Source organism: Streptomyces sp. AK08-02 (genome assembly GCF_033795085.1).
GTDB lineage: Bacteria > Actinomycetota > Actinomycetes > Streptomycetales > Streptomycetaceae > Streptomyces > Streptomyces echiniscabiei.
In genome coordinates, this window is the sequence record NZ_JARAZV010000022.1 from 115,344 (window position 1) to 168,430 (window position 53,087).

Sequence of the window (53,087 nt, forward strand, 5' to 3'; positions counted from 1 at the left end):
GGGACCGGGTACGCAGCCGCTTGAGCATCAACTTCCAGGCGGGGTCGCCGAGATGGGCGGCCTGCTGGACCCGGAGTTTGGCCGCCATCACCCGCATCGTCTCTTCGAGCAGGACGACCGACGAGCGCCACTCCTCGTTCGTGTAGACGAGGAGCATGAGGTTGCGGTCCTCGGGCGGTACGGCGTCCAGGTCTCCCATGAGACGGCTGTACGTGCGGTTGTACGCCTGGATGTCGTACCGGCTGTTCTGGATGCAGGCCGGGATCGGGTCGAGGGCGCGCAGCAGTTCGCGGATGGCGGGGGTGATCGTCGGGCAGCTCGCGGCGGGGGTGGGGTCGACGGCTCCGGCCAGCTGGAAGAGGTGGGCGCGTTCGCTCGGGTCGAGCAGGAGGGTGCGGGCGAGGGCGTCAAGCACCTGTTCGGACACCTGGATTGCGCGGGCCTGTTCGAGCCAGGTGTACCAGGTGACGCCCACGGCGGAGAGCTGGGCGACCTCCTCCCGGCGCAGACCCGGCGTACGGCGGCGTCGGCCGCGCGGCAGCCCGACCTGTTCGGGGGTGATGCGCTCGCGGCGGCTGCGCAGGAAGACGGCCAGCTCGTGGCGCCGGATTTCCGAGCCGCGCCCACCGGGCCGCTGCGGTTCCCGCTGCTGCGGGCCCGGCTGGTCCTGGCGGGCCCGCTGGTCCTGGCGGTCCGGCCGGCCCTGCGGCTGCCGTTGCTGAGCGGTGGTTTCCTGGGCGATGGTGGTCACAGTGCCACTCTCCCTCCACTCCTCGTCCGTTCCGACCCTGTTTCCAGGTACTCCTACTACCAGGATAAAGACACTCTGGTACCCCCCTCAGAGACGGCGCAGGCTGGTCGACGTGACCAACACAAGCACCCCACCCACCGCCACCGTCCGCTCCCCCGCCGACCCACCCGTACTCGGCGGGCTCGGCCTGTTCACCGTGCTCCTCGGGGCGGCGCTCCCGCTCATCGACTTCTTCATCGTCAACGTCGCCCTGCCCACCATCGGCCGGGATCTCTCGGCGAGCGAGGCCGTCCTCGAACTGGTGGTCGCCGGGTACGGGGTCTCGTACGCCGTCCTCCTCGTCCTCGGCGGGCGGCTCGGCGACCTCTTCGGCAGGCGCCGGCTCTTCCTGGGCGGCATGGCGGCCTTCGCCGTCACCTCCCTGGCCTGCGGTCTGGCACCGACGGCGTGGACCCTGGTGGTGGCCCGTATCGCGCAGGGCGCGGCGTCCGCGGCGATGCTGCCGCAGGTGCTCGCGACGATCCAGTCGGCGACGGCGGGCCCGCGCCGCGCGAGGGCGATGGGCCTGTACGGCGCGACAGCGGGCCTGTCGATGGTCGCGGGCCAGATCCTCGGCGGCGTACTGGTGGCCGCCGACATCGCGGGCACGGGCTGGCGCTCGGTGTTCCTGGTGAACGTGCCGGTGGTGCTGCTCGGTCTGGTCCTGGCCGCCCGGACGGTCCCGGAGACCCGCTCGCAGCACCCGGAGCCGGTGGACGTCCCCGGGACGGTCCTCCTGGGGGTCTCCCTGATCACTCTGCTGGCCCCGCTCACGGAGGGCCGGGCGGCGGGCTGGCCGCTGTGGACGTGGCTGTCGCTGGCCGCGTTCCCCTTCGCGGCGGCGGCGTTCTGGGCGACCGAGCGCGGCGCGGACCGCAAGGGCCGCACTCCGCTCGTGCCGCCGACCCTTTTCGCGCTGAAGTCTCTGCGACGCGGTCTGGTGATGATCGTGCCGTTCTCCATCGGCTTCAGCGGGTTCATGTTCGTGATCGCGGTGGCCCTGCAGCGAGGGGCGGGCCTGGGGCCCGTGCAGGCGGGGATGGCGTTGGCCCCGATGGCCGTGACGTTCTTCGCCGTCTCTCTCGCCGGGCCGCGCCTGGTCGCCCGGTACGGCACCCGGATCGTGACCGTCGGGGGCCTGATCCAGGGGGTGGGCGTGGCGCTCATCGCCGTCGCGGTGTGGCGGTCCTGGCCGGACCTGGGTCTGGTGCAGTTGCTGCCGGGGGCGGCGGTCGCGGGTGCGGGGCAGGCGCTTCAGCTTCCCGTTCTCTTCCGGATCATCCTCTCGGAGGTCGAGCCGGCGCGGGCGGGGGTCGGTGGCGGGGTCATGGTCACCACGCAGCAGTCCGCGTTGGCGCTGGGGGTGGCGACGTTGGGCACGCTGTTCCTTTCGCTGACGCCGGGGATGGGGATGCGGGATGCGTTGGTGACGACGTTGGTGGTGCAGGTGGGGGGTATCGCGCTGACGACTCTGCTCAGTTTGCGGTTGCCGCGGAGGGTTGGTTGAGGGTGCGGGTGCGCTGTGGCTTTTCGCGCAGTTCCCCGCGCCCCTGAAAGAGCGCTTGCGGGTGCCGGGCCGTCGTGGCTTTTCGCGCAGTTCCCCGCGCCCCTGAAAGAGCGCTTGCGGGTGCCGGGCCGTCGTGGCTTTTCGCGCAGTTCCCCGCGCCCCTGGGCGGGAGCGCCCCTTCGGGGCTGCTCCCTGCCCAGGTCGGAGAGGCCGCCCTGGGACTCACTCCGTTCGTAGGGCCGTTGCCGTTTGGGTTTTTGCTGTCCAGGTTGCTGGGGGGAGGGCGCCCAGGAGGGCGATGGTGGTGCCGGAGAGGGTCAGGAGGGTCAGTTGCCAGGGGGTGTAGACGTGCAGGACGGACGGTGGGAGTTCGGTGCCTGCGGCGTGGCCCATCACCGGGAGGACGACGCCGTGCAGGGCGAAGCCGGCCGGTACGCCGAGCAGGCCGCCCAGTACGCCGATGCCGGCCACCGAGGCGAGGACGAGGCTCACCGTCTGGCGTGGTGACATGCCGAGCGCCTTGCAGACGCCGAGGTCATGGACTCGTTCCCGGGTGTCGAGGACCACGGAGTTGAGGACGCCGAGGCCGGCCACGGAGACCAGCATGAGGGTGAGGAGAGCTGCCATCGACTGCAGGATGACGACGAAGTCGTCCTGTCCCGAGGCGGCGTTCGCCATCGCGTCGCCGCCGAGCGGCTGAACCACGGCCGCGAGTTTCGTGGCGTACTCGGCGGGAGAGACGCCCGGCTTCACCTCGACGAGGAACATCCGGGGCTGGGCCGCCGGGAAGTCGGCGAGGTTGCCGTGGATCCCCGTGCCACCGTTCGACGTGTCGAAGGCCTCGCCGACGATCCGCAGGGTCCGGGTGTCCCCCTCGTAGGTCACCCGCACCGTGTCACCGATCTCGGTGCCGGTCCGTTCCAGGTAGCCCGAGCCGACCACGACCTGCCCCGCGCCGTCGAGCCAGTGCCCGGAGATCATCTCGTAGCTGCCGGGACGGGAGTCACCCTGGTACTGGTAGAGGGCGATGCGTACCGAGCCGGCGACACCGGCCACGGAGGCCTCGTCCCGGGTCATGGCGTAGTACGAGGCGGTGCCTTCCTGCGCCTCGACGGCGGCTCGTATGCGTGCCGGATCGGCCGTAGAGGACTCGGGGCGGCCCGGTCCGCTCCCCGGTCCGCCGCCACCACCGAACACCGTGACCGCCGCCCGCTCCTCCGGGTCGGCCGCCGCGCTGACGGCGGTCAGGGACGCGGTCAGCCCCACCGCGAAGGTCGCCGCGATGGTGCCGAAGGCCACCGCGAGCAGCATCGCGGCCGTCCGGACCGGATGCGCGAAGGGGCTCGCGAGACCGTACGTCACCGCCCTGGGCAGCGGCAGCCGTCCCGCCGCCCGGTGCGCCCACTGGCCGCGTCCCGGACGCGGGGCCCGGCCCACCGCGATGGCCTCGACCGTACTGAGCCGCCCGGCGCGCAGCGCGGGCACCAGCGCGGCGGTCCCGACGACCAGCAGCGCGCCGGCCGGCACCACGACGTCCACCCACCACGTAACGCCCAGCGTGGCGGTGCCGTACGCCTGCTCGGTGTCGTCGAGGAGGGGTACGGCGAGCAGGTTGCCGAGGGCGACCCCCAGCCCGATGCCGACGGCGGCCGGGATCAACGCCTGGGCCACATAGGCGCGTACGACCTCACGCGGGGTGAAGCCGATGGCCTTGAGGATGCCGATCCTGCGCAGACTCGATCCGACGGCGCCGCTGGTCACACTGCCGACGATGATCACCGACATCACGATGCCGAGGACGCCGAAGGCGATGAGGAAGGGGATGGTCGGCGCCGCGCCCTGGTCCGCGTCGCGCTTGGTCTCCAGACAGGACAGGCTGCCCAGCAGCGCGCCGGACGGCACGGCCGCGGCGAGCAGTTTCCGGTCGGCGGTGAGCTGTCGCTCCGTCCCGGCGGAGTCGAAGCGGTACAGCATCTGGCTGGTGAGGGGCGCCTCGGCCGACGCCAGCGCCCTGGCCTGGGCGGGGGTCGCCCACGCGTCGGCGGTTCTGCTGACCGACAGGGCGAAGCCGACGATCGTCAGGGACGGGCTGTCCGCGGCGTCCGAGGTGTGGAGGGTGGAGCCGAGCTCCAGGTCGGGGCCGACGAGCGACGAGTCCAGCACGATCTCGCCCGGTTTCGCCGCCCAGCGGCCGGACTTGAGGTCCAGATCGTCGACGTCGGCCCGGGGACCGGACCGTCCGACGAGCGTGAGCGTCGGCAGGTGGCCGCCGGACGAGTCCACCGGCCGGATCGACGTCGCCGGGTACGGTCCCGCGCTCGCGGTGACGCCGGGCTGCTTCCCGGTGGCCGCCAGCCGCGCCGTACTCGCCCTGGCCGGATCGAACTGGACGGTCAGATGCGCGCCACGCTGCTGCGCGAACGCGTGGTCGAAGGGCGCGTTCGCGGCGACGATCAGTGACCCGGCGACCACCGACGAGGCGACGGCCATCATCGTGGCCACGGCGATCACCACCGTCTGTACCCGCCGCCGTCCCACACCGGATCGCACGACCCGGCCGAGCGCACCGCCCCTTCCCGCTCTTCCGAAGACGTTCAACGGGACGCCCCCGCCCGGGTGTCGAGGGCCAGGTGACCGTCGACCAGATGGATCGTCCGGCTCGCACACGCCTCGGCGAGCGCCAGGTCGTGCGTCACCAGCACGATGGTCTGCCCACCCCGGTGCAGCTCCACCAGCAGCTCCCGTACGTCCTCGCCCGAGGCGGTGTCGAGGGCGCCGGTCGGCTCGTCGGCGAGCAGCAGGGCGGGGCGGTTGACCAGGGCCCTGGCCACCGCGACGCGCTGGCGTTCACCGCCGGAGAGGCGGCCCGGATAGGCGCGGGCGTGCTTCTGGATGCCGAGCACCTCCATGAGCTCCCCGGCGCGGGCGGCCGTCTCGCGCCGTGCGGTTCCGGTCAGTTGGGCGGGGAGCTGGATGTTGTCGGTGACGGTGAGGTCGTCCAGCAGGTTGAAGAACTGGAAGACCATGCCGATCTGTTCGCGGCGGAACCGGGCCAGCGCGTGTTCGTTCAGGTCGCCGAGCCGCCGGCCGGCCACGGACACGGTGCCCTCGGTGGCCCGGTCCAGCCCCGCGACGAGGTTCAGCAGGGTGGACTTCCCGCTGCCGGAAGGGCCGGTCACGGCGAGGGCCTCGCCCTGTTCGACCGAGAGGGTGAGCGGCCCGAGCGCGGGCCGGCCGGCCCTGTCATAGCGCTTGGCCACGTCCTCCAGTTGGATCACCTGAGTCATGAACTCGCCTGTCTCTACGGTCGGTTCGAGCGGGAAGTTGTCGGACCCGGCGAACGTAGGGCCGGGCGCGGGTGCGGCGCGTCGGCCGCGACACCGACGTCCGGCCCTCCCGGCGGAGGACCCGGCGATGGGGTCATCCCTGCGAAGTACGCCTGAGGAACGGCTTGTTGGGCCGTTCGGTGCGCGGGGACGCGCGTCGGGCCCCCCACCCCCACAATGAGCCGATGGAGACGGGGTATCGGGCGACCGGGCATCGGACGACGGGGTATCGGGGACCGCGTCATGGGCACGGGGTTACGGGGACGCGCTGATGGAGACCGAGTACCGGCGCACGCGTCACTGGCGTCGGCAACTGTGGGACGCGCTGCGGCCGGAGCCGAAAGCCGCTCCGCTGTCGCGACGGGCCGTGTACGCCGATCTGGCACTGGCGGTCGTACTGACCGTCGTCGCGCTGATCGTCGCGGCGAGCTATCCCGGCGACGGGCCGGTGCGCTTCTTCCCGTCGACCCAGTACGGGAGCGGCAGCGTGAGCACGCGCGTGCCGGGGACCGAGGTCGTGCCCCCCGGCCCACCCCTCCCGCCTGTCCCGCCCATACCCCGCTCGCCGTCCCCGGAGGACGAGGGGTCCGTCGCTCCCTGGCCGCTGGTCGTCCTGTCGGCGCTGCCTCTGCTGGCCAGGCGCCGGTATCCGCTGGCGGTGTTCGGAGTGGTGCTGGCCGCCGCCGTGACAATCGGCGACGAGGCCTCCTGGATCACCGTGCTGACCTGCGTCATGGGCGCCTACAGCGCCGTCACGCACAGCCGTTTCCGGGTGGGGGCCATAGCGGCGATGGTCGTCGGCGCGGTCCTGGCCGGACTCGCGTTCCAGCAGGCGGAGCCCCTGCTTCCCGGCTGGTCGAGCCCCGGGGTCGTACTGCTGGTCGCCGGGGTGCTGGCCGGTCTGGTCCGTTTCTGGCGGCGACGCCTGGCGGCCGACCGGGACCGGTTCGCGCGGTTGCAGCGGACGCAGGAGGAGGCCATGCGGCGGGCGGTCGTGGAGGAGCGGGCCCGGATCGCCGCCGAGCTGCACGACGTGGTGACCCACAATGTCAGCGTGATGGTGATCCAGGCCGGGGCGGCACGCAAGGTGATGGACGCGGCGCCCGAGCGGTCCAAGGAGGCGTTGCTCGCGGTGGAGGCCGGGGGCCGGGCGGCGATGGCCGAACTCCGGCATGTGATGGGCCTGTTGGCGGCCCCGGACACCGGCACAGGCCCCCAGGAGACCCCCGCCGACGGCCTGGAGCCGCAGCCCGGCCTGGACCGGCTCGACGCCCTGACGGAGCGGGTGCGCGGCGCCGGGACACCGGTGGTCGTCGCGGTGTCGCTGCCGCCCGACCCGTTGCCGCCCGGGGTGGACCTGACGGCGTACCGCGTGGTGCAGGAGGCGCTGACCAACACGATCAGGCACGCACCCGGCGCCGAGGCCTCCGTCCTGATCGGCTGGACGGACGACCGCCTCCAGATCGAGGTCGGCAACACCCGCGCCACCACCATCGACTCCCCTTCCCCGCAAGGCGGCAGCGGAGGAGACGGTAGAGGCGAGAGCGGAGGTCGCAGCGACGTGACCGGCAACGGCCGGGGGCTGATCGGGCTGCGTGAACGGCTCGCGGTGTACGGCGGAACGCTCACCGCCGGCCCGACCCTCGCCGGCGGCTACCGCGTCAAGGCCGACGTCCCGTGGCGGACCCCGTGAACGGGAACCGGCCGCCCCGGCCGGCGCACCCACCGCTGCGTGCCGTCATCGCCGACGACCAGGCGCTGGTCCGTACGGGCTTCGGGATGATCCTGGCCGCCGACGGCATCGAGGTGACGGCCGAGGCGGCGGACGGCGCCGAAGCGGTGGCCGCCGTACGACGCACCCGGCCCGACGTCGTCCTCATGGACATCCGGATGCCGGGCATGGACGGTATCGAGGCCACCCGGCGGATCCTCGCCGACGACGCACCGGAGGCCGGGGGCACCCGAGTCGTCATCCTGACCACCTACGACCTCGACCACTATGTGTACGCCGCCCTCACCGCCGGCGCCTGTGGCTTCCTCCTCAAGGACGTCACCCCGGAGCATCTGGTGGCCTCCGTACGCCTGGTGCAGGCAGGCGACGCCCTGCTCGCCCCCGCGATCACCCGCCGACTGATCGAACGCTTCGCCCAGCGCCAGGAGCCCGCACGGACCCCGGCCCGGCACGCCGACCTGTCGGGCCTGACACCCCGTGAGCTGGAGGTGCTGCGGCTGCTGGCCACCGGCCTGAGCAACGCCGAGCTGGCGGAACGGCTGTTCCTGAGCCCGACCACGGTCAAGACGCACGTCGGCCGCATCCTGTCGAAACTGGAACTGCGCGACCGGGTCCAGGCGGTCGTACTGGCCTACGAGACGGGCCTGATCGCCCCCGGGACGGAACCCTGACGCCCGAGGACCGCCGACTGTCTCAACTCTTCACACAGCCGCCCCCTGTTGATGTTGCTCTTGCTGCAAACTCCTTGCTGCACGCATCCCCTGGACGGCGGAGAGGTCATGTTGCAGACCAACACGAGCAAGGTGAGCCGCTGGGACCAGCACGGACGGGAGCACATCGTCCACGTCACGCGCACCGGGGCACAGCGCCTGATGAGCTGCGACACCTGCGGCTGGCGAAAGAAGGTCCAGTTCCTGCCCTGGCTGAAGGCGGAGGAGCATCTCGCCGAGGAACACCAGGCAACGGTGGACCCGACGGCGGGGTAATTTTTTAGCCCGTCCGGCGATTGAGGACGAGGCCGTTCAGGCCGAAACGGGGGCCTGGGGGCAGCGCCCCCAGACCCCCGCCCGGTCAGCCGGACCTAGCAACCAACGAGACGCTGAGCCAGGTACCCCTCGATCTGGTCCAGCGACACACGCTCCTGCTTCATCGTGTCCCGCTCGCGAACCGTGACCGCGTTGTCGTCCAGCGTGTCGAAGTCGACCGTCACGCAGAACGGCGTACCGATCTCGTCCTGGCGGCGGTAACGGCGGCCGATGGCGCCCGCGTCGTCGAACTCGATGTTCCAGTTCTGGCGCAGGGCGGTCGCCAACCCCTTTGCCTTCGGGGACAGTTCGGGGTTGCGGGACAGCGGCAGGACCGCGACCTTGACCGGCGCGAGGCGCGGGTCGAGGCGCAGCACGGTGCGCTTCTCCATCTTGCCCTTGGCGTTGGGCGCCTCGTCCTCGAAGTACGCGTCGAGGAGGAACGCCAGCAAGGAGCGGCCCACACCGGCCGCGGGCTCGATGACGTACGGCGTGTAGCGCTCGCCGGCCTCCTGGTCGAAGAAGGAGAGGTCCTGGCCGGAGGCCTTGGAGTGGGCCGTGAGGTCGTAGTCGGTGCGGTTGGCGACGCCCTCCAGCTCACCCCACTCGTTGCCGCCGAACTGGAAGCGGTACTCGATGTCGGCGGTGCGCTTGGAGTAGTGCGAGAGCTTCTCGGCCGGGTGGTCGTACCAGCGCATGTTCTCCTCGCGGAGACCGAGGCCGGTGTACCAGTTCCAGCGCTCCTGCATCCAGTACTCCTGCCACTTCTCGTCCTCGCCCGGCTTGACGAAGAACTCCATCTCCATCTGCTCGAACTCGCGGGTGCGGAAGATGAAGTTGCCGGGCGTGATCTCGTTGCGGAACGACTTGCCCATCTGGGCGATGCCGAACGGCGGCTTGCGGCGCGAAGTGGTCTGCACCTGGGCGAAGTTGGTGAAGATGCCCTGGGCGGTCTCGGGGCGCAGGTAGGCGACCGAACCGGAGTCCTGGGTCGGGCCGAGGTGCGTCGACAGCAGACCGGAGAACTGCTTGGGCTCGGTGAACTGGCCCTTGTTGCCGCAGTTGGGGCAGTTGATGTCGGCCAGGCCGTTGGCGGGCGTACGGCCGTGCTTGGCCTCGTACGCCTCCTCCAGGTGGTCGGCGCGGTAGCGCTTGTGACAGGAGGTGCACTCGGTGAGCGGGTCGGAGAAGGTCGCGACATGGCCGGAGGCCACCCAGACCTCGGGCGCGAGGATCACGGACGAGTCGAGACCGACGACGTCCTCGCGCGACGTCACCATGTAGCGCCACCACTGGCGCTTGAGGTTCTCCTTGAGCTCGACACCCAGCGGCCCGTAGTCCCAGGCGGCGCGCTGGCCGCCGTAGATCTCACTGCACGGGAATACGAAGCCACGGCGCTTGCTCAGGCTGACGATGGTGTCGATCTTGTCGGCGGCCACGGTGCTCTCTTCATTACGACGATTTACGACGACAGGCGATGAAGCGGACGCGTCCGGACGAGCGGAAGCGGATGCGCTTCAGAGCGAATGACTCAGGTTACCGGCGGGGCCCGCCCCCCAATCAAATCGGTTCCGGTAGCGGGCCGCGCCCATACCCCAAAAGCCCGCTTGTTGACAATCGTTTCCAGAATCATTGAAAATGACTGTCATGAACGTACGACGACTCATATCGGGCACCGCGATCGCGGCGGCCACCGCGCTCGGCCTCGGTGCCCTGTCCGCCTGTTCCTCGGATTCGAGCGCCTCCGACCGGAACGTCACCGGGCAGCTCGACGTCGTGGCGTCGTTCTATCCGATGCAGTACCTGGCCGAGCAGATAGGCGGCAGGCATGTCTCCATCAGCACCCTGACCGAGCCCGGCCAGGAGCCGCACGACCTGGAGATCAGCGCCAAGCAGACCGTGGACCTGCAGAAGGCCGACGCGGTCCTGTACCTCAAGGGCCTTCAGCCCGCCGTCGACGAGGCGGTGGCACAGTCCGAGGCGAAGACGAAGATCGACGCGGCGGCCCTCACCACCCTTGAGAAGCACGACGGCACCGGGCACAGCCACGAAGGTGAGGAAGCGCACTCCGACGAGGACTCCTCCGGCCTCGACCCGCACGTCTGGCTCGATCCGATGAAGTACGCCGAGATCGCCGACGGGGTGAGCGCCGCCTTCCAGAAGGCCGATCCGGCCAACGCGGCGGAATACAGGAAGAACACCGGGGCGTTGACCGCGAAGCTGACCTCGCTCAACACCTCGTTCGAGGCCGGCCTGAAGAACACGGCGACCAAGGTGTTCTTCACCAACCACGCGGCCTTCGGCTACCTCGCCGAGCGCTACGGCCTGACCCAGGAGGCCATCACCGGTGTGGACCCGGACAGCGAGCCGAGTGCCGCGCGGATGAAGGAACTTCAGCAGGAGGCGAAGGCGGACGGAGTGACCACCGTCTTCTACGAGACACTCGTCTCCGACAAGACCGCGAAGACCCTCGCCGAGGACGCGAACCTCACGACGGACGTCCTCGATCCGCTGGAGGGCATCACCGAGAAGTCCCGGGGCACCGACTACATCGCGGTCATGGAGTCCAACCTCAAGGCACTGCGGACGGCTCTGGGCGCCAAGTGAGCGGTACAGGTGAGCGGTAACCGATGATCGTCACGGAGGATGCAGGCATGGGCGAGCCCGTCATTTCGCTGCGCGGTGTGCGCGCCGAGCTGGGCTCACGCCCGGTCCTGCGCGGCATCGACCTCACCGTGGGCCGCGGTGAGGTCGTCGCGCTGCTCGGCGCCAACGGCTCGGGCAAGTCGACCGCGATCCGTACGGTCATCGGCCAGGTCCCGGTCAGCGCGGGCGAGATCGAGCTCTTCGGCATCCCGCGCCGCCGCTTCACGGACTGGCGGCGCGTGGGCTACGTACCGCAGCGGACGACCGCGGCCGGCGGTGTGCCGGCGACGGTCACGGAGATCGTCGCGTCGGGCCGGCTCTCCCGCGCCCGTTTCGGCGTGCTGCGCAGGGCCGACCACGAGGCCGTACGGCGGGCCATCGGCCTCGTCGGTCTCGCGGACCGGGCCAAGGACTCGGTGAACGCGCTGTCGGGCGGCCAGCACCAGCGCGTACTGATCGCCCGTGCCCTCGCCTCCGAACCCGAGCTGCTGATCATGGACGAGCCGATGGCCGGCGTCGACCTGGCGAGCCAGGAAGTGCTGGCGCGGACACTGCGGGAGCAGGTCGCGGCCGGTACGACGGTGCTGCTCGTGCTGCATGAACTCGGGCCGCTGGAACCGCTGATCGACCGGGCCGTGGTCCTGCGTGACGGGTGCGTGACGCACGACGGGCCGCCCCCGCAGGCGGTCGGACAGCACGCCCTGCCCGGCCACGACCACGTACACCCACACGCGGCTCACGACGCCGAACCGATCAGGACGGGACTGCTGAGCTGATGGACTTCCTCGACTACGCCTTCATGCAGCGGGCCCTGCTGGCCGCGGTGCTCGTCGGCATCACGGCCCCCGCGATCGGCATCTACCTGGTCCAGCGGCGCCAGGCGCTGATGGGCGACGGAATCGGCCATGTCGCCATGACCGGCGTAGGCCTCGGTTTCCTGCTGAACACCTCACCGGTGTGGATGGCGACGGGTGTCTCCGTCGTCGGCGCGGTGATGATGGAACTCATCCGCTGGTACGGGAAGACGCGCGGCGACATCGCCCTCGCGATGCTGTTCTACGGCGGTATGGCCGGCGGCGTGATGTTCATCAACCTCGCGCCGACCGGCTCGAACGCCAACCTGACCTCGTATCTGTTCGGCTCGCTCTCGACGGTCAGCGAGTCCGACGTGACAGCGATCTGTGTGCTCGCGGCGCTCGTGGTGCTGGTCACCATCGGTCTGCGCCGGCAGCTCTTCGCGGTCAGCCAGGACGAGGAGTTCGCCCGGGTGACGGGGCTGCCGGTCCGGGCCCTCAACCTCCTCACGGCGATCACGGCCGCCGTGACGGTGACGGTCGCCATGCGGGTGGTCGGGTTGCTGCTGGTCAGCGCCCTGATGGTGGTGCCGGTGGCGGCGGCCCAGCAGCTCAGCCGGAGCTTCGCGGCGACGTTCGCCATCGCCGTCGCCATCGGGGTGTCCGTGACGATCGGCGGGACGGTGACCTCGTACTACCAGGATGTCCCGCCCGGTGCGACGATCGTCCTGCTGACCATCGGTGCGTTCATCGCGCTGACCGCTCTGGCGACCCCGCTGGCCCGTCGCCGAGCCCGTGCCGCGACCGCCGCGCAGGCGGTCGGGGACCCGGCGGAGTGTGTGATTCCGGCCAGCAGGGAAGCCGCCGACAGAGCGGGCGTCTGACCGCGCACAGTCCGGGCTGGCACAATGGCCCGGCAAGCGCAGACGTGAGGAGACAACGGTGACGACGGCCGGTCCGCCCGTTAAGGGACGATCCACCCGCCAGCGTGCCGCTGTGGCGGCGGCGCTGGACGAGGTCGACGAGTTCCGCAGTGCCCAGGAACTCCACGACATGCTCAAGCACAAGGGCGACTCGGTGGGGCTGACGACCGTCTACCGCACGTTGCAGTCCCTGGCGGACGCGGGTGAGGTGGATGTCCTGCGGACGTCGGACGGCGAGTCGGTGTACCGGCGCTGCTCGACCGGCGACCATCACCATCACCTGGTGTGCCGTGTGTGCGGCAAGGCGGTGGAGGTGGAGGGGCCCGCGGTGGAGAAGTGGGCTGAGGCGATCGCCTCCGAGCACGGGTTTGTGAACGTGGCTCACACGGTGGAGATCTTCGGGACCTGTGCGGAGTGCTCTGCGGTTGGGCGGTAGGTAGGTTCGGTTCGTTGTCGGGTGCGGGTGCGTTGTGGCTGGTCGCGCAGTTCCCCGCGCCCCTATAACGGGCGTCGGCCCGTCGTGGCTGGTCGCGCCGTTCCCCGCGCCCCTGTGGGGGCGCTCCAGCCCGCGTCCGATACGTTCTCGCGGTGAGTCATGTCGGGGAAACAGACCAGCAGCTGAGCCGTACCTCCCTGGGGGCTCCCTTTCGGTGGCTCTGGGCCGCCTACGCCACCAGCGTCTTCGGGACCTGGCTGGCCTTTGACGCGTTTCCTCTGATCGCCGTCCTCGTGCTGCACGCCGGGCCCGCCCAGGTGTCCTTGCTGGCCGCCGCCGGAGTGGCCGTCGGGGCCGTGGTGGCTCTGCCGCTCGGGCCCTGGATGGAGTTTCGGCGGAAGCGGCCGGTGATGGTCGCGATGGATCTCGTGCGGTGCGGGGCGCTGCTCAGCGTTCCCGCCGCCTACGCGCTCGGGATGCTCTCGTTCGGGCAGCTCGTGGTCGTCGCCGTCATCGTCGCCGCCGCCGACATCACCTTCACCGCCGCCGGCGGGGCCTGCCTCAAGGGGCTCCTGCCGCCGTCCCAACTCCTCGTCGCCAACGGGCGGTTCGAGTCGACGATGTGGACGGCGAGTGTGCTCGGGCCACCGCTGGGCGGGGTCGCCATCGGGCTGCTCGGGCCGGTGGCCACGGTGGTCGCGAACGCGGTGAGTTTTCTGCTGTCGGCGGTCGGTATCCGGGCGATGGGCGGGGACGAGCCCCGTCCGGAGGGGAGGCCGCAGGCGCGGGTGCGTACCCGTGATCTGCTCGACGGCTGGCGGTTCGTTCTGGGCGATCCGGTGCTGCGGCCCCTGTTCCTGAACACCGTGCTGGTCAGCGGGCTGATCATGGCGACGGCGCCACTGGTCGCCGTCCTCATGCTCGGGCGGTTCGGGTTCGCGCCCTGGCAGTACGCCCTCGCCTTCGCCGTGCCCTGCACCGGCGGGCTCATCGGTTCGCGTCTGTCCCGGCCGCTGGTGGCGCGGTACGGGCAGCGCGGGATCATGCTCGCCTTCGGGACGCTGCGGGTGTGCTGGCCGGTGGGGATGGTGTTCCTGCACGGCGGCACGTCGGGGCTGGTCCTCGTGATGGTCGTGCAGTTCGGGCTGATCCTGAGCATGGGGGTGTTCAACCCGGTGTACGCCACCTACCGGCTCCAGCACACTCCGGCGGACCGGGTGGCCCGCACCCTCTCGGCCTGGTCGGTGTCCAGCAAGCTGACCGTCGCCGCGCTGACCGCGCTGTGGGGACTGCTGGCCGCGCTCACCACGCCCCTGACCGCCGTCGGGGCCGCGGGTGTCCTGATCCTCGCGACTCCGCTGCTGCTGCCCCGTATCGAGGACTGAGGGCCGCCGAGGGGTACCGCCGGGTAGCGGGGCCCCGTCGTCCGCACAGGGATAACCCTCGACCTCTTATTTTTTGCTGACATGCACTCCTCAAAGCTGCCACTCTTCCGGCAGTCACCCCCCACGTCTCATGCACATCAGGCACTGCTCAGCTCATCCCGGGCCGCACACCCCCGTTCGCCCGGTTCTGTTTCCGGCCGCAGAAGGCGCGGCCGTCGCAGGAGGAGTCTCGAGTGAGACGAAAGTCCAGCACCACCCCCCACAGATCCGGCCGCACCAACAAGGCCACCGCGGCAGGCGCCCTGCTCGCCACCGCCACTCTGCTGGCCGTCGGCGTACAGACGGTCCCCGCCGCCGCCAAGCCCGCGGCGCCGGCCCCCAGTCCGCTGCGCGCGGGCGCCGTCCCGGCGAAGCTCACCCCCGCCCAGCGCACGGCGCTGATCAGGACCGCGGCGCAGCACACGACGCAGACCGCCGGCACCCTGGGCCTCGGCGCCAAGGAGAAGCTGGTCGTCAAGGACGTCACCAAGGACGCCGACGGTACCGTCCACACCCGCTACGAGCGCACCTACGCCGGACTGCCGGTCCTCGGCGGCGACCTCGTCGTGCACACCCCGCCCGCCGCCAAGGCCACGGGCACGGTGAGCAGCACGTTCAACACGCGGCGGGCCATCTCGGTCGCGTCCACGACCCCCACGTTCGCCAAGTCGGCAGCCGAGACGAAGGCGCTGGGCGCGGCCAAGGCGCTGGACGCGGAGAAGGCCACCACCGACAGCGCCCGCAAGGTGATCTGGGCGGGCAACGGTACGCCGAAGCTGGCCTGGGAGACGGTGATCGGCGGCCTCCAGGACGACGGCACCCCGAGCCAGCTGCACGTCATCACGGACGCTCAGACCGGCGCGAAGCTGTACCAGTTCCAGGCCATCAAGACCGGCACCGGCAACAGCCAGTACAGCGGCACTGTCACCATCGGGACGACGCTGTCCGGTTCGACGTACCAGCTGAACGACACGACGCGCGGCACCCACAAGACGTACAGCCTCAGCAACGGCACCTCGGGCACCGGCACCCTGATGACGGACGCCGACGACACCTGGGGCACCGGGTCCGGGTCCAACACGCAGACCGCCGGTGTCGACGCGCACTACGGCGCCCAGGTGACGTGGGACTTCTACAAGAACACGTTCGGGCGCAGCGGCATCAAGAACGACGGTGTGGCCGCCTACTCGCGCGTGCACTACAGCACGGCGTACGTGAACGCGTTCTGGGACGACGACTGCTTCTGCATGACGTACGGCGACGGCACGAGCAGCACCCACGCGCTCACCTCGCTGGACGTGGCCGGGCACGAGATGACGCACGGCGTCACCTCCAACACGGCGGGCCTCGACTACTCCGGTGAGTCGGGCGGGTTGAACGAGGCGACCTCCGACATCTTCGGCACCGGCGTCGAGTTCTACGCGAACAACTCCTCCGACGTCGGTGACTACCTCATCGGCGAGAAGATCGACATCAACGGCGACGGTACGCCGCTGCGTTACATGGACAAGCCGAGCAAGGACGGTGGCTCGGCGGACAGTTGGTACTCGGGCGTCGGCAACCTCGACGTGCACTACTCCTCGGGTCCGGCGAACCACATGTTCTACCTGCTGTCGGAAGGCAGCGGCTCCAAGACCATCAACGGCGTCACGTACAACAGCTCGACCTCCGACGGTGTCGCCGTCGCGGGCATCGGCCGGGCCGCCGCGCTGCAGATCTGGTACAAGGCGCTGACGACGTACATGACGTCCAGCACCACGTACGCCCAGGCGCGCACCGCCGCGCTGAACGCCGCCGCGTCGCTCTACGGCTCCAGCTCCACCCAGTACGCGGGTGTGGGCAACGCCTTCGCGGGCATCAACGTCGGCAGCCACATCACCGTGCCGACCACCGGTGTCTCGGTCACCAACCCGGGCAGCCAGTCGTCGACGGTCGGTACGGCGGTGAGCCTGGCGATCACGGCCAGCAGCACCAACAGCGGCTCGCTGACCTACTCGGCGACCGGTCTGCCGACCGGCCTGTCGATCAGCAGCTCGACGGGCACCATCTCCGGGACCCCGACGACAGCGGGCACCTACAGCAGCGTGGTCACAGTGACCGACAGCACGGGCGCCACCGGTACGGCGTCCTTCACCTGGACGGTCAGCGCGACCGGCGGCGGCTCCTGCACCTCGGCGCAACTGCTGGGCAACGCGGGCTTCGAGTCCGGCAACACCACCTGGACCGCCTCCAGCGGCGTCATCACCACCTCCAGCAGCCAGGCGGCCCGCACCGGCTCCTACAAGGCCTGGCTCGACGGCTACGGCGCCACCCACACCGACACCCTGTCCCAGTCGGTGACGATCCCGAGCGCCTGCACGGGCACCAAGCTCACCTTCTACGTCCACATCGACACGGCTGAGACCACCACCAGCTCGCAGTACGACAAGCTGACGGTCACCGCCGGTTCGACGACCCTGGCGACCTACTCCAACCTGAACGCGGCCAGCGGTTACGTCCTGAAGACGATCAGCCTGTCGGCCTACGCCGGCACGACGGTCGCGCTGAAGTTCACGGGCGTGGAGGACTCGTCCCTCCAGACGAGCTTCGTGATCGACGACACGGCGGTCACGACCAGCTGACCACCGCGCACCGACCACCCCCCACGGGTACGACAGCGGCACCCGGCGCCTTCTTCTCGGCGCCGGGTGCCGCTGGGTTTCGTCGGGCGTCGTCGGACGTTGCCGAGAGGGCTCGAATCCGCCCTGTGGAAGGTGACGGCCGTTGCCACAATGAGTGGCCCGTCAACCTGCCCGTCAACCTGCCCATGGAGCTGACCATGCGTAGATCCGCCGCCCTGCTGGCCGTTGCCGCCGCCCTCGGCATCCCGTTGACGATGCCGGCCCCAGCCGCCTCGGCCAGCGTTCCGAGAACCGAGGTCATCTGCCAGGACTGGTCCATTTTCCCGCAGTACATCCGGCACATCTTCCTCAGTGCCGACAACCCCACGGGCACCAGGGACTTCAACGAGTTCCCGGACATCCTCACCTGCTACGAGTGGTCCGGTTCGACACCGGCCACGGTCTCGTACACCATCAGCTATGTCGCGAACGGGGTGGACCATCCCGACGGGTACACGGGCATCCTCACCATGGGGCACGGCTTCTCATGGGGCACCCCCTCGCCGGACTACGTCTACCGGGCGAGTTTCACGCTCATCCCCTGAAACCCTTCATGTCCCGCTGCATTTCCAGCAGTTGCTCATTCGGGACCGCGCCGCCGAACCGCCGGTCGCGGGAGGCGAATTCGACGCAGGCACGCCACAGGTCTCGGCGGTCGAAGTCGGGCCAGAGCACGTCCTGGAAAACCATCTCGGCGTAACTCGACTGCCAGATCAGGTAGTTGGAGGTGCGCTGTTCACCACTGGGGCGAAGGAAAAGGTCGACGTCCGGCATGTCCGGGTAGTAGAGGTACTTCTGGATGGTCTTCTCGTTGACCTTCTCGGGGTCGAGCCTGCCGAGAGCCACATCCCGGGCCATCGCCTTCGCGGCGTCGGCGAGTTCGGCCCGACCGCCGTAATTGACGCAGAAGTAGAGCGTCATGGCGTCGTTGTTCTTGGTCTGCTCCTGGGCGACCTGGAGTTCCTGTACGACGGACTTCCACATCTTGGGCATACGCCCGACCCACCGGATCCGGATACCGAGTTCGTCCATCTCGTCGCGCCTGCGCCGGATGACGTCACGGTTGAAGTTCATGAGGAAGCGGACCTCTTCCGGTGACCGCTTCCAGTTCTCGGTGGAGAAGGCGTAGAGGGAGAGATTCCTGACGCCGAGTTCCAGGCATCCCTTGAGGACGTCGAGGACGGTGCCTTCGCCGACCTTGTGACCTTCGGTACGCGGCAGCCCTCGCTCCTTGGCCCACCGTCCGTTGCCGTCCATGACGATCGCCACATGGTTGGGTACGAGTTCGCCGGGTAGCTTCGGCGCGGTGGCGCCGGAGGGGTGCGGTTCCGGCGTCTTGTACTCGCGGCGCTGGCGCCCCAGGATTCCGCGTACGGCCATGAGTCTCTCGTCTCTTTCCTACGATTCTTACTACTTACTGCTTGTCTACTTCTCTACATAGCGCAGGGAGCGCAGCCCTCGCTCCAGGTGCCAGTGCAGGTAGGCGGACACCAGTCCGCTCCCCTCCCTGACATGGCGCGGCTCACACGCGTCCGCGGTCGCCCAGTCGCCCGTCAGCAGCGCGCCGAGCAGTTCGAGGGCCTGGGGAGAGGGTACGACGCTCCCGGCCACCCGGCAGTCGCCGCAGACGGAGCCGCCGGCGGCCACCGAGAAGAAGCGGTTCGGTCCGGCCATCCCACACCGCGCGCAGTCGCTGAAGGTCGGCGCGTAGCCGTTGACAGCGAGGGAGCGCAGGAGGAACGCGTCGAGGATGAGGTGGGGCTCGTGCTCGGCGCGGGCGAGGGTGCGCAGGCCGCCGACGAGCAGCAGGTACTGCTGCACAGCGGGCTCGCCCTCGTGGTCGGTGAACCGTTCCGCCGTCTCCAGCATGGCCGTCCCGGCGGTGTACCGGGCGTAGTCGGTGACGATCCCGCCACCGTACGGAGCGATGGTCTCGCTCTGCGTGCAGAGGGGCAGCCCGCGCCCGACCAGGTCACTCCCCCGTGAGAAGAACTGCACGTCGACGTGGGAGAACGGTTCGAGCCGGGCCCCGAACTTGGACTTGGTCCGCCGCACCCCCCGGGCCACGGCCCGTACCCGCCCGTGACCGCGCGTGAGCAGCGTGATGATCCGGTCGGCCTCACCCAGCTTCTGGGTACGCAGCACGACACCGTCGTCACGGAACAGGCTCATGGGGTCATTGTCGCGTACGGAACGGGAGCCAGGGACCCTCAGGGCACCTCACCGCGGCTGCGGGCGTTCGCGTACGCCGTGGCCGCGCTGAGGCGTTCCGCCGGGGTGGCGGGGCGGAGAGCGTCCGGGGCCGCGTCCCACTCCCGGCCGCCACCGTACGATCTGAGCTGGACGTAGGGCCCCTCGTGCCCCATGACGACGCCGACCTTTCCGGTGCGGCCGTCCATGACGTACGCACCGATCTCCGGCCGCCCGGGCTTCCCCGACCGTGCCGCGGGCTTCATGTCGTTCATCGCAGCGCCGCCGCGATCCGGGCCGCCGTCTCCACGTTGCAGCGCCCCAATTCGATGAGCGGACAGGGCGCTTCCCGGGCCACACTCGCCGCGTCCAATCGGAGCGACGGCAAGGTAATCCCGGCGTTTTTCAACGCCTTCCGCAATTCCTTCACAATTTCCTCCGCTTCTTCGACGCAGCCCGCCGAGTGTGCCGTCTGTCGTGCCGTCACCGTGCTCCCCTGACTTATCGAGTTTCACTCTTCGCACTTCTACGATGACGTGCTGTGCCTACACTCGGAAGGCTCTGGGCGCAGCAACGGCGGTGCAGTCGAAGGGGGTTCGGTTCGGTTATGGCCAATGGTTCGCAACGGCAGGCGGCCTGGGAGTTCTTCGGAACGGAGTTGAAGCGGCGGAGGGAGGAGGCGGGATTGACCCAGGTGGAGTTGGGGGCGATGGTCTTCGTCTCCGGGGGCTACATCGGGCAGTTCGAGCAGGCCATTCGGAAGCCGCAGTTGGATGTGGCGATGCGGATTGACGACATCCTACAAACCGCCGGTTTTTTCGAACGAACCTGGCGCAAGCTCATCGACGACAAGCGGTACGCGGATTACTTCGCGGCGGTTGTGGAGCTTGAGCGGACGGCGACGAAGATCTGCCAGTTCGCGCCGACCGTGATCCCGGGCCTGCTCCAGACGGCCGCCTACGCTCGGGCGGTCACACTCGCGGCCAACCCGTTCGTCACGGACGACTACGTGGACGAAAAGGTAGGCGCCCGACTGGAACGGTCGCGCATCCTCAAGGACGCTACAAGGCCCGAGTATTGGGCGATCCTGCACGAGAACACCCTGCGCACACCGGTCGGCGGGCCGGCGGCCATGGCCGAGCAGCTGGAGCACATCGTGGCGCTCGCCCGGGAGCGGAAAGCCTGGGTGACCGTGGTCCCTTACTCGGCGGGAGCCTTCGCCTCCATGGGCGGGATGGTGCAGCTCATGGAGTTCGAGGACGCGCCACCAACCCTCTATACAGAGACCTCGTTTTCGGGTCATCTGCTTGACGATCCGGCAGTGGTGAAGCGGGCGCAGCGCGCATACGATCTGCTAAGGGGCGCCGCACTCTCGCCCGAGGCGTCCCTCGCCCTGATCGAATCGGCCGCTGAGGACTACAGACGATGCGCGAGTACGACCTGACCAACGCCATCTGGAGCAAGAGCAGTTACAGCAACGGCGAGGGCGGCGAATGCGTAGAGGTCGCGCACGACTTCGTGGGCGCCGCCCGCTGGCGCAAAAGCACCTACAGCAACGGCGAAGGCGGGAGCTGCGTCGAAGTAGCCGACGGAGTCCCCGGAGTGGTGCCCGTCCGAGACAGCAAGGTCTCGGACGGGCCCGTACTGCTTATTGGCGCGCTCGCCTGGGCCGAGTTCATCGGCGCAGGCGTCTGACCCCTGGGGTCAGGGAGTGAGCTGCCACCGCTGGATGTAGCCGACGTCGATCGACGCCCGGTCCTGCACGCGCAGCTTCCACGTGCCGTTGACGGGCTGGGCCGAGGCGTTGATCGTGAAGGTCTGGTCGACGTTGTCGGCCGAGCCCCCGCTCCGGTTGAGGAGCGAGTAGACGGTGCCGTTGGGGCCGACCAGGTCGACGGTCAGGTCACCGCGGTAGGTGTGGACGATGTTGACGTACACCGAGGTGGTGGCCGACGCGTTGCCGTCACGGCCCCCGATGGTGATCGGGGACTCCACGGCGGCACCGTTGTCGGGGATGTCGACGCGGGTGCTGCTGGCGTAGATGTTCGCAATCCGCCAGGTGAACGTGTCCGTGACCGACGCGCCCGTGCCGTCCGTGACGGTGAGGGCGACGTCACTGGAGCCGACGGTGGTCGGTGTCCCGGAGATCAGACCGCTCGGGCTGAGGGTCAGGCCGTCGGGCAGGCCGGTGGCCTCGTAGGTCAGCGCCGAACCGGAGTTGGTGGTGTAAGCGTCCACCTGGAGGCTGACCGCCTGGCCGACGCCGCTGGTCTGGTCGGCGATCGGGGCGACGTTGACGCCGAGGGCTATCCGGCTGCCCACGTTGATGGCGGCCCACGCGTCGGCGACGGCGAGGTAGGTGGGGCTGTAGGCGCCGAACAGGTCGGCCGCGGCCGACAAGGTGGCGGTGCGGGCGCCCGCGTAGTTGGTCGACGAGGTCATGTACGTCGTCAGCGCGCGATACCAGACGGCGGCGGCGTTGTCTATGCCGATGCCGGTGACGGCCTGGCCGTCGAAGGTCGGGCTGTCGTACGCGACGCCGTTGACGGTCTTGGCGCCACTGCCCTCGGAGAGCAGGTAGAAGAAGTGGTTCGCCGGGCCCGAGGAGTAGTGGACGTCGACACTGCCCAGGGACGAGTCCCAACTGTCGCGGGAGGAACCGTCCTTGGAGGGCTTGTCCATGTAACGCAGCGGCGTGCCGTTGCCGTTGATGTCGATCTTCTCGCCGACGAGGTAGTCACCGGGGTCGGCGGCGAGGTTCGAGTGGAACTCGACGGCAGCGGCGAAGATGTCGGAGGTCGCCTCGTTGAGACCGCCGGACTCGCCCGAGTAGGTCAGGTTGGCGGTGGCGGCGGTGACACCGTGGCTCATCTCGTGGGCGGCCACGTCGAGCGAGGTCAGCGGGTGCGTGTTGCCCGAGCCGTCGCCGTAGGTCATGCAGAAGCAGCTGTCCTGCCAGAAGGCGTTGACGTAGCTGCTGCCGTAGTGGGCCCGGCTGTAGGCGGCGACACCGTCGTTGCGGATGCCGTTGCGGCCGAAAACGTCCTTGTAGTAGTCCCAGGTCGCTGCGGCACCGAAGGCCACGTCGACACCGGCGGTCTGGCGGTTGGACGGCAGACCGTTGCCCCAGACATCGTTGTCGTCCGTGAAGAGGGTGCCGGTGCCGGAGGTGCCCTGGTTCAGGTCGTACGTCTTGTGCCCGGCGCGGGCGCCGTCGGTGAGCTGGTACGTCGTCCCCGAGAGGGTGCTGCCGAGGGGGACCGTGCCGACGTACTGGCCGGTGCCTTCGCCGGTGTGCACCTTCTCGGCAGCGAGGATCTGCTTGCCGGTGCTCGCGTCGGTGACGACCTGGAGTTCGCTGGGCGTACCGTCCGGCTGAGTGCCCTCGACCACCGTCTCCCAGGCCAGAACGGGCTTGGTCGCGCCGGCCCAGACGACGAGGCGGGGCGCGCGCTCGGTCGCGGTGTCGGTGACGTCGGCGCCCTTCGCCGCCACGAGCGCCTTGCCGTTGGCGCTGGTCGCGGAGAGCTTCGGGGTGAGGGTCGGCAGCGTGAGGGTCGCCCCGCTCGCCTTGGAAACGGTGGTCCGGTTGCTCTTGAGGTGGACGACCAGGTCACCACCGAGGACGGGCAGTCCGGCGTAGGTACGCTCGTAGCGGGTGTGGGTGGTGCCGTCGGCGTCCTGGACGACGTCCTTGACGACGAGCTTCTCCTGGGCGCCGAGGGCGAGTTGACGGGCCGTGGCGCCGGACGCGGTCTGCGCGGTCTTGATCAGTGAGGCGCGGCGGGCGGCCGAGAGGGGCGTGGCGGCGGCTCCTGCGCGAGGCACGGCGGTGATCTTGGCCGGGCCCTTGCCGACCGGGGCCGGGGCCGCGGTCGCGATGCCGCTGGGAACTCCCAGGGCCAGCAGGGTGCCGATGGTCGTCAGCGTGAGGGCGGTGGCACGTCTGCGCCGGAGGGTGGGGCGGTGTCGCCGGGGCAACGGGTTCTCCTTCTGTGCGACGGTCGGCCCGTGATGGGGACCGACGTGTGGGGGCGGACCGACGGGATGCGGCCGGTCCGGAGCGCTGCACGGCATGCGGGTGAAAGGAGGTGGGGGTGGGTGGGGTGAGTGGGGATGCCCCGCGTGATGCGGGTGTGAAGGAATGGTGAACTTCCGCAGCAGCGTGGCACTGCGTGCCTTCGATTGTCATGAGAATGCCAAAACAACGGCTTGAAATGACCATGTCCAGCCGGGATCCATCCGGTCGAGCGCACGTTTTCAGCCGCTGGAGCGCTTCCGGCGCTTCCAAAACCGGAGATCTCATGGTTAGGCTCCCCCGGCGCGCGCCGCATCGGGCGCGATCGCGTGTGTGGAGGACCTTCGGGGTGGGGGACATGACCAACGACATCGACGAACCCAGATCCGCCGAATCGGCCGGCTCGGGCGAGTCGGCTGAAGCGGCTGAAGCGGCGGCCGGACCGACGGCTGGGCCGGTCACAGCCGAGAAGGGCATGCGCGAGGGTGCGCAGGTCGTGTCCGCGCTGCTGGTGGTCGCCTGCATCGCGGTGGGCTTCTGGGTGATGGCGAAGTACCAGCCCGATTCCGAGACCGGCGGCGCGCCCGCCTCGTGCTCCCGCTCGGACGAAGACAAGCCGCTGTCGAAGCCCGTCTCCGGTGTGCAACTGTGCGAGGCGCTCAACCGCCCGGACCTGCCGCAGCTTCTCGGCACGCCCAACGACCGTGCGCTGAGCGCCTACAGCAACGAACGCCAGGTCAGCAACAAGTCCGACGTCATCACCACCGACCCCGAGGCCACCGTCCAACTGGACGGCTATTCGGTGAAGCTCACGGAGTCCGAGGACATCTCGGTCTCCGACATCGTCGACTCCGAGTCCCTGTCCATAACGGGAGAGCCGAAAACGGTCCTGGGCCACAGGGCGTTCCTCTACTCGGGCCGGACCCTCGGCATCGTCTTCAAGGACGGAAAGGGCTCCACCGGCCCCGGGGGCGTCTCACGCAACCTCATGGTCGCCAAGGACCCCAAGGACGGCGGCGGTACGTACGAGATCTCCATCTGGCGCCAGGACGACCTGCCCCCCGACGGCCGCACACTGGTCTGGCTCGCCTCGCAGGTGCTGCCGACGGTACCGGGGTGGCCCGCGGGCTGAGTCCTGATGCTCAACTGCCGCCTGTCAGCAGGGCCCGCGCCACCTTCCGGAACTCGGCGAGCAGGCGGCTGCGGTCGTCCGCCCGGGTCGCGAGGACGACATGGCTCGGGTCGATGCCGTGCACCGGGATCGTGGTGAGGTCGGGGCGGAGCCGTTCCATGCCCAGACCCCCCGGAACTATGGCCACCGCCTGTCCGGCGGCGATGAGTTCGAACTTGTCCTCCATCGCCCTGACAAGCGGACCCTCCGGTGCACGGCTGCCGTCCGGACGCGGATCGATACGCCAGAAGGCGTTCCAGGCCGCGTCCTCCCGCACCCGGGGCAACGGCTCGTCGGCGATGTCGTCGAGGGTGACCGACTCCTTGCCGACGAGACGGTGATCGAGCGGAACGACCAGGACCCGGGCTTCCTCGTAGAGGACGGTCACCTCCAACTCCTGGGTGGCGAGCGGGAGTCGGGCGAACACGACATCGACCCGGTGGTCGAGCAGCGCGGTGCGGGGTTCGTCCCAGTTCAGGTGCAGGGCTCGTACGTCGGCGTCCGGGTGCCGGCGCCGCAGCTCCCGTACGGCCGGAGTCACGATGAGGTTCGAGGTATAGCCGACGACCAGACGGCTGGGCTCGGCGGCGGCGCGGGTCTGGGAAGCGGCCCGGGTGGCCGTACGGAGCAGCGCCCTGGCATGCGGCAGGAACACCTCACCGGCCTCGGTGAGTCGGCTGCCCTGCGGGGTGCGGTCCAGGAGTCGGGCGCCCAACTCCTTCTCCAGCCTCCTGATTTGGCGACTCAAGGACGGTTGGGCGATGCGCAGGGCCTCGGCGGCGCGTCCGAAGTGCAGGTGCTCGGCGACCACGGTGAAGTAGCGCACCAGGCGCAGATCGAGATCGGGGCCTTGCCCTCCGGGCGGCGAGGCGGGTGGTGGGGCGGGCTGCGAGTCGGTCATGTGGCAAGCGTAACCAGGTAGTTGGGCACCGTAGCCCCGTACAAACACTCTGAACTGCTGTGATGCTTGAAACGTATTGCGCGTTCCGGAACAGGTCTTGGACGCCGAACGAACCCCGCGCGCACGCTGAAAGCACACCGGCCGACATCAACAGGTCGGCACTCAAGGGGAGTTCATCATGCGTGTGTTCGTCACCGGCGCGGGCGGGTTCGTCGGGTCCGCCGTCGTACGGGAGTTGCTCGGCGCGGGTCACGAGGTGGTCGGGATGGTCCGCTCGGACAAGTCCGCCGCCCTGCTGAAGGAGACCGGGGCCGAGGTCTACCGGGGTGACCTGGAGGACCTCGACAGTCTGCGCGCGGGGGCGGCGGCCTCGGAGGGCGTGATCCACACCGCGTACGTCCATGACTTCAAGGACATGGCGGACGCCGCCCGGACCGACCTGCGGGCCGTGGAGACGCTGGGCGAGGCGCTGGCGGAGTCCGGCCGGCCCCTTCTCATCTGTTCCGGAACCGCCTTCTCGCCGGGTGTCGTGGCGACGGAGGACAATCCGGGTGACCCCACCAAGTCCCACATGTACCGGCTCGCCTCCGAGACGGCGATGATGGCGCTCGCGGAGCGCGGGGTGCGGACGTCGGTCGTACGGCTGCCGCCGTCCGTGCACGGCGAGGGGGACCACGGTTTCGTACCGCGTCTCGTCGACATCGCCCGCGACAAGGGCGTCTCCGGCTACCCGGGCGACGGCGCCAACCGTTGGGCCGCCGCCCACCGCTTCGACGTCGCCCGCCTGTTCCGGCTGGCGCTGGAGTCGGCACCCGCGGGTACCCGGCTGCACGCGGTCGCCGAGGAGGGCGTCCCGGTGCGCGAGATCGCCGAGGCGATCGGGCGGGGGCTGGGGGTGCCGGTGAGGTCGGTGCCGGGCGAGGAGGTCCAGGACCACTTCGGCTGGCTGGGCAACTTCTTCGCCCTGGACCTTCCGGCGTCGAGCGCGGTGACCCGCGAAGGTCTGGGGTGGCGGCCGGAAGGTGTCGGGCTGTCGGCGGACCTGGGAGCGGGGCATTACTTCGGCCCCGCCGGGGGAGATACCGGGCGTTCCTGAACGGCTACCGACCCCGTTTCTTGCCCCCGTCCTCGTCCAACCGCCTCCCGAGCACCGGCGCGATGCTCTCGGCGTACGCCTCGGCGAGGTGGCTGGTGTCGCGGTAGACCATGGTGTCCGCCACGAGGACGGGGCAGTCGCCGGCGCCGGTGCACAGCCAGGGGGTGGGGTCGATCACCGAGACGGAGGGGCCGGAGGCCCTTGCCGCCGCCTCGGTCGCCTGTCGCCTGGACGGGTCCCGGATCGCGTCGGGAAGGTGGTTCGCGCACCGGTCCAGGCGTAGGGAGTAGAGCGCGGCGCAGTCCACGGCGTCCGTCTTGGGCCAGGGGGTGTCGAGCAGTGCGGTCACCCGGGCGCCGGATCGTGTGAGGGCGCCGAAGGTCCTGCGGAATCCGTCGGTCCACTGCTGGACGAGGTCGGACTCCGGATACATCGGGTCGCCCGCGTCGGAGGACGAGACGATCACCAGGTCGGGGCGCAGTGCGTTGATCCTCGTGATCGCCCTGGCCCGCCACCTGTCGCAGGCCGCGTACGGACCGCCGGACCGGCGCAGGGTCACCTCCGCCACCTTGCACGACGCCTTCGTGAGCGACACCAGCTTCCAACTCCGCTCCCTGGCAAGGCGGTTGAGCGCCGGGAACCACTGGGCCGCGTGGGAGTCGCCGAACAGGACGACGACCTTGTCCGAGGCCGGGTCCCCGTACTCGCACGGCGGGGTGCTCGTGCTCTCGTACGCCACATGGCAGCCGTCCCGGTAGACCGCCGACCGGGTCGACTTGACCTCGGGGAGGGGCGGGGCGAGATTGCCGGGCAGGCTCGTGCCCGAGGTCTCCAGGAGCCGGCTCAGCCGGAGTTGGGGGTCCGGCGCGGCGGCCAGCTCCTGCCGCAGCCGGGGTGCGGGTCTGCCCGAGTCGATCGACGGCGGGAACGCGTACCCCGTTGCGGCGATCAGCGCGGCGCCCGCCGACAGTGCCGTCCCGAGCCGCAGCGCGCGGCCCGGGCGGCCACGGAACGCGGAGTGGAAGCGTACGGGGTTCTCCACCAGCCGCAGGGTCACCCAGGCCGGCAGAAGGGCGATCACGCCGAACAGCAGGGAGAGCCAGACGCCGGTGGTCTCGGGGAGTCTGCCCAGCGCCACGGGGCCGATGAGCAGCAGCGGCCAGTGCCACAGATACCAGCCGTACGACAGGCCGCCCAGCCAGACCAACGGCCGCCTGGCCAGGAGCAGTTGGGCGTCATGACGCGAGGGGGCGCAGCCGCCCGCCAGGACCAGGAGCGATCCGAGCACCGGCAGCAGCGCGTAGTACCCGGGGAACGGGGTGTCGTTGCCGTAGCTGGTCGCCGCGACGGCTACGCAGGCCAGGCCTGTCCAGGTCATCGGCGCCGCCAGTCCGGCGGGCAGCCCGTGAAGTCGCACGGCGGACAGGGCGAGAAGGGCGCCGGCGCCCAGTTCCCAGAACCGGGTGTGCGAGCCGAAGTACGCCCAGGACGGCATGCTCGGCGTCACCGCGACGCTCAGGGCCAAGGACAGCAGACAGAGCGCGGCGAGGGGTATCGCCACCAGCCCGCGCCTTCCGCGCCCCAGCCGCCAGGTGAGGAGGAGCAGCAGCGGCCACAGCAGATAGAACTGCTCCTCCACCGCCAGCGACCAGAAGTGCTGGAAGGGGGACGGCGGACTCCCCTCCGCCAGGTAGTCCGTGCCGCCGGCGGCCAGTCGGAGGTTCACCGCGTAGAGCGCGCTGCTCAGCGCGTCCCCGGCGTACTCCTCGAAGCGGACCCTCGACAGGAACAGCCAGGAGCCGACGAGGGTGGTGACGACCACGAGTGTCGACGCGGGGAGGAGCCGGAGCGCACGGCGGGCGTAGAACCTGCGGATCGACAGTCCGCCGCTCTTGGTCAACTCCCGTATCAGCAGGGAGGTGATGAGGAATCCCGAGATGACGAAGAAGACGTCGACGCCGACATAGCCACCGCCGAACCAGGGCATGCCCGCATGGCTGAGGACGACGAGCGACACGGCCACGGCACGCAGCCCCTGGATGTCGAGCCGCGGCGCGGGACCGTCGGCCGATTGCGCGAGGGGTCGCGCAATCGGTTGCCGCGTGGCGTGTCGCGTGGTCGGTTCCTTGGTTACTTCCTCGGTTACTTCCTTGGCTGGCCGCGCAGTTGCTCGCAAGCCTGTTCGCGTCTTCACGCTCATCACAGACGGTCGGACGGCTCGAACGGTTGTGATCCATAAACGGTCGGCTGTGAAAAGTTTTCCCGCCGCCCGCGAGGACGACCGGGAATCGGCCGGTCCGGGTGCGTTTGCTACGCTCGCGGCGCGTCCCATGGGGGAAGTCCGGTGAGACTCCGGCGCTGACCCGCAACGGTATGTACGCCCCTGGTGCGGCCAGGACTTCGGCGTGCGAGCCCGATCACCCACGGTGCGCGTGCCCCTGTGACCGCTCGCCGTGGACTGCGAGCCGAGGCGAAGGATCGCCGACCGTGCGCCGAATACCCGTCCTGCCGCTGGCCGCCTGGCTGACTCTGCTCCTGTTCCTCTCCCTGCTGTGCGGGGTCGGGCTGGGGGCGTCCGGGATCGGCTGGGGGCAGGTGTTCCGGTTCCTGTGGGACGGGGTCACCGGAGGGACCATCCGTGTCGAGGACGTCGCCTCCTACACCATCGTCTGGGAACTTCGGCTGCCCCGGGTGGTGCTCGCCGCCGTCGTCGGGGCGGGGCTCGCGGCCGTCGGGGTGGCCGTGCAGGCCATGGTGCGCAACGCGCTCGCCGATCCGTTCGTGCTGGGGATCTCGTCCGGTGCCGCCGTGGGGGCCAACGCCGTGATCCTGCTGGGGGCGTTCGCCGGGCTCGGGGTGTGGGCGCTGTCCGTGTCCGCCTTCGCCTCCGCGCTCGCCGCCATGATGCTCGTCTACGCGGTCGCCCGGTCCCCCGATCACGGGCTCACCCCGCTGCGGCTGATCCTCACCGGGACCGCGCTGGCGTACGGCTTCGAGGCCGTCACCACCGTGATGGTGTTCGGGGCGGCCCGGGGTGAGGCGGCCAGATCGGCGATGATGTGGCTGCTGGGGAGCCTGGGCGGGGCCACCTGGGCGCAGGTGCCGATCGCCGCGGTGACGGTCGTCGCGGGGTGGGCGTGGCTCGCCCGGCGCGCGGAGTCGCTCAACGCGCTCGCCATGGGGGACGAGACGGCCGCCGCCCTCGGTGTCCAACCGACCAGGCTGCGGCGGGAGTTGTTCCTCGTCACCGCCGCCGTGACCGGCACCGTCGTCGCCGTCAGCGGGGCCATCGGCTTCGTCGGGCTCATGGTCCCGCATGTCGTACGGATGCTCGTGGGCGCCGATCACCGGCGGGTCCTGGCGGTCGCGCCGCTCGCCGGGGCCGTACTGCTGGTCTGGGCCGACGTACTGTCCCGGCTGCTGCTCGCGCCGGCCGAGCTGCCCGTCGGGGTGATCACCGCCGTGGTCGGCGTGCCGGCGTTCCTGCTGCTGATGCGACGCGGCGGCTACGCCTTCGGGGGGCGGTGAGCGATGCGGCTCGATGTGGAGGGTGTGTCGGTCGACGCGGGGGCCGCACGGCTCGTCGAGGACATCACCATGCGGGTGGACAGCGGAGCGTTCGTGGGGCTCGTCGGGCCCAACGGGAGCGGTAAGTCGACCCTGTTGCGGTGCGTGTACCGGGCGCTGCGGCCGACGGAGGGCGCGGTGCTGCTCGATGGGGTGGAGGTCCACGGCATGGAGCCCCGGGCCGCCGCCCGGGTGCTGGCCGCGCTGCCCCAGGAGTCGTCCGCCGAGTTCGACTTCACCGTCGCCGAGGTGGTCGCGATGGGGCGGCTGCCGCACCGGGGGCGTACGGCGGCCGGGGACCAGGACATCCGCTCCGCCGCGATGGAACGCACCGGCGTCACGCACCTCGCCGACCGCGGCTTCCTCGCACTCTCGGGCGGCGAGAAGCAACGCGTGCTCATCGCGAGGGCGTTGGCCCAGCAGCCGCGCGTCCTCGTCCTCGACGAGCCGACCAACCACCTCGACATCGCACACCAGTTGGATGTCCTGTCCCTGGTCCGGTCCAGCGGCCTGACCGCGCTGGCCGCCCTGCACGACCTCAACCTCGCCGCCGCCCACTGCGATCTGCTGTACGTCATCGCCGGGGGCCGGGTCGTCACCTCGGGCCCGCCGCACGAGGTGCTCCGACCCGCCCTACTGGCCGAGGTGTTCGGGGTGCGTGCCCATCCCGTACGGCATCCGGAGACGGGCGCCGTACAGCTGCTCTTCGATCTGCTTCCCGCCTCGCACGAGACCTCCCCGTAAGGAACCACCTGTATGCGCAAGCCAGTTGCGGTCGCCGCCCTCGTCTCCCTTCTCGCCACCGGTTGCGGTGCCACCGTGGAGAAGCAGCCGTCGGCGAAGGCGTCCTCGTCCGCCGTCACCCTCACCAACTGCGGCCGGTCGGTGACCTACGACAGGGTTCCGGAGCGGGTCGTCACGAACGACGTCGGGATCACCGAGCTGATGTTCGCGCTCGGCCTGGAGGACCGGATGGCCGGGTTCGCCATGCCCGACGACAAGGGCGACCTGACCGGCGTGCCCTGGAAGGACGGCTACGACAGGGTGAAGTGGCTGTCCAAGCAGCAACTCACCAAGGAGAACGTCCTCGACGCCCGCGGCGACTGGGTCTTCGCCGGCTGGAACTACGGTTTCCGCGACGACAACGGCTTCACGCCCGACGCCCTGAAGAAGCTCGGCATCCCCTCGTACATCCTCACCGAGTCCTGCCGCAACGGCCGTACGAAGACCTCGCGCGGCATCATGCCGCCGCTGGACGCCCTCTACACCGACCTCACCAACCTCGGAAAGCTCTTCGGCGTCGAGCGGCGCGCCGCGGCCCTGATCGCGGGCTTCAGGAAGGAGGTCGCGGCGGTCGCGACGAAGGCCCCCACAGGGAAAGCGCGCCCGAAGGTGTTCCTCTACGACAGCGGCACGGACTCCCCCTTCACCAGCGGGCGTTACGCCGCCCCCGAGGAGGTCATCAGCAAGGCCGGCGGCGTCAACATCATGAACGACCTCGACGACTCCTGGACGACGGTGGGCTGGGAGACGGTGGTCGAACGCGACCCCGACGTCATCGTCATCTGCGACTACGGGGACGTCAGCGCGAGGCAGAAGCGCGACTTCCTGCTGTCGTACCCCCCGCTGAAGAACGTCTCCGCCGTCAAGCACAAGCGCGTCTTCGTCCTCGACTACGTCGACCTCGTCGAAAGCCCACGCAACCCGTCGGCGATCGCCCGCCTGGGCGCCTACCTGCGCTCGGTGGCGGACACCAGCCCCGCCTCATAGGCGGTGATCACGAGCTGGACGCGGTCGCGGGCGTCCAGCTTGGCCAGCAGTCGGGTGATGTACGTCTTCGCCGTGGCCACGCTGATGCACAGCTCGGCGGCGATCTCCGTGTTGGACAGGCCCCTGCCGACAAGGGTGAGCACCTCGCGTTCGCGATCGGTGATCATCGTCAACTCCGCCTGCTGAACGCGCTGTTGGGGACTGGCGACAAAGTCCTGGATCAGCCGGCGGGTCACGCCGGGCGCGATCAGGGCGTCCCCTGCGGCCACGCAGCGGATCGCCGCGAGGATGTCGTCCAGGGCCATGTCCTTGACCAGGAACCCGGACGCGCCCGCGCGTAGCGCCCCGTAGACGTGATCGTCGTCGTCGAAGGTGGTGAGGACGACGATCCGGGTGCCTTCCGTCCCGGCCCCCCGGGTGATGCGCCGGGTCGCCTCGATGCCGTCCGTGCCCGGCATACGCAGGTCCATCACCACCACGTCCGGGGCGAGTCGGCCGGCCAGGGCGACCGCTTCCTCTCCGTCGGCCGCCTCGCCCACCACCTCGATGTCCGGCAGGTCGGCGATGACCATGCTCAGCGCTGTACGGATCAGCTGCTGGTCGTCGGCGAGCAGAACCCGAATGGTCATCGGCCCGCCACCTGAAGCGTGGCGGCCCGGGGAACCGGCAGCCGAGCGGCCACCCGGAAGCCTCCCCCAGGACGCGGTCCGGCCTCGAACTCCCCGTCCAGCAGGGCGACTCGCTCACGCATGCCGACCAACCCGAACCCGGTGTCGGTGCGGCTCCCCCGGCCCCGGCCGTCGTCGGTGACGTCGATGGCGAGGGCGTCGTCGGCGCGGTAGTCGAGGGTGACCCGGCAGGACCGGGCCTCGGCGTGGCGTACGACGTTGGTCACCGACTCCTGCACGATGCGGAACGCCGACAGGTCGACGTCCGGGGGCAGTTCACGCCGCTCACCCTCCCACCGCAGATGTACACGCACACCGGCGGCGCTCGTCACGGCGGCGAGCCGCTCGACGTCGGCCAACCCGACCGCGGGCGACGCCTGTTCACCGCCGCCGGCCCCCCGATCGGCGTGCCGCAGTACGACGAGCATGCGGCGCAGGCCCGCCAGGGTTTCCCGGCCCTCGCGCTCGACCGCCGACATCGCCTCCCGCGCGGCCTCGGGACGGGTCGCCGCCACCCGGGCCGCCGCGCCGGCCTGGAGGGCGATGATGCCGATGCTGTGGGCGACCGTGTCGTGCATCTCCCGCGCTATGCGCAGGCGCTCGGCGGTCACCGCCTGCTCCGCGGTACGGGCGGCGAGCTGTTCGGCGTGCGCACGGCTGCGGCGCGCCGCGTCACCGAGCAGCCAGGCGATCAACGTCACCAGGGCGACGGCGAGTTCGGCCGAGGTGCCGACGGCCCAGCCCGCGCTGACACGGGTGGCCAGATAGACCACGAGCAGACCGACCGAGAGGGTGACGGCGACGACTCCGGTACGGCGGGGGCGGCAGGCGGCGATGAAGTACACGGCGGTCTGCACGGCGAGGAACTGGGCCAGCGGGATCTCCGCCGCCGCCAGGTTGGTCGTCTCGAAGACAGCGGCGGCCAGAAGCAGGCACACGGCCGTCAGCGGACGGCGGGACAGAAGAGCGGCACCGGCGAGCGCGAGCGCGGTGGCCAGGACCAGGAGCACCAGACCGTCCCAGCGGTAGAGCTGGACCGCCGGCCAGCGATCGGGCGCCACCTCGCCAGGCAGCCGAACGCGCGCGAGGTACGTGAACAGCGTGCCCGCGCACCAGGCGAACGCCGTCCAGGCACTCGGTGGGACGCGTTTGAGAAGGGGCGGCGAGTCGGCGGGCATGTGCCGATCGTAGGCGCGCGGTCGGGGACGGGCATCGGACTGTGGACGTACAACCTGGGTCGACAGCGGTCGGGTCGCGGTGTCGGCCCCGGAGCGATGCAGGAAGGGGGACGGCCGCGGGACGGTGTTCCGGTGATCGAAGTCGAAGAACTCACCAAGCGTTACGGGACGACGACCGCCGTCGACCACCTCTCCTTCACCGTCCGTCCGGGGCACGTCACGGGCTTCCTCGGCCCGAACGGCGCCGGCAAGACCACCACCCTGCGCATGCTGCTGGGCCTGATCGAGCCGAGCGGCGGAACCGCCACCGTGAACGGTGAGCCCTTCCGCGGACATCCGCGCGGACTACGTCACGTCGGCGCGCTCCTCGACGCGGGCGATGTGCACGGCGGACGCACCGCGTGGGCCCATCTGGCGTCCCTCGCGCGCGGCAACCGCATCCCGCGAGGGCGGGTCGACGAGGTTCTGGCGGAGGTGGGACTGGCCGGTTCGGCGGCCGGGCGCCGAGTCGGCGGCTACTCGCTGGGCATGCGACAGCGCCTCGGAATCGCCACCGCCCTGCTCGGCGATCCGCCGGTCCTGCTGTTCGACGAGCCCCTCAACGGCCTTGATCCGGAAGGCGTGTTGTGGGTGCGGCGACTGTTCCGGCGACTCGCCTCGGAAGGGCGCACCGTCTTCGTCTCCAGCCACCTCATGTCCGAGATGGAGCACACCGCCGACGAGTTGGTGGTGATCGGCCGAGGTCGCCTCATCGCCGCCGAGCCCCTGAAGGCGTTCGCGGCACGGGGCACACGTACGTCCGTGCACGTCCGGACACCTGACCCCGGGCGACTGGAGACGGTGCTCGTCGCGGAGGGCGCCGAGGTGACGTCGTACGGCGGGCAGGGTCTCACCGTGTCCGGGATCAGCCCTGAGCGCATCGGCGACCTCGCCCTGCGGCACCTCCTTCCGATCCACGAACTGACCTCACAGCGTGCCTCGTTGGAGTCGGCTTTCATGGAAATGACCGCCGACAGCGCCGAGTTCCTGGCGGGAGACCACCGATGAACCAGAGGACCATGTCGATGACGACCAGCGCGGACGCCCGTTTCACAGACCTTCTCGGCGCCGAGTGGATCAAACTCTGGTCGCTGCGCTCGACCTACTGGGCACTCGGCGCCAGCGCCCTCGCCATCATCGCCTTCAACGCCAACTCCGCTCGCGTCCACTTCGCCGACTTCGAGCGCATGACGCCCGTGATGCGGGATGCCAATGCGGAGTTGGCCCTACGGGACGCGTTCACCTCCGGCGCCGCGATGATCCTCATCCTCGCGGCGGCGAGCATCGGCGCGATCACGCTCGTCGGCGAGTACGGGACCGGCCTGATCCGTACGACGTTCGCGGCGGTGCCGGCCCGCCGCGCACTGGTGACGGCGAAACTGGCGGTCGTGACGGCGGTCATGACGGCGTACGGAGCGTTCGTCGCCGGGGCATCGTTCGCGGCGACGCAGGCCATCCTGTCCGGCCGGAACGCGGACGTGCCGCTCTCGTACCCGGGCGCCTGGCGGGTGGTCGTCGCGTCGGCCCTGCTGGCTCCGGTATGCGCACTGGCCGGAATGTGCCTGGGCGCGGCGATCCGGCACAGCGCGACGACGATGGTGGCCGTCACCGTCCTGCTGCTGCTCCTGCCCGCCTTCATCACCGACCGCTACCGCTGGACTGCCGCCATCCGTGACGTGCTGCCGTTCAACGCGTGGACCCGCCTGGTGGACATGTCGTACGGGCACAACTCGCACATCATCTACCCCCGTTTCTATCCGGCGACGGTGACGGGCAGTTGGGTGGCTTTCGGAGCTTGGGCGGTGGTCGCGGGGATCGTGGCGGTGGTGGTCGTGGACCGGCGGGACGTCTGACGAGCGGTCTCCGCCCCCGCCGGGCCCTGTGCGTCAACTCCGTCGGGAGGCGCTTGCCGTCATCTCCCCCCTACCCGCAGGCATACCGTCGGGCGAGTGCGTGGAACGCCTCCTTCGGCTGCCAGTGCCAGGGCGAACTCGGTTCTCCCGGACGGTTCCTGACGGCCTTCTCGATCGCCCGCACCCCGGCCGCCGGAAGCAACGCTCCGGTGAGCCCTACGGCCGCGGTACCGGCGAGGAACCGCGCCCGGCTGATCCCACAGACCCCGCTGGCCCCGCTGATCCCTGTGCTCCTGGTCTTCTCCATGCCCTCACTGTGTCGAGCCCGGGAAGAACACGCCGTCCCCCGAAGGTCTACGGCACCGCAACCAAGGTATGAGAAGGGAAGTCGATCACTACAGGGATCGTCATCCGAACCCGACCGAAGGAGAACCGAGATCTTGGACCCCGCGAACTTCCGGCCGACCCGCCGCACCCTCCTCACAGCCCTCACCGTCGGCGCCACGACCACCACCACCCTGCTGACACCGGCCGCGACCGCGCACGCCTCGACCTCCGGCCACCACCCGGACATCACCGCCCGACTGCACGCCCTGGAAGCCCGACACGGCGCCCGAGTAGGCGTGTTCGCGCACAACCTCGGCACGAGGCAGACGATCCGCCACCGCGCCGACGAACGCTTCCCGGTCTGCTCGCTGTTCAAGACCCTCGCGGCGGCAGCCGTACTGCGCGACCTGGACCGCGGCGGCGAAGTCCTGTCGAAGCGCGTGCACTACACGGCCGATGACCTGGTCGACGGCTCTGCGGAGACCGAGAAGCACCTCGCCGAGGGCATGACGGTGGCCGAACTCGCCGACGTGGCCATCCGGTTCAGCGACAACACGGCGGGCAACCTGCTCCTGCGTGAACTGGGCGGCCCCACCGCGATCACCCGCTTCGCCCGCTCCGTCGGCGACCGGGCAACCCGCCTCGACCGCTGGGAGACCGAGCTCAACTCGGCGGAGCCGTGGCGGATCACGGACACGACGACGCCGTACGCCATCGGCCGGACGTACGCCCGACTGGTCCTCGGCGACGTCCTGAACCGCCCGGACCGCGAACTCCTCACCCACTGGCTGCTGACCAACACGACCAGCGGCAACCGCTTCCGCCTGGCCCTGCCCCCGACCTGGACGATCGCCGACAAGACGGGCGCCGGCGCCTACGGCACCAACAACAACGTGGGCATCGCCTGGACGCGGAACGGCACCCCACTCGTCCTGGCCGTCCAGACGACGAAGCCCGCCCAGGGCGCGGCCGCCGACCATCCGTTGGTCGCCGAGACGGCACGGCTGTTGGGAGAAGCGCTCGGCTGAGGACCGGGCGTCTCGAAACACACCGCCCGTCTCACGCGAAACGCCTGACGTACCGCCGCTGCCAGGGCGTCTCCACGGCATGCCGGTCGTATCCCGCCCGCACATAGGCCACCGCTTCGCCCGCCGGCACCCCGTCCAGGACCGCGAGACACGCGAGCGCCGTCCCCGTACGCCCCCGCCCGCCCCCGCAGGCGACCTCCACCCGCTCGTCCGCCGCCCGCTCCCACGCCTCGACCAGGGCCGCGCGGGCGTCCACGTGATCCTTCGGGAGCCGGAAGTCGGGCCAGCGCAGCCAGCGGAACTCCCATGGAACCGGGGGGGGTTGACCACCGAGGAGGTAGAGGGCGTACGAGGGGACCGGCGCCGCCGGATCGAGGGGGTGGCGCAGGCCGCGCCCCCTGACCAGGCGGCCGGACGGCAACCTCAGGACACCCGCGTCTCCCTCACCCCATCCCCCGTCGGCACGGCCACCCGTCCTCGCGTCTCCCCGCTCGTCCATCCGTACATTCGAACGCGAGCCCGGAACCCGGGCAACCGATTCCGGAGAAACGGTGGTCTGGTGGGCGAGGGGGTACTTGATGCAGGCCGAACAAGAGGCCCAGTTCCATGAATTCGTCAGAGCGCGGTGGTCCCATCTGGTACGGACCGCCTATCTGCTGACCGGCGACGCCCATCACGCCGAGGATCTGACGCAGACGGCGCTGGCCAAGGCGTACCGCTCCTGGCGGCGGGTCTCGCGCACCGACAATCCGGAGGCGTACGTCCGCCGGATGCTGGTCAGTTGCAACAGTGACCGGTTCCGCAAGCGGCGCGTGCGCGAGGCGCTGACCGACGCCCCGCCCGACGTGGTGGGCCGCGACGAAGCGGTCTCGTGGGCCGACGAACGCAGCGCCCTGCTCGGGGCTCTCGCCCAACTCCCGCCCAAACAGCGGGCCGTGGTGGTCCTGCGCTACTGGGAGGACCTGTCCGAGGGCGAGGTCGCCGACACCCTCGGCTGCTCCCAGGGCACGGTCAAGAGCCAGGCGTCCAAGGGGCTGGCGAAGTTGCGTGCGTATCCGGGGCTGGCACAGGTCGTGGGCCGCCCCGAGCCCAGTCACACGTCACCCGTGCGGGAGGGCGTCCGGTGAACGAGGAACAGCGGCCGGAACAGCCGGAGCAGCCCGAGCGGGCGGAACAGTCACGAGAAGCAGGACAGCACGTGGGAAACGAACACGGGAAGGACTTCGAGACACAGGTGCGCGAAATGATGGCGGAGGACGCCTACACCATCCGGCCCTCGTCGGCGCCGTATCCGGAGATCCGCCGCAAGGGCACGATCGAGCGGCGCCGACGGGTGGCAGCGGCCGGCGCGATCCTGGTCGCCCTGACCGCGGCGCCGGTGGGTGCGTACGCGCTGAACGGGAACGGCGGCGACGACACCGTGAACACCGCCGCGCCACTGCCGTCGACCAGTTCCTCGCAGGGGTCGGTGCCAAATCCCGTACAGTCCAGGCCCGTTGGACCGGCAGGACCGGCGACGCCGGGCCAGCTCCTCGACGGGATCACACTGGCGCAGGCGTCGGACGGCCTGGAGAAGTGCCTCGCGTACAACCGTGAGAGCGAGAAGGCCCTGCCCCCAAAGATGCGACGGGACGATCTGGGCGACGCCGCCGACTACCGGATCATTCTGGCCATGAACAGCACGGGCGACTCCAACGCCCCCGGCGACGGTCACTACGTCGTCGCCGTCCGGCAGCAGAAGAAGCAGCCGCAGCTGGTCCGATTGGTCTGCAACATCAAGGACGGCAAGGCAAGTGGCCTCAACTCCACTGTCGGCGGCCTGAAGTTCGACAACGGCGGTCCGGTCATGCCCGACGACAACGGCAAGCTCGACCGGCAGTCGTTCATCGACAAGGGCAATTGGAAACTCCCGTTCCGCTGGGGCTCCATCGGCCGGGTCGAGTCCAACGTGACCCGCGTGACCGTCTCCTACGGCGGCAGCACCAGCGAGGCCGCCCTGGACCACGGCTGGTTCGTGGCCTCCGGCACCCTCGACCAGCAGGTCACCCTGGCTCCGCACGTCAAGGGGTACGACAACACGGGCAAGGTCGTCTACGACTCGGACAACGACGCGATGTACGAGAAGACGCTCCCGTAGACCGAAACCACAGCCACAGCCAGCTCTGCAACCAGCTCCACGCGGAGGCGGGGAAGTGACGGGGGGCGCCGCACAGGGGTCGGCGCCCCCCGTCGCTCAGCCCACGCCCCGTGACTCCTGCGCCGCCCGCGCCTCGATCCCCCGGAAGTGGACGGCCAACGCGCGCTGCGCGCCCTCCACGTCGTGGGCGCGCAGCGCCGTCACGATGTCCCGGTGCCTACGGGCCGTCAGCTCCGGCTCGGGGTCGTCGTGCCAGCCCCGGGCGCCCGAGACCCGGCGGAACACCGTCCAGAAGGCGCCGAGCAGCTGCGGCACGAGCGCGTTGCCGAGGGGCCCGTACAGCGCCTCGTGGAAATCGCGGTCGAGCTCGGGGAAGCGCCGGCCCGCGCGTCCGGCTTCCTCCATCCGGGTGACCACCGACTCCAGCCGGTCCAGTTGCGCGTCGGACAGCACCGCCGCGACCCGCCGGATGAGCCCGTCCTCCAGTACCTCTCTGACCTGGAGTATCTCGGCGAGCGCGGCTCCGTCCCCGTCGTGGCGGGCGAGCGTACGGAACGTCAGTCCGTCGACCAGCGGCGTCAACGACGCCTGTCCGACGTATGTGCCGTAGCCGTGCCTGATCTCCACGATGTCGAGGGCCTGGAGCGCCTTGAGGGCCTCCCGGACGGAGTTGCGGCTGACGCCGAGGGCCCGCATCAGCTCGACCTCGGTGGGCAGCGGTGCGCCCGGCCGGAGTTTGCGGTCGAGGATCAGCTGCATGACCTCGCGCTGGACCTGGCCGCTCACCCGCCGCTCGGGCCGGCGTCGCTTCCCGGACTCCTGAGACATGCGGCGCATCGTACGCTCGCCGGACATCCCACGTCCCACCTCCAGGCATATCAGAATCCAACTGCCATGAATTGAACAAACCCTGACGCGCTCTCGAGTCCACCTCGGCTCACCCGCAACTCCAACCGGGTCGAATTTCATATCGTCATTGGTCGCACCTCTGGCAGATACGCCATTCGTGTGCGATCTCTTGACCGGCCCCACCGCCCCTCTTATGGTCGCGCTGCCCCCTATGACGTAGGACGTCGTATCTCCTCACCTTTTCGGACCCCACCCCGCTGGAGGAATCGTGCGCGACGTGACCCGCGACGTAACCGCCGCTGTATCGACCGCCCCGCACCGCCGGTCGTTTCTGAAGTACACCGGCGCGCTGGGTGCCGCCGCCGCCATTTCCTCCTCGCTGTCGGCCTGCTCGTCCGGGCCCGAGTCCACCAACGACACCGGGGGCGGCGCCGGAGGCGCGAACAGCACGCTCACGGCCGTGATCGGCTACGGCAACGACGGCAGCTGGGACCCCACGCAGACGGCCTCCGCCTTCTCCATGGCGGCCAACAACCACATCTACGAGGGCCTGCTCGACACCGACCCGATCTCCCGCGAGCCGTACGCCGCGCTCGCCACAGCGGTCCCCGGTGACCTCAGCAGCACCTCGTGGAAGTTCACGCTGCGGGCCGGGGCGACCTTCCACGACGGAAAGCCGGTCACCGCCGACGACGTGGTCTTCGTATTCGATCGAATCCTCGATCCGAACACCCAGACACTCGCCAAGGGGTTTTTCGCCAGTTGGCTGAAAGAAGTGAAAAAGGTCGACGCGCAGAATGTCGAGCTGGTGCTGAAGTTCCCCTTCCCCGAAGGGGTTTCCCGGCTCACCCTGGCGAAGATCATGCCCAAGCACGTCTTCTCCCAGCCGGGCGGCTGGGACGACGCGATCAAGGGAAAGGCGATCGGCTCGGGGCCTTACCGTCAGACCGCGCACCACCCGAAGTCGAACACGACGTTCGAGGCGTTCGCCGCCTACAACGGGCCGCGCAGAGCCGCTTTCAAGAAGATGAACTGGATGACGATAGTGGATGCCGCGCCCCGCGTCGCCAAGATCTCGGGGTCCAGTGCCGGCGCGCAGATCGCCGACAACATCCCGTACGCGAACATCCAGCAGCTCAAGAGCGGGGGGATGGACGTCCAGGGCGGGGCGGGGATGAACAACCTGTTCCTGATGTTCAACACCAAGCGCAAGCCCTTCGACGACGTACGGGTCCGCCAGGCGCTGCACTACGCCATCGACACGGAGAAGATGGTCCAGGTGGCTCTCAAGGGCCACGGCAAGCCGTCCTCGTCCTTCCTCAACGAGGCCAACCCCAGCTACCGGCCCGCGAAGTCGGTCTACGACTACGACCCGGAGAAGGCGAAGGCGCTCCTGAAGGAGGCCGGGGTCAGCGGGCTGAAGATCGAGATCCTGTCCGTGAACGTCAGCTGGATCGTCGACTGCCTGCCCACCATCAAGGCGTCCTGGGACGCGATCGGCGTCGACACGACCCTCAACCCGCAGGAAACCACCGCGGTGTTCACGAAGATGGACCAGAAGCAGGACTACCAGGTCGTGTCGGCGGCCTCGAACCCCAACCAGTTCGGCCTCGACGCGGACCTGATCATGCACTACAACTACGGGCCGCAGAACCTCTGGATGGGCTACGCCCGTTGGGCCGACAGCGCCGTGGCCAAGCAGCTCTTCAAGGACATGGACCAGGCGACGCAGGAGCCCGACCCGGACAAGAAGAAGGCGATGATCCAGGACTACATCGACATCGTCGCCGAGGAGGCCGTGCTCTACCCGGTGGTCCACAACGAGTTGATGACCGCCTGGGACCCGAAGAAGCTCACGGGCATAAGGGCACAGCCGTACCCGGGCATCAACCTCCTCCAGGCCAAGTGGGTCTAGGCGTGGGTCCGCTCACCACCAAATAGCCCCTGCGGTACGGGAGTTCGGGAGTTCGAACGTGGTCGCCATCGCCAGGATCCTGGCCCGCAGGATCATTCTGCTCGTCCCGCTGATGCTCGGCATCGTGCTGTTCGTGTTCCTCGTCATGCGGTTCTCGGACGTCGACCCGGCGTCCGCGTTCTTCCAGGGCGCCAACCCGACCCCGCAGCAACTGCACGACTTCCGCGAACAGAACGGCCTGCTCGATCCGTTCATCGTCCGCTACTTCCACTTCATCGGCGACCTGCTCCACGGCGACATGGGCATCAGCGCGCTGACCCGCGCGCCGGTGCTCGACCAGGTCACCACCGCCCTGCCGCTGACCCTCCAACTCACCTTCCTGGGACTGGGTATCGCGGTGGTCCTGTCCCTGCTGGGCGGGGTCACCGCGGCCATCTACCGGGACCGTCTCCCCGACCAGATCATCCGCGTCGTGTCACTCACCGGGGTCGCGGCCCCGGGCTTCTGGCTGGCGCTGCTGATGATCCAGTACCTGGCCGTCGACGCGGGCTGGTTCCCGACCGGCGGCTACATCAACCCGGCCGACTCCTTCACCGGCTGGCTGAAGACGATGACCCTTCCGGCGTTCGCCCTCTCCCTCCCGGTCGCCGCGCAGCTCACACGGATCGTCCGTACGGCGGTGGTCGAGGAGTTGGACAAGGACTACGTCCGCACGGCGATCGGCAGCGGCCTGCCACCGAGGGTGGTGGTGGGCCGCAACGTGCTGCGCAACGCGCTCATCAACCCGCTCACGGTGCTTGGCCTGCGCGTCGGCTACCTGCTCGGCGGCGCGGTCGTCATCGAGACGATCTTCTCGCTCCCCGGCATGGGCAAACTGATGATCGACGCCGTGAAGAACGGCGACCCGGCGGTCGTCCAGGGAGTGGTCCTGACGACGGCGACCGGATTCGTGGTCGTGAACCTGGTCATCGACATCCTCTACCTCCTGGTCAACCCGCGACTGAGGGATGCGGCCTGATGTTCATGATGTTCGAACGGGGGCGCCTGGCCGCCCTCCTGTCCCGCCCGGGCATCCGGCTGCGCGGCTGGCGCCGGCTCCCGGTCCTCTCCCGGATCGCGGTCTGCTTCCTGGCGCTGGTGGTGTTCGTCGCCGTCTTCGCCCCCCTCGTCTCCCCCGACGACCCCCTCGACCAACAGCCCCTGATCGGCGGCACGGGAGCCCCCTCCGCCGAGCACTGGATGGGCCAGGACAGCCTGGGCCGCGACATCATGAGCCGGCTGATGTACGGGGCCCGCTGGTCGCTGATGATCGGCCTGGGCGCCACCGCCCTCGCCCTCACCGTCGGCGCGCTGATCGGCGCGATCGCGGCGACCTCGCGCAAGGCGGTCGACGAGACCCTGATGCGCTGCCTGGACGTGGTGATGGCGTTCCCCGGCATCGCGCTGGCCGCCGTACTCGTCGCGGTCTTCGGCGGCGGCATCACCGTCCTGATCTGCGCGATCGCCTTCCTGTTCACCCCGCCGGTGGCGCGCGTGGTGCGGGCGAACGTCCTGGACCAGTACGGCGAGGACTACGTGACGGCGGAACGGGTGATCGGCGCCCGTACTCCCCACATCGTCCTTCGCCACGTCGCGATCAACTGCGCGGCGCCTGTGCTGGTGTTCTGCACGGTGCAGGTGGCGGAGGCGATCGTCTTCGAGGCGTCGCTGTCGTTCATCGGCGCGGGCGTACGGCCGCCGGACCCCTCCTGGGGAAGCGTCATCGCGGACGGCAAGAACATGGTCCTGACGGGCGGTTGGTGGGCGACGGTGTTCCCCGGCCTGCTGATGCTGATCACGGTCCTCTCCCTGAACGTCCTCTCCGAAGGCGTGTCGGACGCCTGGGCGGCACCGGCCGCGCGGGACGTGGGGGTACGTGAGGACGAGGACCGTCTGGAGGCGCCCGAGCCGGGAACGGGCGAGGTGCTGGCCCTGCCGGGCCTGACGGAGGCGGCCGAGCGTCTGCGCGCGCGGGCCCGCCCGGTCCCCACGGGCCAACCGGTCCTGGCCGTCGAGAACCTGACGATCGGCTTCGCCGCGCGCCACTCGGGCGTGAACATCGTCGACGGCATCAGCTTCGAGGTTCACCCGGGCGAAGTCCTGGGCCTGGTGGGCGAGTCGGGCTGCGGCAAGTCACTCACAGCACTGACGGTGATGGGCCTGGAACCGAAGGGCGCCCGGGTGACGGGCCAGGTCCGCTTCAACCAGCGGAACCTGCTCACGGAACCGATGCGCGTACGCCGCAGGCTGCTGGGCCACGAGATGGCGATGATCTACCAGGACGCCCTGTCGTCCCTGAACCCGGCGATGACGATCCGCTCCCAGCTGAAGCAGGTCGTACGACGCGGAGGCCACCGCACACCGGAAGAGCTGCTGGGACTGGTGGGCCTTGACCCGGACCGCACCCTGCGCAGCTACCCGCACGAACTGTCGGGCGGCCAGCGCCAACGCGTCCTCATCGCCATGGCCCTGTCCCGCGACCCGAAGCTGATCGTCGCGGACGAGCCGACAACAGCCCTGGACGTCACGGTCCAGGCCCAGATCATCGAGCTCCTCCTCAGACTGCGGGCGGAGCTGGACTTCGCCCTGATCCTGGTCTCGCACGACCTGGCCCTGGTTGCGGACGTGACGGACCGGGTGGTCGTGATGTACGGCGGACAGATCGTCGAGACGGGCGTGACGGCGGACCTGGTCGGCGCCCCGTCACACCACTACACCCGGGGCCTGCTGGGCAGCGTGCTGTCCCTGGAGTCGGCGGCGGTCCGTATGACCCAGATCAAGGGCACGGTCCCCTCCCCCGCCGACTTCCCCAAGGGCTGCCGTTTCGCGGACCGTTGCCCGATGGCGACGGAGGTGTGCCGTACGACGGCCCCCGGTCTCCTGGGCGCCGCGACCCACCTGGCGGCCTGCCATCACCCGGCGATCGACCTGACGACGCCGGAGCCGACGGGAAGCGAGACCGTGAAGTGAGCAGTACCTCAACTCCCGTGACGAGCCCGATCGTCGCACTGTCCGACACGCATGTGGTCCACAAGGCCCGCAGCGGCGGTCTGTTCACCCGCGACCGCGTGTACGCCCTGACGGGCGCCGACTTCGCGGTGGCGCCGGGTGAAACGGTGGGCGTGGTGGGCGAGTCGGGCTGCGGAAAGTCGACGCTGGCGAAGGTGCTGGTGGGCGTTCAGCCGCCGACCTCGGGACAAGTGTCTTTCCGGGGCGACGACTTGTGGACGATGAAGGCGGCGGAGCGTCGGTCGGCCATCGGCACGGGTACCGGCATGATCTTCCAGGACCCGTCGACGGCACTGAACCGCCGCCTGACGGTCCGCCAGATCCTCCGCGACCCGCTGGACGTGCACCGGCGCGGCACGACAAAGGAACGGGAGGACCGGGTAAGGGAGTTGATGTCCCTGGTGGGCCTCCCACGAGCCCTGGCGGACGGCCTGCCGGGCCAGCTGTCGGGCGGCCAACGCCAAAGAGTCGCCATCGCACGGGCGTTGGCCCTCGACCCCGACCTGGTGGTGGCGGACGAGCCGACCAGCGCGCTGGACGTCTCGGTCCGCGCCCAGATCCTGAACCTCCTCCTGGACCTGAAGGAGCGGCTGGGGCTGGCGCTGGTCTTCGTCTCGCACGACATCCAGACGGTACGCCGGATGAGCGACCGGGTGATCACGATGTACCTGGGCCGGATCGTGGAGGAGTCCCCGGCGGACGAGGTGACGGACAGGGCGCGTCACCCGTACACCCGGGCACTGTTCTCGGCGACGCCGGGCCTGCTGGACCCGATCGACCCGATCCCGCTGGTCGGCCCGGTCCCCTCGGCGACGCGTCCGCCCTCCGGCTGCCCGTTCCGCACCCGCTGCTGGAAGGCGACCGAGGTGTGCGCGGAGACGATGCCCGAGTTCACGGCCGCGTCAATCCCGGGACACCGGTTCCGTTGCCACCACCCTGTGGAGGAGGGCCGGACGACGCGAGACCTGGTCGCCCAGGCGGTCGCCACCGTGCCCGACGTGCAGAAGAACCCCGCAGTCGACCCCTTCGACACCCCCTCCGCACCGCCGCACGGCCCGAAAGACCCCAGGGAGCCCTGATGACCTTCCCCACTCCGCTGACCGGTGTCGTCCCTCCCGTCTGCACTCCGCTGACACCGGACCGCGAGGTGGACGTGCGCTCGCTCGTCAGGCTGGTCGACCACCTGGTGGAGGCGGGCGTGGACGGCCTGTTCGTGCTCGGTTCGTCGTCGGAGGCGGCTTATCTGACGGACGATCAGCGCAGGCTGGTGGTGGAGACGGTGGTGGGCCATGTCGCCGGGGCGCTGCCGGTCCTGGCGGGCGCGATCGACATGACGACCCCCCGGGTCCTGGACCACGTACGGGCGGTCTCGGCGGCGGGCGCGGACGCGGTGGTGGTCACCGCCCCCTTCTACACCCGCACCCACCCCTCGGAGATCGCCCGCCACTTCCGTCTGGTGGCCTCGGGCAGCACGGTCCCGGTGGTGGCGTACGACCTCCCGGCCTCCGTGCACAGCAAACTGCCCCCGGGGTTGGTTCTGGAGCTGGCCGCCGATGGTGTCCTGGCGGGGCTGAAGGACTCCAGCGGCGACCTGGCGTCGTTCCGGACGGTGGTGACGGGGGCACGGGAACACCCCGGGATCAGCGGGTTCAGCGTCCTGACGGGCAGCGAGCTGCTGGTCGATTCGGCGCTGGCGATGGGGGCGGACGGGGCGGTACCGGGGCTCGCGAACGTCGACCCTCACGGGTACGTACGGCTGGACCGGTTCTGCCGTACGGGCGACTGGGGGCGGGCCCGGGCCGAGCAGGAACGGTTGTGCATGCTGTTCGGGATGGTGGCGGCGGGGGATCCGGTCCGGATGGGGGGCAGCTCGGCGGGGCTGGGGGCGTTCAAGGCGGCGCTGTATCTGCGAGGGGTCATCGACTGCCCGGTGACCGCCGATCCGCAGATCCCGTTGTCGGAGGACGAGGTCGAGCGGGTGGGGAAGTTCTTGGCGGGGGCGGGGTTGTTGTAGGGGCAACGGGAGGAGTTCAATGCGTTACGCCCGCAGGGGCAGCAGGTTCAGAACCCGGTGCTGCCTCCCGCGAAGCGTACGGGCGACACGAGCGCGATGCGGATCAGGCCGGGCTCGGGCGGCGGGGCGTCGTAGACGTAGGTGACGGTGAGGGCCGGGCGTGTGGCCGTGCCTTCGAGACGGGTCGTATAGATCTGTATGTCACTGGAGGCGCTGCGGGCCCGACGACCGAGCGTCGGAGCTTTCTCCAGTTCAGCGCACAGTTCCTCGACGGCGGCGAGAACCCCTTCGCCGATGGCCTCACAGCGAGTGCGGGCCTCTTGCGTGATCTCGGCGACGATCTGCCGCTGTTCGTCAGTCAACGGTCAGTCCCTCGGGCCGCTCGGATCTCCGCCATAGCCGAGTCGACAGCGGTGTCGAATTCGGGATCCTGGCGGGCAACGATCCGGCCGCGGAACTCCTCAACCAGGCGGACGACTCCGGTGAGGTCGGCGGGGTCGGAGTGGTTGATCTCGCGGGCCAGGTCAGCCTCGAAGTCGTCGGCATCGCCGGGGAAACCGTAACCCATGGTGAGGGCGGCACGGAGTTCGCCGATGGTACGCATGGGCGGGAGATGAGACGGGCCGGAGTCTGCCGGGTGTGTAGTCATGGCGGTTGCGGCTCCCTTTCACGGTGTCGATGTCACGGTACCGGGGGCGTGACGTGCTCCGCCTGTCGTGTGATCCATGACGTCGGAGGCAGTCAGAGAACCTCTGCAACGCGACGGCTGGTCAGTCACAATCGTGAACCCAGAGGTCATTGCACATCGCGTATGCCGTCCGGTATTGCCTTCATGTTCTCGATGAAGGCGGCGAAGGCAATGGTCGGCATCATCAGCATGGCGCGCCGAGGAGTCTTCGAGTCACGGACCGAGGCGACCTGGCCGCTGAAAGCGACCTCAACGCAGTCGCTTCCGGAACCACCGCTGTACGTGGACTTGAACCAGCGGACGTCGCTGTTGGTTTCCTGGGCCGGTGGCATCATCGCTCCCTGCTCGCTGCGGCGGTGAATTCTCTGGTGAGCTCCGCAAGCAGGCTGCTCGTGTCCGAAGTACTCAGCGCCTGGGACCGCAGATACTCGAAGACAACCCTATGCCGCTCCAACTCCGCCGTCTTCTCCAGGTACAGGGCTCCGCTGAGGTTGCTGAGGTGTACGACGTCCAGCGACGGCTCGGGACCCCGGATGATGATGAAACTGGTGCTTTCGGCGGCGTGGGCTCCGGCTGCGAAGGGCAGGATCTGCAGCGTGACATGCGGGGTCGTAGCCGCAGCACGCAAGTGCTCCAGCTGCTCTGCCATGACCTTGGGTGATCCAACGCGGCGCCGGACGACAGCTTCGTCCATGATGGCCCAGACGTGAGGCGGAGCCTCCCTCTTGAGGACCTCCTGCCGCTTCATCCGGACGGACACCATCCGTTCGATCAGCTCAGCCTCGGCGCGCACTTCGGCAGCCTGGATCACAGCGGTCGCGTAATCAGGGGTTTGCAGTAGCCCAGGCACGTAGGTGTTGGCCCAGTGACACTCTTCGACCGCCTCGTCCTCAAGCGTGAGCAGCGGTGTGATCCAGCCGGGGATCGCGTCGTTGTAACTCTTCCACCAACCTTGCACCTTGGCGCTCTTGGCCATCGACACGAGTGCGGCGCGTTCTTCGTCCGTGGTGCCGTAGGCACGGCAGAGCGCGTCCACCACCAGCCACTTCACCGGCCCTCGGTTGGACTCGTACCGGTTCAGGGTTGCCCGGGAAACTCCGGCCGCCTCGCCGGCCACCTCCAAGGTGAGTCCCTCGAGGTCCCTCAACCGCTTGAGCTCGGCGCCGAGTTGGCGACGCCTGGTGGTCGGTCCCACGGAAGTCCTCTCACTATGTGTCCGCGCCATTGTCGAGGCGCCACTGCCGGTCATCAACCACGCTCACATGCGCAGGCACGGAGTCGGGTCACTCACACGGATGAATTTCACGAGATATCCTCCATGAGATTCTCATAGCGAGACGATCGGTGTCACACTCCAAGCCATGCGTGGAACGTCCCTGCGCTCCCCGTGTGCCGTCCGGCCACCCACGTCACAGGAGCCGCCATGCGACGACTGATCAGGAAACTCACCGCCTGGGCGCAGGCATTTCTCGCGCCAGCGGGGCGCCACCGTGCGGTTTGCCTGCCGCGACCGAGTCCACCGCAGGTGCTTCAGATTCCCCGGCCCCGGACCTCGATCGCTGGGACCGCCCGAGCCTGGTACGAGCCCATCGTCCGCCCCTACCTCGCCACGTACGAGTGTGACGAGAGGGCCCATCTCCAGTGCCTGGGCCTCGACGCCCTCGGGCACACCACGTACGGCGTCGTCCCTGACCCTCAAGGCATCCACAGCCAATTGGGGGCAGCATGACGGACCATGTCGTGGACCACGTACGCCTGCTGCCCTGGACCGGCGCCAACGGCCAACCGAGTCTCCTCGTCTCGGGCGGCGACGGCCCTGTTGCCCGGATCGCCGACCGGGTCGAGGCCGTACAACTCGCCCTCGCGGACAGGCTCCTCGGTCGCGCACAGGAGATGATCGCAGCCCCAGAGTTGTCGATCAGCGAACTCGGCGCGTTGACAGCCCAGTTGACCGAAGCACTGAGAGACGTACTGCTCATTGCCGAGTGCCGGGGGGCTCGCCTCGGAGCTGTCGGGTACCTCACTCCTCAGTACGACACAGACATCCATGAAGGGTTACTCGCACACACCTCGGCCGGCATCCAAGCGCTCGCCGCGCTTGCGCTCCCGGGTGCGGACCTCGCCTCCGCCCGAGTCGCACGGCGCTGCGTGAGGAACATGGCCGAGTTCCAGAATCTCCCTTCGGGTGCGGTGGACGATCTGGAAACGATCACCGGGGAGTTGGTGGCCAACGCCTTGGAACACAGCGACAGCCGTACCGTCACAGTCACGCCGACCGTAACCGCTGAAACGGCTACGGTCAGCGTGACCGACGAAGGGGAAGGGTACGAGCCAGCGGTGCCCGCGCCGACGAGACTGGGGCAGGAGAAGGAGCGAGGACGCGGGCTGCTGATCACAGACGTACTGGCAGCCCGGCGGGGAAAACGGCAGACGAACACAGGCTTGACAGTCTGGGCCGAGGTCAACATCAAGCCTTCTAACCTCACCGGATGAACGTCACGCTCGCACCCGCACTACCGCCCCAACAGCCTCATGATCCGCACTGAAAGGCCACGCACGGGGCCGGAGTGCACGTACCTCCGGCCCTCACGGCCGCTCGGCTCTTGCAAAGGTTAAACGGCCGGGCGGGATCGGTACTGAACTTGATCGGGTGATGTCGGGCTGTTCGCCGGACAGCGCACAGGTGGCCTCGGTAGTCCTGGCGAGGTGAGATATCCGCAGGGTGGCGGCTTGACTGACGCCGAGAGGGACGCACGGGAGCGGGTCCGGCTCCAGGCTGTTGCTTGCTTCGAGAGTGGGACGAAGAGCCGGGAGGTCGCTGCCGCGTTGCGGGTCTCGGAGCGGTCGGTGGAACGCTGGCGACGCCAGTGGCGTGAGCGGCCACGCCGGGGTGGCGTCCAAGGGGTCACCTGGTCGACCTCGGCTGTCTGACGCGCAAATGGCCAGGCTGGAGCGGGAGTTGGAGCGTGGGCCGCTGGCACACGGGTGGTTCGACCAGCGTTGGACCCTGGCTCGGGTGAAGACGATGATCGGCCGACTGTTCCACGTCTCGTACACCGTGGAGGGCACATGGCGTTTGCTGCGGCGCTATGGCTGGTCGTGGCAGCAGCCCGCCCGGCGTGCGATCGAGCGTGACGACGACGCGGTGGAGCTGTGGAAGCGGGAGGTGTGGCCGCGGGTAAGAGCACCGCAGCGGCGAACGGAGCCTGGGTGGTCTTCGAGGACGAGGCCGGCCAGTCGATGACGCCGCCGCGCGCCAGGACGTGGGGTCGCAGGGGCAGCACGCCGGTCATCCGGGTGCGCGGACGGGGATCGGGCCGTGTGTCGATGGCGGGCATGACCTGCTACAAGGCTGGTGAGCGGTCCCGTCTGATCTACGCGATCCGCGAGTACCGGGGCCGCAAGGAGGAACCGAAGGGCTTCGGCTGGAAGGACTATCGCAACCTGGTCATCCGCGCCCGTACACAGCTCGGCGGACCGATCGTTCTGGTGTGGGACAACCTGCGCATGCACCTGGTCGCGCCACTGCGGGAGTTCTACGGGGCGAACACCGACTGGCTCACCGTGTTCCAGCTACCGACCTACGCACCCGACCTCAACCCGCAGGAGAGCATCTGGTCCCTGGTCAAACGCGACATCGGCAACCTCGCCGCCGCGGACCTCGGCCAGGTCACCCGCGCTGTGAAGCGCAAGCTCAAGACGTTGCAGTACCAACCGGAGGTGATCGACGGCTGCCTCGCCGGCACCGGCCTGACCCTGTAGTCGTAATCGTCAGAAGATGCCGAAGAAGCGATGCCACCAGCTGGGCCGCTGAACGTGCGAGGGCAGTCGGCTCGGCCCGTCGTAGTCGCGCTCCAACACTTCCTCTGCGACCACCACGTAGCCGAGCTCGACCAACGCGTGATTCACCCTGGCAAGGTCGACACCGTCCAGTGCGCCCTCAGCCTGGGCATCCTCCGTCCCGAAGAAGGCGCCCGGGTTGTCCGCGCAGACCAGAGCCAATGAGCCGAACTTGCTCACACACACCACGATCCGGGTTCCGCATACGGTCGCGTCCGCCGACACGACAACACGTCCGTACTCGCTGGACTCCTGAGTGTCCTGCTCAGCCGTGCACCGAGCTGCGAAGTCACCTTCAAGTCGGCTCACCAGCCCGCTGAACAGGGCTGCGGCCTCGGCACGGTTGTAGTGCTGCGGCCACTCCAGCCACTCCGGATCATCGAGCCCGCGCAGCAACGCCAGCAGATCCGCTCCGCTCTCGGTCATGCGGTCATCTTGACGCAACAGCCATACACGGAGCGGTTCGGGGTTCCACCACGCTCACCGTTCCCCGACATCACCCATTCAAGTTCAGTATGCCCGTGGCATCAGAAGAACGTTCCGAGCGCCGCCTTCAGAGAGCCACTCCTCGGATTCGTGGAACTCCACGAGTTCGCGAACTGAGACCCGTACGTCCGGATTGGCGGCCTGAATAGCTTCATTAAAGGCATTCACTGCCGCAGGACCAGCTTGAGTCAGGATTAGCAGGATATTCCCACTCCCATCCCGAGGAATGGAAAGAAGTTCCCTGGCCGCATCGGACACTCCCCGACCAAGGTCCGAGCGGGGGAAGCGACTCAGAGCTGCATGCGCCGCCTGGTAGGCCCCATAATCCTCCTCAGCCTTCAGGGAAGAAACGATCGCGGCAACACCAGAGGGCCCTTCATTTCCAGTCACTGAATCTGCCAACTCGACATATCGATTCCAGCGACGCTCAGCCTCGCCCTGCGGGGTGACCTCGTCATCGTCTTGCACGAGGTCACCGCACTCCACAATCTCTACTTTCCAGTCTGACGACACGCTAGTCCCATTTCGTTCCGTGCAATTTCCCGATTACGGGTTTTGCCCTGAAGCCCACTTCCGAAGGGCTTTGTTCTGACTGAGACTCATCCACATTTCCGTGATCGCCTCGTCGTACTTACTGCCGAACCGGGACCGAATATCGTCCACGTCCATCTGTATGGCACCCCGGAAATCGCCACCATCTATCAGCTCCTTCTGCCTCATGCGCCACGCCTGCGACTCAAGAGAGGATCCGGTGCTTTAAACGGCACGATGGTCGGCATAATCCATCCGAATCGACGGCCCGCTGTACTTGCTGAGAGGGCTGGACGAATTGGCAGGGATGTGATTGATCTCGTTTCCTGCCCCCGCAGGTTGCAGGTCTCCGTATTTCCCACCGTTCGCGCCACCGCAATTGTGCACCAGGACCGGCGTGGCCCCAGCCACCACATAGTACGTGTGCTCGCTCGGGGGCCGTCATCTGCGTTTTCGCAGGTGAGCACTATTCGGCTTGTACGCAGGTGTGCGTGGAAGTGCCGTGCTGTG

At 69.3% G+C, this 53,087-nt stretch carries 52 protein-coding genes, 1 pseudogene and 1 riboswitch (1 of these 54 only partly in view); of the genes and pseudogenes, 31 read left to right on the forward strand and 22 right to left on the reverse strand.

The window, feature by feature from the left end; all coding sequences use genetic code 11:
- Positions 1-751 carry the 5' portion of a helix-turn-helix transcriptional regulator gene (locus tag PV734_RS38120; RefSeq protein WP_415924332.1) on the reverse strand. 239 nt of this gene lie to the left of the window's left edge, so only the first 751 of its 990 coding nucleotides appear in the window; the start codon lies at positions 749-751; its stop codon lies beyond the left edge, outside the window.
- 112 nt (positions 752-863) lie between these two features.
- Between PV734_RS38120 and PV734_RS38125 the strand changes: the two genes are divergently transcribed.
- Complete coding sequence (locus tag PV734_RS38125) at positions 864-2,297, forward strand: MFS transporter (protein ID WP_319293977.1); 1,434 nt, start codon at positions 864-866, stop codon at positions 2,295-2,297.
- A gap of 222 nt (positions 2,298-2,519) precedes the next feature.
- On the opposite strand, the gene PV734_RS38130 is transcribed toward PV734_RS38125, so the two are convergent.
- A complete protein-coding gene (locus PV734_RS38130) occupies positions 2,520-4,790 on the reverse strand; it encodes an ABC transporter permease (RefSeq protein WP_319294037.1) in 2,271 nt (756 codons plus the stop codon).
- Between the two features lie 101 nt (positions 4,791-4,891).
- Entirely contained in the window at positions 4,892-5,584 is a 693-nt protein-coding gene (locus tag PV734_RS38135; RefSeq protein ID WP_319093363.1) for an ABC transporter ATP-binding protein, read from the reverse strand.
- Between the two features lie 310 nt (positions 5,585-5,894).
- Between PV734_RS38135 and PV734_RS38140 the strand changes: the two genes are divergently transcribed.
- From PV734_RS38140 to PV734_RS38150, 3 genes are all read left to right on the forward strand, one after another.
- Positions 5,895-7,316, forward strand: coding sequence for a sensor histidine kinase (locus PV734_RS38140; RefSeq protein WP_319293979.1), 1,422 nt, complete (start codon positions 5,895-5,897; stop codon positions 7,314-7,316).
- A complete protein-coding gene (locus PV734_RS38145; RefSeq protein WP_319093365.1) occupies positions 7,301-8,026 on the forward strand; it encodes a response regulator transcription factor in 726 nt (241 codons plus the stop codon). The genes PV734_RS38140 and PV734_RS38145 overlap by 16 nt, the downstream gene beginning before the upstream one ends.
- Before the next feature lie 108 nt (positions 8,027-8,134).
- Positions 8,135-8,341, forward strand: a complete 207-nt coding sequence (locus PV734_RS38150) for a hypothetical protein (RefSeq protein WP_164320171.1) — start codon at positions 8,135-8,137, stop codon at positions 8,339-8,341.
- Between the two features lie 95 nt (positions 8,342-8,436).
- Here the strand turns inward: PV734_RS38150 and PV734_RS38155 are convergent, their stop codons facing one another.
- Entirely contained in the window at positions 8,437-9,819 is a 1,383-nt protein-coding gene (locus tag PV734_RS38155) for a glycine--tRNA ligase (protein WP_319093366.1), read from the reverse strand.
- 208 nt (positions 9,820-10,027) lie between these two features.
- Here PV734_RS38155 and PV734_RS38160 point away from each other — a divergent pair, with 208 nt between their 5' ends.
- From PV734_RS38160 to PV734_RS38190, 7 genes are all read left to right on the forward strand, one after another.
- The gene (locus tag PV734_RS38160; RefSeq protein WP_319293981.1) at positions 10,028-10,987 is read left to right on the forward strand and encodes a metal ABC transporter substrate-binding protein; all 960 of its coding nucleotides are present in this window, start codon (positions 10,028-10,030) and stop codon (positions 10,985-10,987) included.
- A 47-nt stretch (positions 10,988-11,034) separates the two neighbouring features.
- A complete protein-coding gene (locus PV734_RS38165) occupies positions 11,035-11,802 on the forward strand; it encodes a metal ABC transporter ATP-binding protein (protein WP_319293983.1) in 768 nt (255 codons plus the stop codon).
- On the forward strand, positions 11,802-12,704 hold the full coding sequence (locus tag PV734_RS38170; protein WP_319093369.1) for a metal ABC transporter permease: 903 nt from the start codon (positions 11,802-11,804) through the stop codon (positions 12,702-12,704). The genes PV734_RS38165 and PV734_RS38170 overlap by 1 nt, the downstream gene beginning before the upstream one ends.
- 58 nt (positions 12,705-12,762) lie before the next feature.
- The gene (locus PV734_RS38175) at positions 12,763-13,179 is read left to right on the forward strand and encodes a transcriptional repressor (protein ID WP_319093370.1); all 417 of its coding nucleotides are present in this window, start codon (positions 12,763-12,765) and stop codon (positions 13,177-13,179) included.
- 152 nt (positions 13,180-13,331) lie between these two features.
- Entirely contained in the window at positions 13,332-14,564 is a 1,233-nt protein-coding gene (locus PV734_RS38180; protein WP_319093371.1) for an MFS transporter, read from the forward strand.
- Between the two features lie 233 nt (positions 14,565-14,797).
- The gene (locus tag PV734_RS38185) at positions 14,798-17,224 is read left to right on the forward strand and encodes a M4 family metallopeptidase (RefSeq protein WP_319293985.1); all 2,427 of its coding nucleotides are present in this window, start codon (positions 14,798-14,800) and stop codon (positions 17,222-17,224) included.
- Positions 17,225-17,421: 197 nt separating this feature from the next.
- Positions 17,422-17,808 carry a hypothetical protein gene (locus PV734_RS38190; protein ID WP_319093373.1) on the forward strand — a complete coding sequence of 129 codons (387 nt, stop codon included), beginning with the start codon at positions 17,422-17,424 and terminating at the stop codon, positions 17,806-17,808.
- On the opposite strand, the gene PV734_RS38195 is transcribed toward PV734_RS38190, so the two are convergent.
- The 4 genes from PV734_RS38195 to PV734_RS38210 are packed head-to-tail and all read right to left on the reverse strand — an operon-like array spanning position 17,798 to position 19,940.
- Positions 17,798-18,643, reverse strand: coding sequence for an isoprenyl transferase (locus PV734_RS38195; RefSeq protein WP_319093374.1), 846 nt, complete (start codon positions 18,641-18,643; stop codon positions 17,798-17,800). The genes PV734_RS38190 and PV734_RS38195 overlap by 11 nt on opposite strands.
- A 45-nt stretch (positions 18,644-18,688) precedes the next feature.
- Positions 18,689-19,435 carry a DNA repair protein RecO gene (recO, locus tag PV734_RS38200; protein ID WP_319093375.1) on the reverse strand — a complete coding sequence of 249 codons (747 nt, stop codon included), beginning with the start codon at positions 19,433-19,435 and terminating at the stop codon, positions 18,689-18,691.
- Positions 19,436-19,473: 38 nt separating this feature from the next.
- A complete protein-coding gene (locus PV734_RS38205) occupies positions 19,474-19,719 on the reverse strand; it encodes a hypothetical protein (protein WP_319294039.1) in 246 nt (81 codons plus the stop codon).
- A 5-nt stretch (positions 19,720-19,724) separates the two neighbouring features.
- Positions 19,725-19,940: a hypothetical protein gene (locus PV734_RS38210; RefSeq protein ID WP_319093377.1), complete on the reverse strand. Its 216-nt coding sequence runs from the start codon at positions 19,938-19,940 to the stop codon at positions 19,725-19,727.
- A 120-nt stretch (positions 19,941-20,060) separates the two neighbouring features.
- On the opposite strand from PV734_RS38210, the gene PV734_RS38215 reads away from it, so the two are divergent.
- A complete protein-coding gene (locus PV734_RS38215; RefSeq protein ID WP_319293987.1) occupies positions 20,061-20,897 on the forward strand; it encodes a helix-turn-helix transcriptional regulator in 837 nt (278 codons plus the stop codon).
- Entirely contained in the window at positions 20,879-21,148 is a 270-nt protein-coding gene (locus PV734_RS38220; protein ID WP_319293989.1) for a DUF397 domain-containing protein, read from the forward strand. Before PV734_RS38215 ends, PV734_RS38220 begins: the two co-directional genes overlap by 19 nt.
- A gap of 9 nt (positions 21,149-21,157) precedes the next feature.
- Here the strand turns inward: PV734_RS38220 and PV734_RS38225 are convergent, their stop codons facing one another.
- A complete protein-coding gene (locus PV734_RS38225) occupies positions 21,158-23,434 on the reverse strand; it encodes a M4 family metallopeptidase (protein WP_319293991.1) in 2,277 nt (758 codons plus the stop codon).
- Positions 23,435-23,829: 395 nt separating this feature from the next.
- Here PV734_RS38225 and PV734_RS38230 point away from each other — a divergent pair, with 395 nt between their 5' ends.
- Positions 23,830-24,603: a DUF6215 domain-containing protein gene (locus PV734_RS38230; protein ID WP_319293993.1), complete on the forward strand. Its 774-nt coding sequence runs from the start codon at positions 23,830-23,832 to the stop codon at positions 24,601-24,603.
- A gap of 10 nt (positions 24,604-24,613) precedes the next feature.
- Here the strand turns inward: PV734_RS38230 and PV734_RS38235 are convergent, their stop codons facing one another.
- Positions 24,614-25,543: a LysR family transcriptional regulator gene (locus PV734_RS38235; protein ID WP_319293995.1), complete on the reverse strand. Its 930-nt coding sequence runs from the start codon at positions 25,541-25,543 to the stop codon at positions 24,614-24,616.
- A gap of 178 nt (positions 25,544-25,721) precedes the next feature.
- On the opposite strand from PV734_RS38235, the gene PV734_RS38240 reads away from it, so the two are divergent.
- Complete coding sequence (locus tag PV734_RS38240) at positions 25,722-26,639, forward strand: SDR family oxidoreductase (RefSeq protein WP_319093383.1); 918 nt, start codon at positions 25,722-25,724, stop codon at positions 26,637-26,639.
- A 4-nt stretch (positions 26,640-26,643) separates the two neighbouring features.
- Here the strand turns inward: PV734_RS38240 and PV734_RS38245 are convergent, their stop codons facing one another.
- Positions 26,644-28,662: an acyltransferase family protein gene (locus tag PV734_RS38245; RefSeq protein WP_415924333.1), complete on the reverse strand. Its 2,019-nt coding sequence runs from the start codon at positions 28,660-28,662 to the stop codon at positions 26,644-26,646.
- A gap of 310 nt (positions 28,663-28,972) precedes the next feature.
- A riboswitch (cobalamin riboswitch) is annotated at positions 28,973-29,062 on the forward strand.
- A 64-nt stretch (positions 29,063-29,126) separates the two neighbouring features.
- Here PV734_RS38245 and PV734_RS38250 point away from each other — a divergent pair.
- Genes PV734_RS38250 through PV734_RS38260 form a run of 3 tightly spaced genes read left to right on the forward strand, consistent with a single transcriptional unit; the run spans position 29,127 to position 31,976 of the window.
- Positions 29,127-30,167, forward strand: coding sequence for an iron ABC transporter permease (locus PV734_RS38250; protein WP_319293997.1), 1,041 nt, complete (start codon positions 29,127-29,129; stop codon positions 30,165-30,167).
- 3 nt (positions 30,168-30,170) lie between these two features.
- Entirely contained in the window at positions 30,171-30,950 is a 780-nt protein-coding gene (locus tag PV734_RS38255) for an ABC transporter ATP-binding protein (RefSeq protein WP_319294000.1), read from the forward strand.
- 12 nt (positions 30,951-30,962) lie between these two features.
- Entirely contained in the window at positions 30,963-31,976 is a 1,014-nt protein-coding gene (locus PV734_RS38260; RefSeq protein WP_319294002.1) for an ABC transporter substrate-binding protein, read from the forward strand.
- Here PV734_RS38260 and PV734_RS38265 read toward each other — a convergent pair.
- Together PV734_RS38265 and PV734_RS38270 are read right to left on the reverse strand one after the other, a co-directional pair.
- Positions 31,937-32,605 carry a response regulator transcription factor gene (locus PV734_RS38265; RefSeq protein ID WP_319093388.1) on the reverse strand — a complete coding sequence of 223 codons (669 nt, stop codon included), beginning with the start codon at positions 32,603-32,605 and terminating at the stop codon, positions 31,937-31,939. The two genes, PV734_RS38260 and PV734_RS38265, sit on opposite strands and share 40 nt — an antisense overlap.
- Positions 32,602-33,822 (reverse strand): sensor histidine kinase, encoded by a 1,221-nt coding sequence (locus tag PV734_RS38270; protein WP_319093389.1) that lies wholly within the window; start codon positions 33,820-33,822, stop codon positions 32,602-32,604. The genes PV734_RS38265 and PV734_RS38270 overlap by 4 nt, the downstream gene beginning before the upstream one ends.
- Positions 33,823-33,954: 132 nt before the next feature.
- Between PV734_RS38270 and PV734_RS38275 the strand changes: the two genes are divergently transcribed.
- Together PV734_RS38275 and PV734_RS38280 are read left to right on the forward strand one after the other, a co-directional pair.
- On the forward strand, positions 33,955-34,869 hold the full coding sequence (locus tag PV734_RS38275; protein WP_319294005.1) for an ABC transporter ATP-binding protein: 915 nt from the start codon (positions 33,955-33,957) through the stop codon (positions 34,867-34,869).
- Complete coding sequence (locus PV734_RS38280) at positions 34,866-35,714, forward strand: ABC transporter permease (RefSeq protein ID WP_319294007.1); 849 nt, start codon at positions 34,866-34,868, stop codon at positions 35,712-35,714. Before PV734_RS38275 ends, PV734_RS38280 begins: the two co-directional genes overlap by 4 nt.
- Positions 35,715-35,784: 70 nt before the next feature.
- Here the strand turns inward: PV734_RS38280 and PV734_RS38285 are convergent, their stop codons facing one another.
- Complete coding sequence (locus PV734_RS38285) at positions 35,785-36,021, reverse strand: hypothetical protein (protein ID WP_319294045.1); 237 nt, start codon at positions 36,019-36,021, stop codon at positions 35,785-35,787.
- A gap of 133 nt (positions 36,022-36,154) precedes the next feature.
- On the opposite strand from PV734_RS38285, the gene bla reads away from it, so the two are divergent.
- Positions 36,155-37,069, forward strand: a complete 915-nt coding sequence (gene bla, locus PV734_RS38290; RefSeq protein WP_319294009.1) for a class A beta-lactamase — start codon at positions 36,155-36,157, stop codon at positions 37,067-37,069.
- Between the two features lie 31 nt (positions 37,070-37,100).
- Here bla and PV734_RS38295 read toward each other — a convergent pair whose 3' ends face one another.
- Positions 37,101-37,568: a protein-tyrosine phosphatase family protein gene (locus tag PV734_RS38295; protein ID WP_319093395.1), complete on the reverse strand. Its 468-nt coding sequence runs from the start codon at positions 37,566-37,568 to the stop codon at positions 37,101-37,103.
- Positions 37,569-37,647: 79 nt separating this feature from the next.
- Between PV734_RS38295 and PV734_RS38300 the strand changes: the two genes are divergently transcribed.
- Together PV734_RS38300 and PV734_RS38305 are read left to right on the forward strand one after the other, a co-directional pair.
- On the forward strand, positions 37,648-38,196 hold the full coding sequence (locus PV734_RS38300; protein ID WP_319093396.1) for a SigE family RNA polymerase sigma factor: 549 nt from the start codon (positions 37,648-37,650) through the stop codon (positions 38,194-38,196).
- Positions 38,197-38,267: 71 nt separating this feature from the next.
- Positions 38,268-39,206, forward strand: coding sequence for a hypothetical protein (locus tag PV734_RS38305; RefSeq protein WP_319093397.1), 939 nt, complete (start codon positions 38,268-38,270; stop codon positions 39,204-39,206).
- A gap of 96 nt (positions 39,207-39,302) precedes the next feature.
- Here PV734_RS38305 and PV734_RS38310 read toward each other — a convergent pair whose 3' ends face one another.
- The gene (locus tag PV734_RS38310) at positions 39,303-40,034 is read right to left on the reverse strand and encodes a FadR/GntR family transcriptional regulator (RefSeq protein WP_319093398.1); all 732 of its coding nucleotides are present in this window, start codon (positions 40,032-40,034) and stop codon (positions 39,303-39,305) included.
- Positions 40,035-40,323: 289 nt separating this feature from the next.
- Here PV734_RS38310 and PV734_RS38315 point away from each other — a divergent pair, with 289 nt between their 5' ends.
- Genes PV734_RS38315 through PV734_RS38335 form a run of 5 tightly spaced genes read left to right on the forward strand, consistent with a single transcriptional unit; the run spans position 40,324 to position 47,032 of the window.
- Positions 40,324-41,970, forward strand: coding sequence for an ABC transporter substrate-binding protein (locus tag PV734_RS38315; RefSeq protein ID WP_319294011.1), 1,647 nt, complete (start codon positions 40,324-40,326; stop codon positions 41,968-41,970).
- A gap of 58 nt (positions 41,971-42,028) precedes the next feature.
- Positions 42,029-42,988 (forward strand): ABC transporter permease, encoded by a 960-nt coding sequence (locus PV734_RS38320; RefSeq protein WP_319093400.1) that lies wholly within the window; start codon positions 42,029-42,031, stop codon positions 42,986-42,988.
- Positions 42,989-42,996: 8 nt separating this feature from the next.
- Positions 42,997-44,979, forward strand: coding sequence for a dipeptide/oligopeptide/nickel ABC transporter permease/ATP-binding protein (locus PV734_RS38325; protein ID WP_415924334.1), 1,983 nt, complete (start codon positions 42,997-42,999; stop codon positions 44,977-44,979).
- A 17-nt stretch (positions 44,980-44,996) separates the two neighbouring features.
- Positions 44,997-46,097 (forward strand): ABC transporter ATP-binding protein, encoded by a 1,101-nt coding sequence (locus PV734_RS38330; RefSeq protein ID WP_319294013.1) that lies wholly within the window; start codon positions 44,997-44,999, stop codon positions 46,095-46,097.
- Positions 46,097-47,032, forward strand: coding sequence for a dihydrodipicolinate synthase family protein (locus PV734_RS38335; RefSeq protein WP_319294015.1), 936 nt, complete (start codon positions 46,097-46,099; stop codon positions 47,030-47,032). The genes PV734_RS38330 and PV734_RS38335 overlap by 1 nt, the downstream gene beginning before the upstream one ends.
- Positions 47,033-47,079: 47 nt before the next feature.
- Here PV734_RS38335 and PV734_RS38340 read toward each other — a convergent pair whose 3' ends face one another.
- From PV734_RS38340 to PV734_RS38355, 4 genes are all read right to left on the reverse strand, one after another.
- Complete coding sequence (locus PV734_RS38340; protein ID WP_319294017.1) at positions 47,080-47,394, reverse strand: hypothetical protein; 315 nt, start codon at positions 47,392-47,394, stop codon at positions 47,080-47,082.
- Positions 47,391-47,636 (reverse strand): hypothetical protein, encoded by a 246-nt coding sequence (locus PV734_RS38345; protein WP_319294019.1) that lies wholly within the window; start codon positions 47,634-47,636, stop codon positions 47,391-47,393. The genes PV734_RS38340 and PV734_RS38345 overlap by 4 nt, the downstream gene beginning before the upstream one ends.
- 191 nt (positions 47,637-47,827) lie before the next feature.
- Positions 47,828-48,055: a DUF397 domain-containing protein gene (locus PV734_RS38350; RefSeq protein WP_319294021.1), complete on the reverse strand. Its 228-nt coding sequence runs from the start codon at positions 48,053-48,055 to the stop codon at positions 47,828-47,830.
- Entirely contained in the window at positions 48,052-48,945 is an 894-nt protein-coding gene (locus PV734_RS38355; protein WP_319294023.1) for a helix-turn-helix transcriptional regulator, read from the reverse strand. Before PV734_RS38355 ends, PV734_RS38350 begins: the two co-directional genes overlap by 4 nt.
- A 515-nt stretch (positions 48,946-49,460) precedes the next feature.
- Here PV734_RS38355 and PV734_RS38360 point away from each other — a divergent pair.
- From PV734_RS38360 to PV734_RS38370, 3 genes and pseudogenes are all read left to right on the forward strand, one after another.
- Positions 49,461-50,213: an ATP-binding protein gene (locus PV734_RS38360; RefSeq protein ID WP_319294025.1), complete on the forward strand. Its 753-nt coding sequence runs from the start codon at positions 49,461-49,463 to the stop codon at positions 50,211-50,213.
- A 213-nt stretch (positions 50,214-50,426) separates the two neighbouring features.
- Positions 50,427-50,964 (forward strand): annotated as a pseudogene (locus tag PV734_RS38365) (winged helix-turn-helix domain-containing protein).
- Positions 50,961-51,482 carry a transposase gene (locus PV734_RS38370; RefSeq protein ID WP_319294043.1) on the forward strand — a complete coding sequence of 174 codons (522 nt, stop codon included), beginning with the start codon at positions 50,961-50,963 and terminating at the stop codon, positions 51,480-51,482. The pseudogene PV734_RS38365 and the gene PV734_RS38370 overlap by 4 nt, the downstream one beginning before the upstream one ends.
- A 9-nt stretch (positions 51,483-51,491) precedes the next feature.
- Here the strand turns inward: PV734_RS38370 and PV734_RS38375 are convergent, their stop codons facing one another.
- Together PV734_RS38375 and PV734_RS38380 are read right to left on the reverse strand one after the other, a co-directional pair.
- Positions 51,492-51,986, reverse strand: coding sequence for a hypothetical protein (locus tag PV734_RS38375; protein WP_319294027.1), 495 nt, complete (start codon positions 51,984-51,986; stop codon positions 51,492-51,494).
- Between the two features lie 84 nt (positions 51,987-52,070).
- On the reverse strand, positions 52,071-52,559 hold the full coding sequence (locus PV734_RS38380) for a hypothetical protein (protein ID WP_319294029.1): 489 nt from the start codon (positions 52,557-52,559) through the stop codon (positions 52,071-52,073).
- Positions 52,560-53,087 lie beyond the last annotated feature (528 nt).

Coding starts and splice junctions, on each gene's coding strand:
- PV734_RS38130 (WP_319294037.1), bottom strand. CDS start 4,790: ATGATGGCCGTCGCCTCGTCGGTGGTCGCCGGGTCACTGATCGTCGCC.
- PV734_RS38135 (WP_319093363.1), bottom strand. CDS start 5,584: ATGACTCAGGTGATCCAACTGGAGGACGTGGCCAAGCGCTATGACAGG.
- PV734_RS38140 (WP_319293979.1), top strand. CDS start 5,895: ATGGAGACCGAGTACCGGCGCACGCGTCACTGGCGTCGGCAACTGTGG.
- PV734_RS38150 (WP_164320171.1), top strand. CDS start 8,135: ATGTTGCAGACCAACACGAGCAAGGTGAGCCGCTGGGACCAGCACGGA.
- PV734_RS38160 (WP_319293981.1), top strand. CDS start 10,028: ATGAACGTACGACGACTCATATCGGGCACCGCGATCGCGGCGGCCACC.
- PV734_RS38165 (WP_319293983.1), top strand. CDS start 11,035: ATGGGCGAGCCCGTCATTTCGCTGCGCGGTGTGCGCGCCGAGCTGGGC.
- PV734_RS38170 (WP_319093369.1), top strand. CDS start 11,802: ATGGACTTCCTCGACTACGCCTTCATGCAGCGGGCCCTGCTGGCCGCG.
- PV734_RS38190 (WP_319093373.1), top strand. CDS start 17,422: ATGCGTAGATCCGCCGCCCTGCTGGCCGTTGCCGCCGCCCTCGGCATC.
- PV734_RS38195 (WP_319093374.1), bottom strand. CDS start 18,643: ATGGCCGTACGCGGAATCCTGGGGCGCCAGCGCCGCGAGTACAAGACG.
- recO (WP_319093375.1), bottom strand. CDS start 19,435: ATGAGCCTGTTCCGTGACGACGGTGTCGTGCTGCGTACCCAGAAGCTG.
- PV734_RS38205 (WP_319294039.1), bottom strand. CDS start 19,719: ATGAAGCCCGCGGCACGGTCGGGGAAGCCCGGGCGGCCGGAGATCGGT.
- PV734_RS38215 (WP_319293987.1), top strand. CDS start 20,061: ATGGCCAATGGTTCGCAACGGCAGGCGGCCTGGGAGTTCTTCGGAACG.
- PV734_RS38220 (WP_319293989.1), top strand. CDS start 20,879: ATGCGCGAGTACGACCTGACCAACGCCATCTGGAGCAAGAGCAGTTAC.
- PV734_RS38230 (WP_319293993.1), top strand. CDS start 23,830: ATGACCAACGACATCGACGAACCCAGATCCGCCGAATCGGCCGGCTCG.
- PV734_RS38235 (WP_319293995.1), bottom strand. CDS start 25,543: ATGACCGACTCGCAGCCCGCCCCACCACCCGCCTCGCCGCCCGGAGGG.
- PV734_RS38240 (WP_319093383.1), top strand. CDS start 25,722: ATGCGTGTGTTCGTCACCGGCGCGGGCGGGTTCGTCGGGTCCGCCGTC.
- PV734_RS38255 (WP_319294000.1), top strand. CDS start 30,171: ATGCGGCTCGATGTGGAGGGTGTGTCGGTCGACGCGGGGGCCGCACGG.
- PV734_RS38260 (WP_319294002.1), top strand. CDS start 30,963: ATGCGCAAGCCAGTTGCGGTCGCCGCCCTCGTCTCCCTTCTCGCCACC.
- PV734_RS38265 (WP_319093388.1), bottom strand. CDS start 32,605: ATGACCATTCGGGTTCTGCTCGCCGACGACCAGCAGCTGATCCGTACA.
- PV734_RS38270 (WP_319093389.1), bottom strand. CDS start 33,822: ATGCCCGCCGACTCGCCGCCCCTTCTCAAACGCGTCCCACCGAGTGCC.
- PV734_RS38280 (WP_319294007.1), top strand. CDS start 34,866: ATGAACCAGAGGACCATGTCGATGACGACCAGCGCGGACGCCCGTTTC.
- PV734_RS38285 (WP_319294045.1), bottom strand. CDS start 36,021: ATGGAGAAGACCAGGAGCACAGGGATCAGCGGGGCCAGCGGGGTCTGT.
- PV734_RS38295 (WP_319093395.1), bottom strand. CDS start 37,568: ATGGACGAGCGGGGAGACGCGAGGACGGGTGGCCGTGCCGACGGGGGA.
- PV734_RS38300 (WP_319093396.1), top strand. CDS start 37,648: ATGCAGGCCGAACAAGAGGCCCAGTTCCATGAATTCGTCAGAGCGCGG.
- PV734_RS38310 (WP_319093398.1), bottom strand. CDS start 40,034: ATGTCTCAGGAGTCCGGGAAGCGACGCCGGCCCGAGCGGCGGGTGAGC.
- PV734_RS38325 (WP_415924334.1), top strand. CDS start 42,997: ATGTTCGAACGGGGGCGCCTGGCCGCCCTCCTGTCCCGCCCGGGCATC.
- PV734_RS38335 (WP_319294015.1), top strand. CDS start 46,097: ATGACCTTCCCCACTCCGCTGACCGGTGTCGTCCCTCCCGTCTGCACT.
- PV734_RS38345 (WP_319294019.1), bottom strand. CDS start 47,636: ATGCGTACCATCGGCGAACTCCGTGCCGCCCTCACCATGGGTTACGGT.
- PV734_RS38350 (WP_319294021.1), bottom strand. CDS start 48,055: ATGATGCCACCGGCCCAGGAAACCAACAGCGACGTCCGCTGGTTCAAG.
- PV734_RS38355 (WP_319294023.1), bottom strand. CDS start 48,945: ATGGCGCGGACACATAGTGAGAGGACTTCCGTGGGACCGACCACCAGG.
- PV734_RS38370 (WP_319294043.1), top strand. CDS start 50,961: ATGACGCCGCCGCGCGCCAGGACGTGGGGTCGCAGGGGCAGCACGCCG.
- PV734_RS38375 (WP_319294027.1), bottom strand. CDS start 51,986: ATGACCGAGAGCGGAGCGGATCTGCTGGCGTTGCTGCGCGGGCTCGAT.